Source organism: Nostoc sp. ChiVER01, from assembly GCF_034531155.1.
GTDB lineage: Bacteria > Cyanobacteriota > Cyanobacteriia > Cyanobacteriales > Nostocaceae > Nostoc.
This window is the reverse complement of record NZ_JAVRBS010000003.1, coordinates 183934-241604: the sequence shown is the minus strand read 5'-3', so window position 1 is coordinate 241604 and position 57671 is coordinate 183934. Positions and strand designations below refer to the sequence as shown.

Below are 57671 nucleotides of genomic sequence, written 5' to 3'. Positions count from 1 at the left end.
CTACAACCGATCCTAGTAACTCTGACTATTCCATCCCGATAGGAGAGGTGAAAAGTCGCGGTTTGGAATTTGACGTTTCTGGACAGATTCTACCAGGCTGGAATGTGATTGCATCCTACTTCGTCAACGACGCATTTGTAAGTGTAGGTGACGAAAATAATCCTGTAGGTGAATCTCTTGTAAATGCTCCCGGTACTGGTGGTAGTCTGTGGACGAGCTATGAAATTCAAAGCGGTGGTATGAGAGGATTAGGGTTTGGTGGGGGAGTATTTTACACGGGCGATCGCGAAGCCACACTTCCCAACACGTTCAAAATCCCCTCTTACGTCCGCGCTGATGCCACCATTTTCTACAAACGCGATAACTGGCGGTTTGGACTGAACTTTAAAAATCTTTTTAATACTCAGTATTACGATTCTCAGGGCTACTATCTGCGTCCTGGAGCGCCGTTGACTGTTCTAGGGACGGTTTCTGTGGAGTTTTGACCCTACCCTAACCCTCACCGAGGCTTGCGCTTCGGCACTGTAATTCTTCCCCCAATCCATCGGCAGGATAAAAGGGGGTAAAAAATCTAACTTGCTCTGGTGGGAATTATGAACCGAAAAAAAATACACGATATCGTTTTTTACCTGCACCAATATATCGGTTTTATTGTTGGACTGGTGCTGCTTATTGTTGGCTTAACAGGTAGCCTGTTAGTTTTTGAGCAAGATTTCGATCGCTTTATGATTACTCAAAAGTATGGACAGATTACTCCCCAACAGGTGCAGTTATCTCCAGAGTCTGTGCTGAATACAATTGAAGCGAAGTATGCTGCACGAAGTGATCTCCATCTTTTTCGTATTTATTTACCAGATACTTCTTCTTCTCCTTACGTGGGGCAGTTGTCATCAACTGATGAGCAAAGGATAGAGGTTTTTGTCAACCCTTATACAGGCAAAATTATCGGTGAGCGTATATCGGATAACACTCTAATAGGTATGCTCCTTAAACTGCACGTTAGCTTAATGGCAGGCGAAACTGGAACTATGTTTGTTGGCATTGCTGCCTTTCTAATGTGTATCCTCACCGTCACAGGTTTAGTTCTCTGGCCTGGTTGGCGTAAGCTAATTATCGGCTTCAAAGTTAAGTTTGATGCTCATCCCAAGCGGGTGAACTTCGATATTCACAAAGTGGCTGGCATTGTCAGTGTGGTTTTTTTATTCTTTACTGGCTTTACGGGCTTTTGCTGGAATTTCTACGATTTGACTGAACCAATCATTTACGCTGTTACATTCACCTCAAAACCATCCGAGCTATTATCCAAGCCAATTCCTGGTAAATCGGCTTTCGGACTGACAGAACAATTGAAAATTGCCGATGCTGCCTTACCTGGTGCTGTTACTAAAAGCATTTACTTGCCTGGTAAACCAGAAGATGCTTTACAAATTCGTATGAAGCTACCGCAGGAAAGTTCAGATTACGGTGATAGTAATGTTTATCTCGATCAGTATAGTGGTAAGGTTTTGCGAGTTGATAATGCTTTAAAGATGCGGTTGGGTGATCGCGTCCTCAATTTTTTTGTACCTCTGCACTACGGCACTTTTGGTGGCTTACCAACCCGCATACTCTATGTATTTGTCGGACTTGCACCATTGATTTTGTTCGTTACTGGCTTTGTGATGTGGAAGCATCGCTATAAAACAAAATCTAATACAGGATTTATTAAACGGTCTGTTTTAAAATAATTACAACAAAAAAGCGCCCCCCATTTCTAGAGGGCGCTTTTTATTTAGCTAAATCTTCAGAATTAACCGTTGATAGCAGGAGCAGTCAGAGCAACAGGAGTAATTTCACCAGCAGCTAAGTCTAAGGGGAAGTTGTGAGCGTTGCGCTCGTGCATTACTTCCATACCTAAGTTGGCACGGTTGATTACGTCTGCCCAGGTGCTGATAACGCGACCTTGAGAGTCAATTACTGATTGGTTGAAGTTGAAACCGTTCAGGTTGAATGCCATCGTGCTGATACCCAAAGCGGTGAACCAGATACCGACGACAGGCCAAGCTGCTAGGAAGAAGTGCAGTGAACGACTGTTGTTGAAGGAAGCGTATTGGAAGATCAAACGACCGAAGTAGCCGTGGGCTGCAACGATGTTGTAGGTTTCTTCTTCTTGACCGAACTTGTAACCGTAGTTTTGTGATTCGGTTTCGGTGGTTTCACGCACCAAAGAAGAGGTAACCAAGGAACCGTGCATTGCAGAGAACAAGGAACCGCCGAATACACCAGCCACACCTAACATGTGGAAGGGGTGCATCAAGATGTTATGTTCTGCTTGGAACACAATCATGAAGTTGAAGGTTCCAGAGATACCCAAAGGCATACCATCAGAGAATGAACCTTGACCGATTGGGTAGATCAAGAATACTGCGGTAGCGGAAGCCAAAGGTGCGCTGTAAGCTACGCAAATCCAAGGACGCATACCTAAGCGGTAGGAAAGTTCCCACTGACGACCCAGGTAGCAAGCGCAACCGAGCAAGAAGTGGAAAATTACCAATTGGTAAGGGCCACCGTTGTACAACCACTCATCTAAGGAAGCAGCTTCCCAAATGGGGTAGAAGTGCAAGCCGATAGCGTTAGAGGAAGGAACAACTGCACCAGAGATGATGTTGTTTCCGTAGATCAATGAACCTGCAACAGGTTCACGGATACCGTCGATGTCTACTGGAGGTGCTGCGATGAAAGCGATTACAAAGCAAACAGTAGCAGCTAGCAGGGTTGGGATCATGAGTACACCAAACCAACCGATGTAAATCCGGTTGTCGGTGCTTGTGATCCACTCGCAAAAGCGATCCCATACGTTGGCGTCAGAGCGCCGTTGTAAGGTTGTGGTCATTGTTTTATAAGTGCTATGGGTTGTCAAATATGGAACAAGCAAGATTTATTTTGCCTGTTGAAATACAGTCTACATGAATTTACTTTGACGCGATCTCTGACTTAATATTCTGTAACAAAATAACTTTAACAAGCTCATCGAACTGTAAAGTTTTCCTACTAGAAACAATAGTCATAAAAGTAATGGATTAAGGCGTTCTAAGGCGTTTCAACACTGAACTAGCTATAACTTTCAATGAGGTGATCGCTTAGTTAACTTTCTTTACATTTCTTTACAAAGACTCTGTGAGAAAAATTTTGAGTTTTGTTGATTTGTAAAGAAATAATAAGTTGTAAGTTGTCTTATGTTTTATCAAAAATCAAAGTAAATGTAGGGCAAACTGCCTTCAGGAGCTAATAACCAAACAGCGTAGAAACATAGGGGAACGAAAACAAGCTTAAGAGGCCAGTTAAACTCTAACTTCAGTATTCGGTTGAAGGTATAGACTACAGCCATAAGGGCAGCTATAGCTAAAAGTACCCAAGCGAGTTGAGATTGGCTCATATTTAATGCTTCTACATAGACCTTTTCAGCAAACTGGGCGTCAGCCGGATAACCCCAAAGATGGCGAATTACTAAAGAAGAGTCTTGGAGATTAGGTAGGCGGAACCAAATCCAAGAGGTAAAAACCATCAGTTGAGTTAATAACCAAGCAACAAAGATACCCAGAGGATTTTGCCAGAATTGTTCTAGATTTTCAAAGCGATCGCTCATACTATCTGTAAGTCGATGAACCACCAAGGCTAACCCGTGGAATATGCCCCAAACTACATAACCTAAAGCAGCACCGTGCCAGATACCAGCGATTAGCATCACAATAAATAAATTCCAGCAGGTACGGACTAAACCCCGACGAGAACCACCCAAAGGAAAGTAGATATAGTTACGTAGCCAATCTCCTAGAGTGATATGCCAGCGCCGCCAAAATTCGGAAATATTAGTGCTGAAGTAGGGAAAATCGAAATTTTCAGGTAGAACCAAGCCAAAAAGCATCGCACTACCACGGGCGATGTCTACGTAACCGTTGAAATCTAGATATAATTGTAAACCGTAGGCGAATGTAGCTAACCAGAGATCGGTACTACCTGCCCGTTGTAGATTACCAAAACATAAATCGACGAAAATACCAAGGTGGTCTGCAAAAATACCTTTTTTGACTGCGCCTCTAGCAATCAACCACAGTGCTTCAGCAACTCTATCGCTATTGGGTAAGTTTAATGTATTGAATTGATTTGCTAAGTTGTGGTAGCGCGTAATCGGCCCTGAAATCAGTTTTACAAAGAATAATTTGTAGGTAGCAAATTTGAGAAACTGATCGGTAGCAGGCGCACCACGATAAACATCTATTAAATAAGCAATGCATTCAAAGGTAAAAAATGAAATCCCTAAAGGTGCAATTAATTTAAAAGAGCTATCGGGTGAGTTTGTTTGCACATTAAAAACAAACTTGAATAAAGGAGTAAAATACTTATAACCTAATAATAGTAAAACATTTAGAACTATCCCCAGCCACAACACTTTTAAACGGCGGCGATTCCAGTCACCTTGGGCAAATTGCCACTCTTCATTAGAAATTTGCCAGTCAAGAGAATGTTTTCCTGGTGAAGTATTTTTACCAATCTCTAGCCCTACACGGAAATTAATATACGTCAATGCTAATAGTAATGGTATGTACTGGATCTGCAAAGATGCGTAGAAAACCAAGCTGGCAATTAGCAGCGTCCATAATCGCAATTTCTGTTGTGCTAAAGACCAATAAATTCCTAGCACACTCAACAAGAACAGCCCATAAAAAATTGATATAAAGTTCATTTTTTAGTTATTTGTCATTTGTCATTGGTCATTTGTCATGGGGCATGGTGCATTCATTAATAATTAATAGTTATTCTTCCCCACTCCCCACTCCCCATTCCCCAGTTTCCTACTTCACTGGCCAGGGAATCATCGGATCATTAGCCAGCTTTTTGGAGACTTCGTATGCTCCAAAGCGGTTGAGGTGGCTGGGATCGGAGAAGTAATCATTTGCTTTTGGCCACTGTTGACTCAAATCTCGATAAATAAAGTTGGGACTAGTAGCTAGACGCAACATATATTGCTGAAATTGTTGCTCATATTGTCTACGCACTGGATCTAAATAATCTTCTGTGAGAGGCATGTTGACAAACACTAAGGAAATTTTCTGAGCCTGGGTAAACTGAAGCACTTCTTGAAACGCAGCATCTTGCTGTCCTTCTATTTGGAAAGATTTATAGTCGTTGTCGTAATTTCCGGGAACTCTAGAATGTTTTTGATAGTATCTTGCAGGATTGAAGCGAATTGACAAAGGTAGAAAGCCATCAAAATCAACTGCTTGCTGGGAAGTACTTTCATCTGAAGTACCGTCTGTTAGCTGTTTTTGCGATCCAACCGTCTGATTGCGACCACTTATAAGCAGTTGTTTTTGCAGTAAACTTTTAATTTGGTCGCGGTTTGAATAGCTAGCAGAAAGAGATGCTAGAGCCTGATTTAACGACTGATTGACAGCTTCATAGGCGCTAATTTCCGGTTTTTCTTCTTTTATCTTTTCTTCTGCCGAATTTACCGTATTTTCGGGCAAATCACTGCTATTAGCAGTTGTTGGGGCTTTTTGGAATGCTTGTTTATAACCAGCTGATGTAGCGATTGATTTAAAGGTAATATCCTCACGTCCACCGTTAAAGGCACGGGCCCCATCTGCCCAGATAATTATTTTAGGCAGTTCTGATGGTTCCAATACGTGGCGAATCACAAAGTCTACAACTTGTGCAGTAGCACCGTTGATCCCAAAGTTAAATACATCAAGATTTGGATAGCCTTGAGTCGCTAAAGCTTTAGAAAGTGCTGCGGGATCTACTCCCCTGAGAGCACGGGAGGAGCCAATAATCAACACATCTGGCGGAGTACCAGTTCTAGCTAAACGCTGTTTATACAGTGCTAGTTGCTCGTCTAACTGCCTGACATTAAAACTTGGCATCTGCGATCGCGCTGCTAAAAGAATAGCGGTAGCGGTTGCTTTTTCCTTCAGTGGTGCGGCTGCTAATTTATTTGTCGGGGTATCATCACTTTGGGTAAACTCCGAAGCATTAAATACAGAACTCTGATTTGGAGAAGATTTAGTTTTGGAAGTGCTGGTAAAAAATGTGGTTTTCTCACTCTGAGTTTTCCCAGATATTAAAGATGCCTTTTGCCCAGAAGATGATGAAGGCAACACACTGGCTACTTTTGACGAGGGTGTAGTAATTGCAATAATTCGACCCAACACCCAATCAGTTTGAAGGGTAAGTAACAATCCTAGTGTTCCCCATACTAAAGCAACCTTAAGTCCTTGAACATCAGGACTTTGTTCTGCTGACTGATCGCTTTCGATAAATAGCTGGCTTTGTAACAGGAATTTTTTTGTGGTTGCACTCGCCGTTGTCATCCAATCTCGTGCGACTTCTGTGACAAAAGTTTGAACTTCTTCTGTTGTTAAGTCGGGGCGCAAAATTGGCTCACTAGTCTCAGAGGTTACTAGCTCATTAACGTATTTAGAAGTAGCAGCAAATTCTGGAGTTGCTTCTGGTACTAAACGTTGACGATGCTCAATATCAACGCCATAGTTCCAAAAAGGCTCTTTATTCCCAGCTCGGCGACCGTAGACACGTACCCCCATAATACCGGGGATTCTTAACTGGCGGATAAACTGCGTAACTTTAGTTGCTACTTGTTGACGCCCTGGACAAACAGGTGCATCACACATGATGTGCAATAAATTATTTTTGTTCAGCAGAAGTACACGAACTCCGCCCGTTAATAAACGCCAATCTAAGTCAGGATTGAGTAAACGCTCTAGTAAAAAGATGATGGCTGGTTCATCGCCAGTATTTGCCAAATCTAACGGTGATGTGGCAAAGGCAGGATAATTTGTCGCAGGTAAAGCTACCCAATCAATCCAAGTTGGTTCATTGTCGCCTGCTTTTTGTCCGTATATGGTGGCGGCGAGAATGCCTTGAGGTGCGATCGCTTCTAGCTGCGGTAAAATCGCCTTTAAGCACACTTCTTTGTCGGGGATTGGCGCAGTCCCCAAAGGATCAAAAGCTGGGCTACAAAAGATATGTAGCGTTGATTCTTTCAGAAAAGCTTGGACAGCAACTTTTAACCCTGACAATACCTCAGTTAATAATCGCGCGATCGCTTGTATATCGCCCCAACGCGCCCATTCCTTCAGCATTACCTCTGGTGGGGTTAAATCCACCCGCAACAGCCAATCCGGGGCTGTTTCACCGCTCACCTGGGAAACAATTACTGCATCTTGGTAGCCAGTAAGCTTGAGATAACGCAACTTCTGTGCTATTGGTTCGGCAAGCAATGATGCATCGGGGCTATAGCTCGACTGGCAAAATATCCACAGGCGATCTTCTTCCGCCTGAGAGTTCTTTGACTTATATGGCTTAATCTTTGCCTGTACTGATACACCTAAAGTACTCAGAGTCTCGCTCAGATATCGAGCGATCGCTTCTGGGTTCCCTTGGCGTGCCAAACTTTCGTTAGAGACAATCAGCGCCCCAGCCGATTGCTTTGATTTTTCCGAATCTTCTAGCAGCGCTTGCTTTACCTGCTCCAGGTGCTTATCTATTTGATTCAAGTAAACCCGATGGCACCATGAGGGGCGCTGCTCCCCTTTTCTTCGGCCATAGACAAATACTTGATATATTGAGGGTTGTTCGTCACTTGTAAGAACATCTAAGTCTGTCTGCTGTAATGCTTGCAGCAAGTCAGACAAAGTATGCCAACGTTGCGGACATTCTGTACCTTCACAAAGAATATGAAGGTTATTTCCACGTAACCGGACTTTCACCCCGAAAGTGTTGATCCCTGTTGCTTGGCTTACCCACTGTACTAAGGATTGCTGGCGATCTGGTAATACTGTTTTCATGCTCAGTTAACTTTACAAGAAGCGATTGTTGGGGGATAGTGCCTGCACTTGTAAACTAGAACCATAGGTTTACCACACTCTGACGTTTTTTTTTAACAATTTTGTTACCTTCGTAGCTCATAAAATCGGCCAAGATAGTCTTGTACAGGTTGCAAGTCTGACTAATGTTGAGTTTTGCGTTTATTTTACTAATAGGGAGTCAAAATTAAGAAGTTAGGAGCTAGGAGAGACGAGACTAATCGCGTCTGTACAAAAGCCAGGAGTCAGAATAATTCTATATGACTGGCTGATGAATTGTCCTTTAAAACTGGACTTGCGTCCTACTAAGCTAATGACCCGGATGGGCGAAACAAACAACAAGCTTATCTCATTTAAACTCCGTGTATTGATGATCCTCGGAGTAATCATAATTCCTAACTCCTGTACAGACGCGATTAATCGCGCCTCTACTAACTTCTAATTCCTGACTCCTTTTGACTCATATTCCCATAACCAAGAATTAGCAATGCCTCCTGCCTACCAACAACCCTCAACTAACCCCACATCCAATCTGGATTTCTTTAGCATTCCCCAATCTTTCCTTTTACAAATAGGTACAGCGTCTATATTACTGCTGCTCATTACCGGAAAAACTACAGTAAGGGCACTAGAAGCCATAGGGGAGGCAAGTGAAGAATTATTGCGAGGCGATCGCCTACCCAATCTCGACTTCCCAGAAGATAGCGAAACTAATCAAACTTAGAAAATATACACCAAATAATTATTTGCTCAGGAAAAACTTGGTGAGCATTAATTGCACAACCTAGAAGCGTAAACAGTTATTAGCTTTACAACAATAGAGAATATGGGTTCCCTTTTATACTCTTCGTCTCAAACTGCTGATATATACCCGGTGTCGGAATTATTTTTGCGTCATCGTCTCCAGGTAGTGGAAGAATTGTGGGAGTCAGTTCTAAGGCAAGAATGCGGTCAAAACATGGTAGATTTGTTGCGAGAGTTGCGAGATTTGTGTTCACCAGAAGGACAAGCAACAAATGACCAAGCATCCTCAGCCGTAAAATTGATTGAACAACTAAATATTAATGAAGCAATTCGCGCGGCTCGTGCTTTCGCTCTGTATTTTCAGTTGATAAACATCATAGAGCAGGAATACGAACAACGGCAGCAATTGAGTCGCTATGAGGTAGAAACAGAGCCTATAGATGCAGAAATAGCATCTAATGTCAACTATTCTTCTAATCAAAGAGAAGATGACGCGCCTGTTAGCAGGGGAATAGCAGCAGAGTTGCTCAGAAAGAATTATCTAGAAAAAGCGCAAGTCAAACCAAAAGGTACTTTTGCTGCCTTGTTTCCCTATTTATTCAAACTGAATGTACCACCCCAGCAAATTCAACGTTTAATTGCACATCTGGATGTACGGTTAGTTTTTACAGCGCACCCAACAGAAATTGTTCGTCATACCATCCGGGATAAGCAGCGCCAGGTGGTACAACTTTTGCAAAAACTGGATGCTTTGGAAAACTATTCTGGTGCGGCAACTGGGGGATATGCTTGGGAAGCAGCAGATGTGCGCGAACAATTGCTCGAAGAAATTCGCCTCTGGTGGCGTACAGACGAACTTCACCAGTTCAAACCCACTGTGCTAGATGAAGTAGATTATGCCCTGCACTACTTCCAAGAAGTTTTATTTGATGGCATTCCTCAACTTTATAGACGTTTCAAACACACCCTATCGAATACCTTTCCTTGGTTAGAACCACCGAGTAAAAACTTTTGCTCTTTCGGTTCCTGGGTAGGCTCAGACAGGGATGGGAACCCATCAGTCACACCAGAAATTACCTGGCAAACAGCTTGCTATCAGCGCAAAATGGTGCTTGGGAAATATATTCAGTCAGTGAAAAATCTGATTGAATTATTGAGTGTGTCGATGCACTGGAGTGATGTTTTACCAGATTTACTGGAATCTTTAGAATTGGATCAGTCCCAGTTGAGTGAGGTATATGACGCACTGGCGTTGCGTTATCGGCAAGAACCATATCGGCTCAAACTGGCTTATGTGCTCAAACGCCTAGAAAATACTCGCGATCGCAATCTAGCTTTGTACAATCGGGAAACGCCAAAAAATCAAGATAGTCCCCTGTATCTTTCAGGAGCCGATTTTTTAGCAGAACTGCGGATGATTCAGCGCAACTTGACAGAAACAGGTTTAAGCTGTCGAGAATTAGAAAATCTGATCTGTCAGGTAGAAATTTTTGGTTTTAATTTGACACAGTTAGATATTCGCCAAGAATCATCTCGCCATGCCGATGCGCTCAATGAAATATTGGAATACCTGCAAATATTACCTCAACCTTACAACGAACTATCCGAAGAGCAAAGAGTCGCTTGGCTCACAGGAGAACTGCAAACCCGCAGGCCATTAATTCCGGCAGAATTGCCATTTTCTCAAAAAACCAACGATGTAATTGAAACCTTTCGCGTCGTGCGATCGCTACAACAAGAATTTGGTCTAAATATCTGCCAAACTTACATTATCAGCATGTGCCGCGACGTGAGCGACGTGCTAGAAGTATTACTGTTAGCCAAAGAAGCCAGACTTTTTGACCCCGCCCTTGCTGCCGGAACAATTCAAGTTGTCCCCCTATTTGAAACAGTAGAAGACTTACAACGCTCCAGAAGCGTCATGCGGAAACTGTTTGAACTCCCCTTATATCGCGCTTTATTAGCTGGCGGCTACGAACAAACAAAAACAGAGGTTGTTGTGGATGAAAATTTATCCCCCCCTGCCTCCCCTGCCTCCCCTGCCTCCCCTGCCTCTCCTACACCCTCCCCCCTCTCCCCAAACTTACAAGAAGTAATGCTGGGGTATTCTGATAGCAACAAAGACTCTGGGTTTTTAAGCAGCAACTGGGAAATTCATAAAGCCCAAAAATCACTGCAACAAATAGCAGAAAACTATGATGTAAATTTGCGGATTTTCCACGGACGCGGTGGTTCTGTGGGACGAGGTGGTGGCCCTGCTTACGAGGCGATTTTGGCTCAACCGGGTCATAGTATCAATGGGCGAATCAAGATTACCGAACAAGGGGAAGTTTTGGCTTCTAAATACTCCTTGTTGGACTTGGCATTGTACCACATGGAAACGATTACCACTGCGGTAATTCAAGCTAGTCTGCTGCGGACAGGGTTTGATGATATTGAACCCTGGAATGAAATTATGGAAGAATTAGCAGTGCGATCGCGTCAACATTATCGTGCTTTAATCTACGAACAGCCTGATTTTGTTGACTTCTTCCACGAAGTAACCCCCATTGAAGAAATTAGCCAGCTACAAATTAGTTCCCGTCCGGCCCGCCGTCCATCTGGTAAGAAAGATTTAAGTAGTCTACGAGCTATTCCTTGGGTATTCAGTTGGACACAAACCCGCTTTTTACTTCCTTCCTGGTACGGCGTAGGCACAGCTTTACAAGAATTTTTGAACGAAGAACCAGAAGAACACTTGAAATTGCTGCGCTACTTTTACGTTAAATGGCCGTTCTTCAAGATGGTGATTTCTAAAGCCGAGATGACGTTAGCAAAAGTAGATATGCAAATGGCGCATCACTACGTCCAGGAATTATCAAAACCAGAAGATCAACTTCGTTTTGCCAAAGTTTTTGATCAAATTGCTAGCGAGTTTTATCTCACAAGAGATTTGGTATTAAAAATCACCGATCACAATCGACTCTTAGATGGCGATCCTGTCTTGCAACGATCTGTGCAATTACGCAATGGCACAATTGTCCCCTTGGGATTTATCCAAGTTTCACTGCTCAAGCGTCTACGGCAGTCACTCAATACTACTGCTACTTCTGGAGTCATCCACTCTCGTTACAGCAAAGGCGAGTTACTGCGAGGAGCATTGTTAACTATTAATGGGATTGCTGCTGGGATGAGAAATACAGGTTGATTGGGAATGGGGAGTGGGGAAGAGGCAGGGGAGCAGGGAGCAAGGGAGAAGAATTTTCACCTTTGCTTCTTTTCAATGCCCAATGACAAATGACAAATGACAAATGACAAAAAATAGAATTTTAATTTGCACTTTTTTGGCGCTATCAGCAGGTTTTTTTGGTGCTTACATCAGTGGGCAAATCACCATAATGTTGCATAGCCAAAAGTGTCAAAACCAACCTTGGGGTTTCAAGGAGATGTGCAACGCTTGGGTGACACCAGGAGCAATATGGCAAGGTAGCACAACAGGGATGTGGACAGGCACTATCTTAGGGGCGTTTGTTGGTGGTTTAGTAACGCGACAAGCTCGTAATTAGTCTGTTGGCTACCTAAGTGAAGGTGAGCTTGACCAACTTTGGTGTCAGCAAGACTGGTAAAATCTACCCATAACGAAGAAGAGTAAATCACCATGCCTACCGAAACTAACCCAGGAAATCAAACTACCACAGGTGCTGATGCTATTGATGAGGCGATCGCACAGGGAATTGATTTTGATGGTTCTCCCATTCCGCCTGCCAAACTAGAACTTTATGGTAAAGTTATGGCGCTAGAAGCCAATAGACAGCGCAGTGGCGTATCTAATACTATGCGATCGCGCATTGTGCGAATTGGTGCAAAACACATTCCCCAAGCAGAACTTGACCAATTACTTGTAGATGCTGGTTTTGCACCCTTAAAAGAAAAAGAAATTGCCTTTTTCTATAGTGGTAAATAATTGTTAATGTTTTACAACAGGTTTCATTTATTTGAACCAAATATGTACTAGGGACGCAGCAATTGCCCATTGGTGTCAAATTAAGAAGATAAAGCCCAAATATTATTGGGTTTGACACCAATGATAGCTGTGCGCCGCTACGAACTCCAACCTAAAACACCGTTGTATCTACCAAAATGGTCAAGATGCAAGCAAATAAATATTTTCCAGTGGAATCTCTCCCTGCTCACTGTCTTAAACGCATAAATAAATATCTCAAATAACTAGCTGGTCTGTATTTGAGCAATATTTACCTATTTGACTGTTTAAATTTGTCTTTTACTAAAGCCAAAGAAATTCGCAAATCACTCCCCCAAGAATTAACAGTCAAGAGTTAAAAAACTCTAGACTATTAGCTCAAGACTTAACTTCCAAGTGTTGGGGATGAGCAGGAGATTCAAACTTATACCCTACGCCACGTACAGTTTGAATTAATGCTGGCTGACTAGCATCAATTTCAATCTTCTTGCGAATTTGCCCGATATGGACATCTACAACCCGTTGGTCGCCAACGTATTCATAGTCCCATACTTCTTGGATTAACTCCGCACGCCGCCAAACTCGACCTGGATGACTGGCTAAAAAATGCAACAAATCAAATTCCAGAGCAGTTAAAGGTACTGCTTGGTTATTAAGCGCCACCTCCCGCCGCACTGGGTCAATCATCAGTTTTTCAAATACCAAGCGTTTTTGCTCGGCAGTCGTTATCACTCGTTGACGCCTCAAAATCGCTCCGACTCTGACTTCTAACTCTCCTAGCCCAAAAGGCTTGGTGAGATAGTCGTCAGCACCTTTAGCAAAGCCGCGAATTTTGTCAGCTTCGTCAGCACGGCTAGTCAACATCAAAACAAACACACCATTACGACTTTGCATCTCTTGGCAGAGGTTAAACCCAGTTACATCTGGTAAATTCACATCTAGAATCACCAAGTCGGGGTTAAATTGCTCAAATAGATTTAAGGCTGTTTTTCCATCTTCGGCAGCCTCTACCTGATAGTTCTGCTTAATCAGAAAGCGTTGGATTAAATTCCGAACCGCAGGATCGTCGTCAACTACAAGAATCTTGGCAGGAGCCATGACCATTACTTTGCACAAAAATTCGTAAGATTAACAAAAGGTTTGCGTAAAAACGCAGTTGCCACTTAGTGGCTAACTAAGAATCTACATGTCTACGGGATGAGATTCCTGATTATTCAAAAATAAATACTCTAATCAGGATTGTAGGCAATGAGAACGCTAAATTTCTGTTAGGCACAGTATATAAGCACTCTGACTTTAGCCGCAACAATTCTTAACACCATGACACGTTCTTGATCCCAGTTAGGTGGTAACTTAAAACGTCTCAATTTTAAATCGATATGCGGATATATACCACAAGCGATTATTCAGTATAATTAAAAAATTTCTATTAAGGCACAGTAAGTTGCCAAATCTGAAACATTAAAGTTGATATTTTCATAAAAACTATGTGTTTTAGGTACTCTCCCTTCAAATTCTAGATTAAAGCCAGAATTAGACAACGACATGAGGGTATACACGGAGTTATATCGATATGTTAAAGTGGCTATAGTTAGAATTACAAAGTCTGATTAAACTAACCCGTGCTACTATCCTGTTAGGGCATAAAATTAAGTCGGAACTTTAGTTTCGATTAAAACAAAACCTAAAGCTGTTTTTTATTCGACAAAAGACTGCCGCTGACTGAGGCTGAATTAACAAACTCCCATGAGCGATCAAAATCCCTACGATAAACTTGGGGTATCAGAAGAGGCTACCTTCGATGAAATTCAGGATGCTCGTAATCGCCTATTCGAGCAATATAGTAGCGATGCCAAGCATTTAGAAGTAATTGAAGCTGCTTACGATGCGATTTTAATGGATCGCTTACGGATGCGCCAAGAAGGTAAAATTAAAGTCCCTGAGCGTATTCGGTTTCCAGAGTTGCGAGTGCAATCGCCTCCTAAAGAAAGCCCAGCCCCTCGTGAACAGTCACCTGCATGGCTGCAACGGATGCTGGATAAGCCTTCACCTGCCGATATATTCTTACCAGGAGCTTGGTTTCTTGGTTTGAGTTCTATCAGTGTGTTTTACCCAGAGGGAGGCGATCAAGTTTTGCAGTTGGCATTGGTAGTTGGGGTAGGTACTAGTATTTACTTCCTCAATCGCAAGGAAAGCAAATTTGGTCGAGCAGTTTTGTTCACCCTGGTCAGTTTAATAATTGGCTTAATCGTGGGGGGACTACTTGCTGGCTGGCTCTTACCACAAATACCATTCCTAAATTTATCATCGAATCAGTTCTCTACTGTACTAACGTTTATATTATTGTGGTTGGTTAGTAGCTTTCTACGGTAAATGCTACCCGTAAGCAAGTTTCCGTAAAGAAGGCATGGTTTATATGTGTTCTTCTCAAAATTTGAGAGTCAGGAGTCAGAATAGCTATTTTGACTCCTATTTTAATTTGCAATCTGAATACCGATTAATTCAATCTGTTGCAGTTAGAAAGCTTTTCTAGACAAATTGTTTAGGTTTTAAGACTAAATCTACAGCAGCGCTGAAATCCTTAACGATTAAGTCGGGGTGGTAAAGTTCCAATTGGGTGCGATCGCGGATGCCACATTCCACAGCCATCACCTTAACCCCATAATTTGTAGCTGCGGTGATGTCGGCTTCCGTATCTCCTACCATCCAGGTATCAGTAGCCGGGGGCAGTTCTTTTAATGCCCTAGCCATCAACAAGGGCTTATCTTCAATATCACGAGTTTTAACGTAGTCGTTACTCAAGCAATAACAACGGTTTTCTGGGAAAAACCTTCCTAAATTGTGTTTTTTGAAGGCATAATCCAGTTCCCGAACTCGGCGCATGGTCATCACTGCTAAATCAATGCCAGCTTGTTGAATTTTTAATAGTGCATCCACAGCACCAGGCGCGAGGGTGTCATAGTCAAAGTAGGGTTCTGTATGCACAGTTTGCCGTCGCAACTGGGCAAATTCTTGGGCTTGGGCTTCGTCTAACCCAGAATTCAAGGCAATTTGTTTTTCGGGAACACGCGATCGCTTTAACTGCCAAAATTCTGCTTTCGGAAGTTCTTGCACTATTTGGTTTGGGCGACGGGTTTTCTCTAAACAGAATTGATAAACACGGTAGTACCGTTCGGAAACATCAATAATTGGGCCGTCGAAGTCAGTAATAAGTCTTAGCATCGGCGGTAAAAGTTAATTTTTATTAAGTTTATCTCAGATGTATGGCTATTTTTTCAGGGTATCAAGTCTAGCTAAAGGTTTTTTTGTAAACTCTTTTTAAGAAAGTATCGACAATGACCTGGAGGAAAATCTTCTAACTCTCCAAAAATTTCATACCCCAAGTGCTGATAAAATTTGGGAGCTTGGAAGCTGTAAGTAAAAAGATATGCGTTTAAGCAGCCACGATTAACAGCCTCTTGCTCTGCTTCCAAAAGAAGTGCTTTTCCATATCCATAACCTCTTAACTGCTCTGCAACCCAGAGAGTAGCAATATGGAACCATCCCAAGCCGATAAAACCCTCCAAGCCGCCCACGACATTTTTTTCTGAATCACGAAGTAATAGAAACAGTGGCGTATATTGGTAATCTCCAATCTTGCCTATATTGAAATCTTGAAGTTGCTTGTCAATAAAATCAATTTCTTTAGAGTCTGGATGAATTTCAATTGATATTTTGAACTTAGGCTTCATTGCAGCGTACCGCGTTTAATTTGTTCGCTTTCAATGGCTTCAAATAAGGCGCGAAAGTTACCTTCGCCAAAACCTTGAGCTTGGTAACGGCGTTCAATAAATTCAAAGAAAAATGTCGGCTGTTCAAATATTGGCTGAGTAAAAATTTGTAGTAATAAGGGTGCAATATTTCCTCCCTCTAAAGGAGTAGATTCTTGCCAATCCACGAGAATTTCCTGTTGAGCGATCGCTTCTAGTTCTAAGGGTGATAGAGGCAATCCTGGACGCTGTTTTAATTGCGTGTAATAGCTTTGGGGAACTGAGAGTAAGGATAAATTACTGGCACGAAATTTAGCGATCGCACTCACAAGATTAGTTGTTCGCAAGGCAATATGTTGAATACCCGGCCCCCGATTGACATCTAAAAATTCCTGAATTTGGGAATTTTTGGAAGCTGGTTCATTAATTGGCAATTGGACGCTACCGTTGTGCGAAACCATGACTTGACTGTGTAAAGCAGAACGATTGGTTTTAATTTTAAAAGCCTGCTGAGGTTGAAAATCTAAGATATTTTCATACCAAGCGACAGCATTTTCTAATTCACCAACAGCCACGTTTAACACTATGTGATCTATGGCGGTAAAAGTGTTGTCATTAGTTATTTGTCCTTTGTCAAAAACTAATGACCTTTCGATCAACGTATGAGTCAGTCCACCCCAGGCGGCAATTTTGCCACACTTAAGGAATTCTGTACCCACCTGGCGTTCCTGGGTGGGTTGTAGGATTGTAGCACCGTGTTTTTGAGCTAGTGCGATCGCGCCTTCTACATCTTCGACAGCAAAAGCGACATCTGCTACACCAGGGGGATATTGACGCAGAAACTCAGCTACTGGACTTGTGGGTAACAGTGGTGAAGATAGAAAAAAGCAGACAGCACCACTTTTTACCACTTCTGTACAAGTGTGAAATGAAATGCTGCGATCGGCTACTGCTTGAAAACCAAGATGGTGGACAAACCAATCCCGCCATACTTTGGCGTCTTCTACATAGAAATGAACGTGATCAATTTTCATAGATACTGAAAATCCAGCATAACAGCTTATATCTCTGTAAATTTTGCCTTTTTTGCTAAATTTTCAGGTCTTTCTTAGGCAAGAATTATGTAAGCTTACTCCCACATTAAAAGAACAAATGACTATCAGATTGAATATTAATTTCCATTGGCACAGCTTGCGGTTCGGCAGAAAGGGCAAAGAAAATCGCATTGGCAGCAGTTTCAGGACTGAGCATTTTTTTCCGGTCTACTTTTAGGCTGACGTTATCCCAGAAAGGAGAATCTACCCCACCAAAGTAGAATAGCGTGAACTTGATACCAAAACGCTTGAGTTCCTCTGCCATGCATTTGCTGAAACCGACAACACCAAACTTAGAAGCAGAATAGGCTGCTGCCATTCCCATCGAATGCTTGCCCAGAATTCCAACCACGTTACAGATGTGACCAGACTTGCGCTTTTGCATCTCTTCAGCAGCCGCTTGAGTGGTGTAAAAGCTGCCTTTCAAGTTGACATCTAACATTTTGTCTAAATCAGCAGGTTCCAGGCTATTGTAAGGCTTGAGTATACCAGCACCAGCCACATTCACTAAAATATCGATTTGACCAAACTCAGCGATCGCCTTTTCTATCAAAGTATCTACCTGTTTGGGGTCAGTAATATCGGTGGGAATACTCAAAACTTGCCCTGGTAAATCATTTGCCAGTGTTGTTAAACGAACTGCATCTCTGGCAGCCAATACCAACCGGACTCCAGTTGGCGCAAGTTTGTGTGTTAAAGCTGAACCAATGCCACCAGTAGCACCGACAATAACAACGACTTTATCCTGCATTGTAAAATTTACATTTATTTACATCTTTTTACATAATACAATACTGAATTACAGACTCAGATTGTAGGTACACATGTAGAAAGTATTTATTCACATAGCGGTATTACCTCATATTCCTTGCCACTGGCCTTTAATGTAAATGTGGGAGATGATTCTAGATATTTGGTGAAATTAGAACCTAACTTTAATTCTTTAATAATTGAATTAGGAGATTTTCTAGTTATTTTCTGTAGCTCTGAACCTAGCTTGGACACAGATAATTTAGTTTCAGGAGATTTAATTTGTATATCTTGAATAATTTCTAATAGTAATTTATCTAATGTTTCTCCATCAAAATTTTCCACAGAATCTTTTTTGTCTTTTTGAATAGATTGTGCCGATGAGTTATCTATAACAGGAATTATCTCTTCAATTTCTGGTTGTTTTGAATGATGTTTAGTATTAATATCACATCTTTCTTGAAATAAAGTTGCAACAGCCACTAAACTATTTAATCGAGTATTGATTGATTCCTGTTCAGTTTTGATTAAATCTTGAATTTTATCAACCACTTGTTCCAAAGATGGAATTTCTGTTGCCATTGATAAGGAATAATGAGTTAATTTACCAGTATTCCGGTTTTCTATTTGCAAATTTTGTCCTTGTCTACGTACCCAGTAAACAATTAATCCTTGATTTTGAAGTTCGTTACAGAGATGAATCAAAATTCCATCGCCAGAACAGACCAAGATTTCTTTAACTGTTGGATAAGAGCGTAAGACACAAGCACCAAGTGCGATCATTTTTGCATCAGCACTGTCTTTACCCCCAGGCACATGGACAAGTTGATAACCACGATTGTATAGTTCAATATCTTGCTTACCAGTACTGGGATTTCTCCAGTTAGCAAATGCAATTTTAACTTGGAGAGGATACTTACAGACACTAGCTAAAAACAATTCTGAATTAATATCTAATTTTAAGTTTTCTGCATCTAAAAGCAGAAGTGAGATTCCTATCTCTAATTGATGTTTAATTTCAGTTTTTTGTTGAAATTTTTGGATAAATTGGTTGAAGGTAGCAGATTCTAGCCAATCAGGTGATAATATAGTTTGCAGCAGTTCTTCAGCTAATGTAAGACTAAAAGAGCTAAGACTCTTCTCTGTAATTTTTGCTTCTGGTAAGTCTTTTACTAAAGGAACTTCCGTAGTTTCAGTTATAGATACTTTAGTATGTCCATTGCTGTTAGCAAGTAACTCACCTTCTAAAGAACGAGGTAATGCAGGCTCAAGAAATTGTTTCCCACAATTTTTGCAGAGGTAATTCTGCTTGTCATTCCGACGACCATTTTTCCGATATAAAGTAGATTCGCACCGAGGACATTTCATTTTGTGATTTGGGTAGTCTAGAGTAGATGCTTGCCTCTCAATATACAGTGTAAAAAATTACTGTCAACATCACTTTGCATTGCTCAACATAACGAAAACTCAAAACAAGCAAAAATTAGATTTCAATCCTAATTTACGCAAGACTATGTGGTAGCTTACTGAATAGCTATAATTTTAGAAAAACTTCAACTAACGCGGGCGAAAACATAGTCACGGGTGCGAGAATCCACAGGGTTAGTAAAGATTTTATTTGTAGTACCAAATTCAACCATTTGAGTAATACGATTTTCATTACTACAAAAGAAAGCCGTAAAATCAGATAGACGAGTAACTTGCTGCATATTGTGAGTAACCATCACAATTGTCAACTCAGAGCGCAAGTTATGGATCAAATGCTCAACTTTCATACTACCAACAGGATCAAGACCTGAACAAGGTTCATCCATTAATAGAACGTTCGGTTTGACTGCTAAAGCACGGGCAATACATAGTCTTTGTTGTTGGCCGCCAGAAAGCTCTAAAGCAGATTTATGCAGCTTATTTTTTACTTCATCCCAAAGTTCGGCAGCTTTGATAGCAGATTCAACGATTCCATCTAATTCTACTTTCGGATGCCATCCAACTAATTTCACCCCATAAGCAACATTATCATAAACGCTCATGGGAAAAAGATTTGGCTTGGGAAAAACCATACTAACTTGGCGGCGTAAGCGATTAATGTTGACACGACGCTCATAAATACTTTGTCCAAAAAATTCTATTTTTCCTTCAACCCTCGCATCTCCTTCTAATTCACTCATACGATTTAACGATTTAAGAAAAGTAGACTTGCCACAACCACTAGAACCAATAATTGCCGTGACTTGGTTTTGGTAAATATCCATTGACACGCCTTCAACTATCTTTTGAGCGTCGTAAGAGAAGCTGAAGTTTTTGACTCTGATGGCTGGAATTAGTTTACTCATATCCCCAAAACGTATGAAATAAAAGTTGACGAAGTAAAGTAGTACAAATCAGCAGCGCTGTTTCACTATGTTACTCCCAAAAGGGGATATTCATTGAAATTACGTAGTTATACAGTAGTCAACCAGCAGATAAGCTGTTAGCAAAGATTTATATTAAAGCTATGCTTCAAAAATCATCTTTTATAAATTTTTATACCCACCTTTGTCACATTGACATATATTAGGAATCGTATTTGATTTTTGAAATTATCTATGTGAGTGGGGAGTGGGGAGTAAGGAATAGCTTTTCAGCAATCAAACATTAGTTCTATATATAGCAATCTGATCGACAAAAATTATTAAGTCATGATAAAACTTGCCTTAACCAAAACGCCCTGAAATGTAGTCGCGGGTGCGGGGGTCTATTGGGTTGTTAAAAATTTGCTCTGTAGCGCCAAATTCAACCATTTGACCTATCCGACTTTCATCAGTGCTAAAGAAAGCTGTAAAATCAGAGACGCGAGCGGCTTGCTGCATGTTATGGGTAACGATCGCAATTGTCAATTCAGACTGCAAACTATGGAGTAGTTCTTCAACTTTCATAGTAGCGATGGGGTCAAGAGCCGAGCAAGGCTCATCCATCAGCAGAACTTTCGGCTTGACTGCTAAAGCACGGGCAATACATAATCTTTGTTGTTGACCACCAGAAAGCCCTAAAGCTGATTTATCTAGCTTATCTTTCACTTCATCCCAAAGAGCAGCACTGTGAAGTGCAGATTCGACAATTTCATCTAATTCTACTTTTGAGTACCTGCCTGCTATCCTCATACCGTAGGCAACATTTTCGTAAATGCTTATCGGGAAAGGATTGGGTTTTTGGAACACCATACCAATTTGGCGGCGTAACCGATTGATGTTGACACGAGGAGCATAAATATTTTGACCAAAAAATTCTACATCTCCTTCAACTTTCACAGGCCCTTCTAATTCGCTAATGCGATTCAGAATTTTGATAAAGGTAGATTTACCACAACCACTAGGGCCAATAATTGCGGTTACTTGCTTTTGATAAATATCTATTGACACCTTTTCAATCGCTTTTGTTGTGCCATAGTAAAAGCTGATATTTTTAACTTTGATAGCTGGTATTAGGTTACTCATGCTGCTAATTTGTAATTCTTAATCAATATATAAAACAAGGCTTTATACTGAAGAGTTCTCATTTTAATATCATATTCTACCAAGATGCGAAACAATAGAAAAAGTTATTTATTCTATTTCATTCTTCTTTGTTTAATAACTAAGCGAGAAAGAACATTGACACATAAAATTAAGCCTAGTAGAACTATAGATGTAGTCCAGACTAATTGGTTTCTTTGCGGATCGGGGTCGTTGTAGAGGTTAAAAATTAATACTGGTAAGGAAGCTGTTGGACTTAATAATCCTTCTGACCAATCTAGACTAAATAAAGCAGTAAAAATTAATGGTGCTGTTTCACCAGCAGCACGAGCTATAGCTAATAAAATGCCTGTAGTAATTCCGGGAATTGCAGCAGTGACAACAATGCGAAGGGTGGTTTGAAAGCGAGTTCCACCCAAAGCAGCAGAGGCTAGACGTTGAGAAGTGGGGATAAGTTTTAAGGATTCTTCTGTTGTCAGTATAATTACAGGTAACATAATTACGGCTAAAGCAAAACCACCTGCGATCGCACTAAATCCTTTAGTTACTAAAACTATGACGCCGTAAGCAAATACGCCTACAACTATTGAAGGCACGCCTGTTAGAATACTGCTGATAAAACGAACAATACTAGCAATTGAGTTGGTTTGACCAAATTCTGCTAAGAAAATTCCTGTCATTATTCCTGTGGGAATGCTTAAAATAGCACCAATTACCACCATGATTATAGTTCCTAAGATGGCATTGCCAAAGCCATTATCAATAACTGCTTTGACAAACATTTCTGATTTCAGTCCAGAGATTCCCCTAACGAAAATTTCCCACAAAATTGATAATAAAGGAATGAGTGCTAGAACTGTAAAACCAAAGGTGATCGCATTCATTGCGTATGTAAATATTACTCGCTCTGTTGGCAGAGGGCTGCATAATTCTGTTGCTAGGGATTCATCAGTTTCTGACTGGATATAACCACTCATAAGTTTTACAAATTTTGATTAATAAATGTCTTATTACACGGTGAAAAAGTATCATTTTTTTGTCCTACCAACCCACTTTACTAATAGTACAGCCCCAATATTTACAGCTAGAGTCAACCCAAACAAAATCAACGCCAAATAACTTAAAGCGCCTATATGTAACCCAGGTTCAGCTTCAGCAAATTCATTAGCTAATACAGAAGGAATTGTATAACCTGGATTGAGTAAAGAAGTACTGATTTGAGCAGAGTTACCAATCACCATAGTGACAGCCATTGTTTCACCTAAAGCACGTCCCAAGGCGAGCATTGCTGCGCTAACCATTCCAGAAAATCCAGCTGGTAGCAAAACCCGAAAAATTGTTTCCCAACGAGTGCCACCTAAAGCCATAGATGCGCTACGTAATTCTTTAGGGATAGCCATTAAAACATCACGAGTAATTGCTGCCATTGTGGGCAAAATCATGATGGCTAGAATAATTCCAGCAGTCAACATATTAGTTCCAGAAGGATCTTCTGTATTAAATAGTGGTATCCATTTAAAAGTGCTGGCTAGCCATTTTTGTAGAGGTTCTAGAACTGGAATAAAGACAAAAATTGCCCACAAACCAATAATGACACTGGGAATTGCTGCAATTAATTCAACAACAAATGCTAGGGTTGTTCGGAGCGATGGAGGTAAGAAATTTTCACTAGTAACTAGGGCTACTGCTATGCCAATTGGGACGGCGAATAAAATAGCGATCGCACTACTTACCAAAGTTCCATAAATATAGGGTAATGCACCAAAAAGCTGATTACCCGTATCCCAATCTTGGCTCCACAAAAACCCCAATCCAAACTGCTTAATAGCTGGTAGAGCTTCGTGTGAAATTACCCAACTCATCAAAAATAGCACTGCAACGGTAATCGCGGCAAAAAAGTATACTAGCCGTGTAAAACCTTGGTCAAACCAGAGATTTGTGCCGCCAATAGCTGTGAGATTGAAATTTTCATCACTTTGATTTAAATCATCTGATGAATTTCCGTCGGCTGGTTCCAATGAATTTGCCATTACAAACTAATAAAATAGATTTTTTCTTCCTAGTAAAGTGATATCAGTTATCAATGAATAGTTAACTAATAACTGTTCACTGATAACTGTTAATTGTTCACTGTTTTAAGAGACTTTTAGACCCCTTTTTAAGGAGGTTGGGGGATCTCTTATGTATAAGTCCTAAAAATTACAAATTAAGGCTTGACAGAGTTATTCACTGTCTGAAGCACCCGATTTGCTACATCAGATGGAATTTTGGTGTAGTTAAGGTCATCGTTATACTGTTGACCATCTTTCAATACCCAATTAATCCATTTTTTTATAGCATCAGCTTTAGAAGCATTAGCATACTGTTTGTAAACCATTATCCAGGTAAGACCGACGATAGGATAACCTTGTCCTGGATCTCCTACAAAAACGCGGTAGTTATCTGGGAAAGTGACAGTTGACAAAGCTGCGTTTGCAGATTGTAAAGAAGGAGCAACAAATTCTCCTCTCTTATTTTGTATCAGCGCCGATTTCAGATTATTTTTGACAGCGTAGGCATATTCTACATAACCAATAGAACCAGGAGTACGAGATACCAAAGCAGCTACGCCTGGGTTGCCTTTGCCTTTGAGGACGTTTGGCAGAGTCCATTTGGGAGCAGTGTTAACTCCAACTCTGCCTTTAAAATAACTGCTAGTAGCACTTAAGTGGTTAGTGAAAATGAAAGTTGTACCGCTACCATCGGCGCGAACAACAAATTTAATTGGTTGATTTGGTAGATTGACACCTGGATTATCAGCTTTAATTTTTGCGTCATCCCATTTGGTAATTTGACCTGAGAAAATTGCCGGTAGTGTACTGCGGGATAATTTGAGATTATTAACACCTGGAACATTGTAAACAACAGAAACAGCACCGCCTGCTGTGGGTACTAATATTACACCGTTCTTGACTTTAGCGATTTCACTATCTTTCATTGCAGCATCACTACCACCAAAGTCAACGGTTCCAGCAGTGACTTGACGAATACCGCCGCCGCTACCTATTGCTTGGTAGTTAATTTTTAAGTCTGGATACTTGTTTTTTACTTCACGAGCATAGCGTTCGTAAAGCGGAGCCGGAAAAGTTGCTCCTGCACCATTGAGAGTTTCAGCTTGTGCGATCGTGCCAAAAAATGGACTAAGTGCAACAGAAGTTGTCACCACTGAGGTAGCAACGACACGATTCAAGATGGTGGTCGAAAAAATCATATAACCTCTAACTTAAAGGAATACTTTCCTGCTGTAATTCCAGCTTTAAGATAAGTTACATTTTTTTTGGTTAACAATGAATAAACAACAGATTAAGCTGTGTTTAAATATTATTTATAAATGTTTTTTCTTTTTTGAAATTTGATTGATGAGGCTAAATTAATGATAAAAAATAAGTTCAATCTCAAGAGTTAAAAATAAATAAATTATATTAACTTATAATTATCATTTCAGTGTAAGAAGAGTAAGTTAGCTTGAACAAAATATTTGTTACGCAGTCACCTTTAACCAACCAAAAATATCACCCACCTTCAACTGTAGCCCCTGGCAGAATTCTGGCACTGGTAAAACAGACTCAATTTCCTCAAAAGGTAAAGGTTGTTGTCTTGCAGGATAAGCAGCAATGAATCGCTCGTCAGGGTCAATTAACCAACCCATTTGAGTTCCGTGATTGAGAGCGTGTAAGATTTTTTTTGTAACTTTTGTATGGCTTTAATTTATCGAACCGCCAAGACGCCAAGAACGCCAAGAATTCGTAGAGTGTGCGTAATTCCTATTTATATAGTTAATATTTTTTCAATTTAAAAATCAGCCGCCACCTAAATTATTTCAAGTTTCCTTACGGCTACAATACATCACCAAAAGTAGAAACAATCCCATTCCCGCCAAATATTTAATTGCCTCAGGGACGCTGGGATTAGGCGAAAAAAAGCCTTCGATCGCACCAGCAATAACTAACATTGGTACAATCCCAAATATTAGCTGCACTGATTGAGAACCGTAAAATTTCAGTGCATCCCCACGCCGATATTTACCAGGAAATAAAATTGCTCTTGCTAATAAAAATCCTGCACCCCCAGCAAAAAAGATGGCAGGTAATTCTAAGGAACCATGCGGTAATACAAACGCCCAAAAAGGATAAGCCAGATTATTTTGACCTACTAAAGTACCAACAGCACCAATCAATAAGCCATTAAATACCATCAAATAGACTGTGTATAGCCCAGCCGTGATACCACCGGCGACAGCCCCAAAAGACACAGACAGATTATTGATCATAATACTGCTGGATGCTAGAGGTTCAACGCCGACAATTGACCCCATCCATAATTTATGCTCATCTCGCACCTTGGTAATCAAACTTTCAGGTACGATCAAAGGCATAAAGCTGGGATTTTGCCAGGAATACCACCAAGCCACTAGTGCTCCTAGTAGAAACAGCGCCGTTGCAGCAGCAATATATGCAAATGTTTTCTGAACTACAGATGGTAATCCCCATTGGTAAAATTTTAGGATTGCCTGCCATTCCTGTCGCCGCGAACCTTGGTAAATCTGCGTATAGGCACAAGTTGTTAAAGATTGTAAACTTTGTATCAAAGTGTTGCCGATTTGCTGAGTTCGGGCACGGGCCAAATCTGCCGCGACTGAACGATACAAACTCGCTAACTCTCTAATTTCTGCCGCCCGTAGAGACTTTAACCCTTTTTTTTCTATCTGCCTTAATAGGGCATCTAAACGCTGCCAATTTGGTTCTCGTCGCGCAATCCAACGTTGAATATTCATGAATTTTGGGAACACTGAGTTTAACTTAGCTTAAGATAGCTTCAAATTCATCTCCGTAATTTCAAGGGAAATTTGCCATTATGTCTGAAAGTTTTGGATCTCCTGGTCAGATACAACCACTGAGTATTGGTAACGTTGTTAGTGCTGCCGTGCGGTTGTATCGTTCTCATCTGAAAACTTATCTTAATCTGGCTGCGATCGCTCACTTGTGGATTCTAGTTCCGATTTATGGCTGGGCAAAATATGCAGCCATTTCTGGACTCATTTCCCGCTTGGCTTTTGGAGAATTAATTTACCAACCTGAAAGCATTCAAGCCGCCAGGAGCCATGTTAATCCGCGTTTGTGGTCATTTTTAAGAGTTGGTTTCCAAGTAGGAATATCTTTGTTTTTAATTTATTTTGGATTAGCGATCGCTGGTGGTATTGTGGGTGGCTTGCTAGGAGTAGTATTAGGAAGCATATTAGGTACTACAGGCGTTGTAGTCGCAACCACATTGGCAATAATTGTAACAGTAGGTATTGTGCTATTAGGACTAATTTGGTTTTACTCCCGTTGGGTAGTAGCTGAGGTACCGCTAGCAGTTGAGGAAAATATTAACGGTGGCGAAAGTGTCGCTAGAAGTTGGGAGCTAACTAAAGCCTCGGTACTTCGCATTGTGGGCATCGTTTTAGTTGCTTTTTTTGTTACATTACCGTTAGTGTTTGTATTAAACTATATACCCAGCTTATTCCTCTTAAAGCTTGAGCAAGGTTCTATTATCTACTCGATTGTGTATTTTATTTCTTGGCTCGGCAGCTTAGTAGGTGGAGTTTTTGTGATGCCATTCTGGCAAGCACTAAAAGCTGTTTTATACTTGGACTTGCGAAGTCGGCGTGAGGGTTTGGGTTTGCAATTACGAGAACCTCCTTCGTCGGATTTTCGTTAACTCAACATTTAAATTCAACTCTGTTAATTTTGAATTAGCTAAAATATGCGCTTTTTTAATCGCATCACATTCCAGACTCCAGAAAGTGTAGAACTAGAATTTACTCTTGCTGGAATCGGAAATCGCGCTTGGGCTTTGATCATTGACTATCACGTTTTGGCTGTGATTTTGGTGGGATTTATTGTAGCTTGGTCTATCGTTTCAGATCAGTTAGGAGATTTCTGGGTAGACATTTTCGGTACCGCAGTGACTTTGTGGTTGATAGCGATCGCATTCCTTGCTAGTTTTATTATTTACGTAGGATATTTTGTAATTTTTGAAACTTTATGGTTTGGGCAAACCCCTGGTAAACGGGTTGCTAAAATTCGCGTGGTTCGAGATGATGGTAGACTCATCGGGCTACAACAAGCAACGCTACGTGCTTTACTACGACCTTTTGATGAAACTTTGTTTATTGGTGCTTTTTTAATTATGTTGAGTCATCGAGAAAAGCGTTTAGGTGATTTAGCTGCTGGCACAATTGTAATTCAAGCCCAAATACCCACTGTATCTGCAACATTGATAATTTCAGAACAGGCAAAAAAACTTCATGAACAGTTAATCGAAATTGCTGATTTTTCGCAATTAATGCCAGATGATTTTGCTGTGATTCGTGAGTATTTACAGCGTCGTGGTGCAATGTCATTAAAGGCAAAAGCATCACTATCTCTAAAGCTAGCCGACCAAGTTAAAGCTATTATTAATTTAGAAAAATTGCCAGAAGCTGTTACACCTGATGTCTTTTTAGAAGCTGTTTATCTTGTTTATCAACAACCAGAATTTTAGGCAAGATATTTTATTTAGAGCATTGGTGAAAAACTAGGTTTAGCTAAAAGACAATTTATCTTTGAGCTTATTTTCTCTGTTATGTATGTCTACAACTAGTGTGTAATTACGGGTTCTCGCTTTCCAACTCACACACCACTAAAACCTTTAATTCCGTCACCCGCTTCAAAGCTGCATCATTGGTCAAAAATGCCTCACAACCAGCAATTATTGCCGCTGCCACCTGCAATGCATCGGGTAACTGAAGGTTGTAGCGCACCCGAATTCTCGCAGCTTCTCGTGCAATAGTAGCATTAATCTCCACAAAAACCACTTGTTCTTGTTGCAACACATCGACAAAAGCTTGCTCTAAGTCAGCTAACCCCAGACGTATAGCACCTACCAAACACTCTGATAACGTTATCCCAGATACTACTGCTGTAATGTCATTTGACAATCGCTCAAAAATTGGCTCGACTAAATTCACAAACTGCGGATTGCGTTCTACAAAATAAATTACAGGTGCTGTATCGAGAAACAAGCGAGAAACATTTGCTAATGCATCACTAATTTTCATTCCTCTTCTCGGAACAACCGTTCTCGATGCTCATCTCCTTCTTGTCGAGTCCGCGAAACCCATTCCTGAGCATCCTCACCTAATAACGGATAGGGAGCCATACCCTTCAAATCGCTCCACTTAGGTTTTGGTTGAGCTTGATTAATATGCTTTTTTATCTGCTCTACCAAATACCTCATTACGGTCAATTGCTCTTGTGGAGTCAGTTGCTCAATCTCGCTTAAAATTTTTTCGAGTGACGGACTCATCAATCTAACCCGTTGTCAATATCTGTAAATTTTAGCGTTTTTACTCTTGGGTATATCCTAATTATTTCAAAAATCCCAACGTTCCCATAGATTAACTTAAAGGATGTTTCTATAAAATTAATACCATTTGACTTTAATAATGATACAAACATGCTAGTAGGGGCATTTAAATAAACAGGATTTTAATAAGTTTTTCTAAAGTTGTTTAGAAATTGAGTAGTCAGTAATTGGAAACTACTGACTACTAACTGCTAATTAATGACTTAAAAATCTAAAATCGGCCAGTCTGGTTCACGATAATAGTGTGTCATGTTGTCAAACTTTCGCAATTCGACGCGATTGATCAAAAATTCTGGCAAATTTAACAACCATTGATCATTCAATTGAGAAAGCATTGTGCTGAAACTTGTGCGGTCTAAGTCAGATGAAACCTCCCCAAAATAGGCTAATGTAACATGGGCTGTCAAATGATAATGCTGCTCAATACCCAAAGCAATTAACTTGGGATTTTGATAAATTGTTCGGCGAAATTTAATAATTTCCTCGTAACAACGTTCATCTTGGGGTACTAGACAAACAGCTACAGCTCTTGGCATCAGTATCAGTCCCAGCATTTGCCATTTAATCGGATGACTCCTATTTGTCATCAATTGTTGATATTGCTGAAAGGTTTCGGCTAAACAAGAGTGTAACTCTTCGTCAAATTTGGGATTTTTTTCGCAGGCATCAAGATAAGCATTGTCCCAAATTAAATCCGCTAAAGTTATATGGAAGCTAGCAGGAGGTAGAGGCACAATCAAATCACGGCTTACAGGCAACTGCAAAAGTTCCTGTTGGTAAGTCTGTAATTTGTCATAGAAAGCAGAATTTTGCGATTCTTCTCCTGCTGGCGGGGTAATTAGCGTATAGCCAGGAAAGGACGCTGCTTGTCTCAACCCAGAATGTGGCTGAAATTTAGAAGATTCCTGGATATGCTGGACTTGGGATCTGTAGGCTTCTGGCAGCGTTAGCCGTGCTAACCGATTTAAGTAGGTTTGATAGTTGTCGTCCAATCTTCATAGCCTCATGCTCTCACTTGATAGATTTTAGGGAAAATTACCTTGATTAACAGAATGATTTTAAAAGTATTTAATTTTGGGAGTGGGGAAGAGGCAGGGGAGCAGGGAGCAGGGAGCAGGGGGAAATGAGGGAGATGAGGAGACAAGAAGAATAAGCAATGCCCAATGCCCAATGCCCCATTCCCTAATATACGAGGTTAGTCTATGCCAATTTATGTTTACTGGGGTGAAGATGATTTTGCTATGGAAAAAGCGATCGCTATGCTGCGCGATCGCGTCCTCGATCCCCAATGGATAAGTTTTAATTACACTGCATTCACACCAGATCAAGCTGATGCTGCTATCCAGGGGCTAAATCAGGTCATGACACCCACTTTTGGCGCTGGTGGGCGCTTAGTATGGCTGATAAACACTACTCTTTGCCAGCAGTGTCCAGAGAATGTGCTAGCAGAACTGGGGCGATCGCTAAGAGTTATTCCCGAAAACTCATTTTTATTACTTACCAGCCGGAACAAGCCAGATGAACGCCTCAAATCCACAAAATTATTAAAACAATTTGCTACTGAATTCCGAGAATTTCCCCTCATTCCCCCTTGGAAAACCGAATTACTGGTGCAATCTGTTAATCAAGCAGCTCAGAGTATGGGCGTAAAACTAACTGCTAATGCTGCCCAGTTTTTAGCAGAATCTGTAGGAAATGATACACGCATACTCTACAATGAGTTAGAGAAACTACGGTTATATGCTCAAGGTAGTAATAAGCCTTTAGACACAGATACTATTACCAAGTTAGTAAGAAATACTACTCAAAATAGCTTACAATTAGCAGCAGCAATCAGAACAGGAGATACACCTAAAGCTTTGACCACACTGGCAGATTTGAGTAATGCTTCCGAGCCGGGATTACGGATAGTAGCCACACTGATTGGACAATTTCGCACATGGCTGTGGGTGAAGATTATGATAGAAAGTGGGGAGCGCAATCAACAAGCGATCGCTCAAGCTGCTGATATCGGTAATCCCAAACGGATCTACTTCTTACAGCAAGAAATCAGGCTGCTTTCTGTGCAACAGTTAATTTCTTGCTTACCCCTACTATTGGAATTAGAAGTGAGTCTTAAGCAAGGAGCATCAGAAATAACAACACTCCAGACTAAAGTCATCGAACTTTGTCAAGTATGCCGAGGAAATTGACAATCAAATATAAAAGCTTGATATGTTGAGCAGTTGCTGGAACTTCCAACTCCGAAAATAATTCAACATTCTTATAATATCCCTGATGTAGTTTCGTGTCACACACTATATGAATAAAATTTCTGATTTATTTTCTCGATCTAGCCGAAAGCGAATCCTTTCCCAATCATTCTTTTTCGGCGCGATCGCTACTTTGGGTGTAATTTCCAATGCTTTTTCATTTAGTTCAAAAGCTTATGGCCAAACTCCAACACCAATAGTTAATAATACTCAAATCGATAGCTACGCTAAAGCTGTGCTAGCAATGGAGCCAGCACGTCAAAGTGCTTTTGAAGAAATTAAAAAACTTATTGGTAACGGAGAAATTCCCCAAATTGTTTGTAACGATTCTAATAGCATAAATGGTCTTCCAAAGAAGGCTCAAGATATTGCAGTGAATTACTGTAACTATGCTCAAAAAGTTGTCGAAGAGAAGGGTTTGAGATTTGAGCAGTTTAACAAAATAACTATAGAACTACAAAATAATGATGTCTTAAAACGGCAGGTTTACAATACCTTATTACGCCTGCAAAAAAGTCCTGATTCTCCATAGTTAGAAGTTTCATAAAAATTCAAAAAAGACACGTTAAAACTAACTAACCTTGCATAAAAGTGAAAGCTAATATGGTTTTAACACAAAAATCTATGAACATTAATTCATAAAACACTTGTTTGTGAATATTAATTTAATTGCTAATCATCTATTGCATTTTACAAATGAATTTTTATCAAAAAAGAATAAAACCATGAATTCTGAACAAAAAAACGTCTGAATTCAGGAATTTAATATCCCCACTAAACCTACATCTGTTTCAGTTAAGCAAGGCGCAACCTATTAAAATTTTTGGCGCTAATCCAAGCGTATTGTATCAGGACTTACGCAAAATAATGGAAAAACGAACCGCAAAGGCGCAAAGGACACAAAAAAATGAGAGTTTTAGAGAGTTATTGCGTAAGTCGTATGTATCTTTAGGGATCTTCAATTAGTAGCTTTTTTAAATTCTCCACTTATTGAAGAAGAATTCTTGCTTGCAAAATTCTTTTTCAATAAAGTGATACATTCAATCATAAGACATATTTGCTTGGCGTTTGGTGTAAATATTTTTCATGTGCTTCTTCACGGTATTTATAGTGATATAAAGCTTAGTAGCAATTTCTTTGTAGCTGTAGTTGCTTCTATAGAGAAGCCAAATTTCAGCTTCTCGCGGCGTCAAATCAAATTTTTTAACTTCAGTGAGTGCTACATTTTTTACAGATTCATATTGATTTTCTATAGTCACCAATAAACAAGGCACTTCAAACCCCTCTAAATCTAGCAGCCTCACCCTAATACGAAAAATATTCGACTTATCAAGTACAATTTCATCCGACAGAATTACAAGTTTATCAGAAAACAAATACCGACTATTGAATAATGATTCACAAAAATTCCAAATGACTGGTGGTACAAAATTTTGGTTGAAGTTACCTTGATTGAATTGACAGCAAAGGCGACGAGCCGATGCATTAGCATGAATTATTTCACCAGTTTGGCTTAAAATTAATATACCGTCTTCTAAGCCTTCAATTACTTCTTGCAAAAAATCAGCTCGCTTTGAGTCATATAAGTCAATTCTATCTAGCTTTTGTGTTTCAGTTACTGTTTTTACTAATGTTTTTGTTAGGGCGCTCATAGGAAAAATTATAATGTAGAAAATACTGCTAATTAGTAGTTATGGGTAGTTAAAACATGCACTCTCTATTTCTTGGATGATTCTCTGAATAAATTGGGTGAATCTTACAGACCAATCATGCTGATGGCAGCAACCCAAGTGTTGCAACTATTTTCTTGAAGTACTCAATTTGCAATTTATGTAGTTTATTTGTATTAAAGTATGTTACATACTTTACAATACAATTCTTAAATTGCCTATTTCGGAATTCGCTTCCAATAAGCTTTAAATAATCTTCCCCCGCTAGTGACCCCCTTGAGAATGGACTAAAGAAGAGCCAGTCTATTGAAGCCGCTTTTCCTAAATAGTTATCGTCCCAAAAGACAAAAATTTCTTAGACTGAAGTAAAAATATACATCTAATACCAATTCGCAATGGGCTTCGCCCCGCTACGCTAACGCAATCGCAATTCAACAACGCCAAATAATTTTTATATGCAGATATTGACCTTGGAATAAGATTGATATTTTGTATAAATTTTGATATTAGTAACAAAGAGAATGGGAGATGGGGTAAAATTTAGTCCCTATTCCCCATTCCTCATTTTCTCTAAGCTCGTCCCGCAAGTCTGGCAACTACTGTAGCTAACTCAGCTGCCTCAATAGGTTTAGGCAAATGTAGCTGATAACCTTCTTGTATAGCTCGCATCCGATCCTCTGCTCTGGTATAGGCTGTTAATGCTGCGGCGGGAATATTTCCCCCTAGTTCTGGTGATTGCGATCGCACTTTGCGGATCAAAGAATAACCATCCTCATCGGGCATACCAATGTCGCTAACTAAAACATCTGGTTTCCACTGTGTAATTACCTGCAATGCTTCTGCAACTGATGCTACAGCTTGAACTTCGGCTTGGTACTGTTCGAGGATTGTGGTGATGAAATCACGGCTATCGACTTGATCATCTACAACTAGCACGCGTACACCAAGGAGCGAGAGAGGGATAGAGAGAGGTAAAGGGGCAATGGGGTAGAGGGGCGGACTCTTCAGAAGTGGTAGTTTGACTGTAAACGTCGTCCCTTGTCCTTTGCCTGGACTATTTGCGTAAACAGTACCGCCATGTAATTCTACCAAATTACGCGTGATCGCTAATCCTAGTCCCAATCCACCATAGGTTCTAGTGCTAGAACTATCAGCTTGACGAAAGCGATCAAAAATGTAAGGAAGAAAATCAAGGCTGATACCAATACCTGTGTCAATTATCTGAATCTGAGCGTATTTATCTGTTGTGTCTTGTTTTTCTTGACTAGTAACTACAGACAATTGCACCTCTACCCGTCCTCCTGTGGGTGTGAATTTGATGGCATTGGACAGTAGATTCCAAATTATTTGCTGTAAGCGCTCAACATCACCGGATACTAAGAATTGAGAATTTTCGCCCAACATGGTTTGGGATTGTGATTCTCTTGATTTTAAATTTTCGTGATTGATTCCTAGTTCCAAATCTGAATTTTGCGTTTCTTTTGAAGGAATAAGGGAAAATCTTAAATTGATTTCTTTGGATTGGGCGGCGAGGCTAACAGTCTCTAGGCTCGACTCAATTATTGGAACCAAATTACAAGTACTGACATTGAGACGTAATTTGCCTCGCATCATCCGTGATATATCCAGTAGGTCTTCAATTAGCTGGGTTTGTGCCTTCGCATTGCGTTCAATTGTCTCCGTAGCCCTAGCTATCAGGGTTTCACTAAGCTTACTTCGTTGCAGTAGTTGCGCCCAGCCAAGAATGGCATTGAGAGGCGATCGCAATTCGTGGGATAATATTCCCAGAAACTCATCCTTCATCCGGTTAGCCTCTTGCAACTGTTCAGTTTGTTGTTGCAAAGAAGCAATTAAACTAGCTCGTTCCATTGCGATCGCTATCTGGTCACATACTGCTTGCATCATTCCCTTTTGATTTTCGGTGAAGCTTAACCGAGTACGGCTGCCAAAAGAAAGAGTACCCAACAGCCGTCCTTGGGCGATCAATGGGTATGCATAATAAGCAGTAATCCCTAAAGAGCGAATCAATGCGGTTTGCGCCTCAGTGGATTGCTGCACATTCTCTACAGCTAGGGAATTGCGTTCTTGCGCTACAGTACCGCAAACCCCTTGATCTAATGGCAAGTACTCAATTTCCTTTGCTATCTCTGGAGAAATACCACTGTAAGACCCCAACCGCATTACCTGAGAGTTATCCTCAACCAAATAGTTCAAATAAACTTCTATTCCAATTTGCTCTCTTAGTTTTTGGTAGACGCTATCGATTAGTAGTACTGGTTCCTGGCTTGAGAGTAAATCGTTGGCTGTGTCAAATAGTAGCTTTAGTCTTTTGTAACCTAACGAGAGGGCTTTTTCTGCCTGCTTGAGGTTGCTTATCTCTTGGAACACCAAGATACAGGTAGCCGGATGACCGTGCATTGCTGGCAAAGTATCAGCAAATACCAATAGAGAGCGCACACCACCAGGGGTGTGCCAGTCTACTTCCAACCCATTCAAGCGTTCGCCAAGGGCAACCCGCACTCCTGGCATTTGTTCATTGGGGATGCGATCGCCAGCCGCATCTGTATAGTGGTAGACTGTATGATACTCTGCGGCTGGTACACCTTTGGGAAATTCACCCCCAGCTAATTCGTTAGCAGAACGATTGGCAAAAGTTACCCGCGCCGTTCCTGGTTCAATAAACAACAACGGTCTTGGCATCAGATTTAAGACATCCTCTAGCCATTTTTGCTGATTTAGAAGTGCTTCCTCTGCCTGCTTGCGCTGCGTAATATCTAAAAATGCACCAACGCTTCCTCTGGTTTTACCCTCTTCGTCAAACAAAGGTGCAACGTACTCCAATAGATTGACGATTTTTCCATTTTCATGGACAACATCGAGTTCACAACCTAGAACTTCAATACCATGAGTTGCGGAGTATTGCATTGGGAGTTCCTCTGCTGACAGTTTCCTTCCCTGGCAGTAGACTTTAAAGCTTGTCAGTTTTTCGTTCAAGGGAGCGCTGAGGGAAGCATTTGTGTCTGACGATATTCCCAACTGATTGGCAAAAGCAGGGTTAACCTTGATATTTTGGCATTCTGGATCTTCGGCAATCCCAATTCCAATCGGAATTACATCTAACAGAGTTTGTAACTCAGTAATGCGGCGCTGTAAATCCTTGTTTAGTTGTAAGATTTTTTCCTTAGCTACTTTTTGTTCGCTGATGTTGCGAGTCACAGTTGCTAAGGCAATTGGCTGACCTGTCTTCTTGTCTGTAACAGTGAAGATATTGTAATCAACTGGTATGGCTTGACCTGTTTGGAGATGGCAAAAGCAGAATTCTCCTTGCCAGCGTCCTTCTAATAGCACAGTCGGCAATATATATTGTTGAAAATAGGCTTTGTCTTTGGGCATGAAGTAATCTAATATTGCCTTTTGCCTGACTTCATCAAAACTGGAAAGCCCTACCAGCTTTTGGCCTGCATCATTTATGTAGAGTAATTGACCATCAAGAGTGCCGATGCCGATAAAGTCAGAGCTATTTTCTACCAGCGATACTAATTTTTGTTGTTCTGCTTCTGCTTGCTTGCGATCGCTCAAGTCGAGGATAAACGCTACCGACTCGTCGCGGTTTTCTCCTAGCAGCACGTAACCAACTAAAACGGGAATACGGCTACCATCCTTGCGAATATATTCTTTCTCGTAAGGCGTACAAATAGCGTTGGTATTTCCCTTGGCTTCGGCGACACCTCGCTCATCCAAGTATAAATACTCTGGTGGTGTGATATTGCTCCAACTTAACCTACCTTCTAACAAATCCTCCCGCGTGTAACCAATCATCCTCAAGAATTCGTCGTTTGCCTGTTGGATACCCCCATACACATCGCCAAACAGAATACCGATGACGTTAGAATCTACAAAACTTCCCAGTTTAGCTTCATAAGTTCTAAGTGCTTTTTGGGCAAGATCACGCTGATTGCTAAGGCGTTCAATAACCCTAGCACTTTGCCAAATCAAAATAGTAAAAATCACAATCAGGACGATCGCAAATACCGATATTGCAAAAGCCGGATCGTATTGTCCTGCCCGTTGACCTTCAACAATTAGCCATCCCAATATAGAAGGTACTGCGATCGCAGCAATTAATAAACGACGTGCAAGTAAGCCGCCATAACTATCACTTGTAACTACCCTCATTAGCCCCTGGTCTGACCGCGCCCACAGAACGCCCATACTTAATAAGCTGAACAACACCGCCGTGTGTAAAGCCATTGATGTTGTATAAGGGGCAAGTCCGTAGAGAACTTTCACTTTGTAGGCATAGCCCATCAGCGCTTGAAAGGAAATTAAAGTAGCTATCAGAGCTATAATCTGAGCATACCAATAACTGCGGTGGGTTTTTGGATGAATCAAAATCTGTAGGGCAACGCTAACCAGCATAAAGTTCAGTGCTGTGTTCGCCCCCATTCGCCCTGGATACAATGTCGCTATGCTAGTTGACAAATCACGAAACAGTAGCTCGTCAATACCGAGATTCCAGCCAAATAGATATTCACAAAGTGTAAGCGCAGCTATTGTAGTGACAGCTATTGCACAGACTCTAGAAATTAAAAGGGAACTATGAAAGGAATTTTCAATTGTTTTTTCCTCTCTGCTCCCCTGATTTGTTGCTTTTAAAAATAGCCAGAGCGACATACCACACAGCACAAAACAGAGCGCTGTATTTACTTTCATTGTGGCAGGACTACCAGGGAAGCCACGCTTAAGAACTTCAATGCCAAGACACCAACCAACTACTACCAAGCTGCCAACAAAAACAGCGATCGCACTTGCGACTTTAGGGACAAGTGAATTTGTAGTGATTTTAGATATATCTTGCAGCCGCAAGCGGTTAATATTTAACATTGATTGTTCTCTAACCGCATCTATTTAGCGTAGTAAACTTATCTATTTCTTACGGTTTAACTTTTTCTACCCCTTGTATTGTATGTTTGTCCTTGACTTGCTTTTCATCTATCTCTATGCATATTTTTTATTGCACAATTTAGAGTAGGAAATAATGGTGGTTTTTTAAACCACCTTTGCGAGTATTTCAAAATTGCAGAGTATGTCGCTTACCATCATCTTGGAAACGTTGCTCTCCAACCCCAACAAATTCTACAATTACTTCGCGTGGTGGAGGTGTCCATTCTCCCATTCTCGCTCCAATTTCAACTACTGTTTGGTTTGTCTGTGTAAACACGCTTATATCTGTTAGCGAAAAATTCTTATCTAAATACTCTTTTGTCTGTCCATCATCTTCAAATAGCTGATATTCGTTATTACCAGGCCAAATCCGTAATCGGATCTCATCGAGTGGCGCTTGATCAACGTATTGCTTGACAGGTTGCATGGGAATTATCGCACCACCACGGACATACAGTGGCATTCTTTCTAGTGGGGCATGAGCAAGAATGTGAATCGGGCCTTCGTAGCGATCGCCACTCCACCAATCATACCAAGTGCCAGCAGGTAAGTAGACAGCTCGATGTTCAACTCCAGGGCGGTAAATTGGTGCAGCCATCAGCGATGCACCTAGTAATACTTGATCGTAGAGGCTATAGGTTTTCAGATCGTTAGGGAAGTGGTACAATAATGGTCTTAAAATCGGTGCGCCTGTTGTTGCCGCTTCCCAGAAAAGACTATAAATATAGGGAAGTAATTGGTAACGTAGATTAATGTATTCTCGACAGATATTTTCAACGCGATCGCCAAATACCCAAGGTTCATGACGAGCAGTAGACATTGCCGAGTGACCGCGCATCAATGGATAAAGCATTCCTACCTGCATCCACCGAGCGAATAATTCAGCTGTGGCGTTACCAGCAAACCCGCCAATATCGCAACCCACAAAACCCACACCCGAAAGTCCCATATTGCAAAGCATCGGCAGAGACATTTCTAAATGCTCCCACAACGATTGGTTATCCCCCATCCACACAGAAGACCAGCGTTGCACACCAGCATAACCCGATCGCGTTAACACAAACGATCGCTCCGAACCTCGATGCCGTTCCAACCCTTCATAGCAAGCTTTAGCCATCATCAACCCATACAAGTTATGCACTTCCGTATGAGTAACAGACACAGAGATATTCTCCTTGTCCCCTTGTCCCCTTGTCCCCTTGTCCCCTTGTCCCTCATCACCCCCCTGCGGTGCATCTAGGGGAAACCAAATCTTTTCACCATCATCGCCGAAAGGGCGATCGTTTATGGCAGGTTCATTCATATCATTCCAAATGCCCGCCACACCAACATCAGTTAAGCTTTTGTGTAAATCAGCCCACCAGTTAGACACATCAGGACGCAAAAAGTCAGGAAAAACAGCTTTCTCAGGCCAAACGTAGCCGTGGAACAATGCACCATTAGCTTTCCGCACAAAATAGTCATTTTCTAAGCCTTGGTCAAAAACATGATAATTACCTTCTGGTTCATACTTCACACCAGGATCAATGATTGTAACTGTTTTGAAACCATCCTCTGCTAAATCACTAATGAGTTTTGCTGGATTAGAAAAGCGTTGAGGACTCCAAGTAAATACCCGATAACCCCGCATATAGTCGATATCCAAGTGAATAACATCGCAGGGAATGCGACGCTGACGGAATTCTTGCGCTAGTTCCCGCACAACGGTTTCTGATTCATAACTCCAACGACATTGATGATAACCCAGCGCCCATTTCGGTGGTAATGGCATTCTCCCGGTTAATTGAGTGTAAGTTTCCAAGATTTGGGCAGGTTCGGGGCCATAGATAATGTAATAATCTAATTCACCGCCACGAGTTTCCATCTTCCAAATACCTGGCTGTTCAGCACCGATATCAAATTGACTCCAAAAAGTAGTGTTGAAAAAGATGCCATAGGCTAACTCTGGACGCAAAGCCATAAAAAATGGAATTGCTTGGTACATTTCATCAGTCAGTGCATCATAATCTAAGGCATCCGTTGTCCAGTTGGTTTTGACTTCGCTGAGTTTATCCAGAAAGCCTGTGCGTTCACCAAAACCATAGAAATGTTCATCGGCTGCAATTTCTTTCCATCCTGCAACTGTACCCATCCGCCAACCTATACCCATCTCTGCATCTTGGGCAAAAGGGCGATTAGCTTTGTCGAAACAGACGATGCGACACTTTTCTCGCTGGACACACACACGAATCTGTGCTGTTTCAATTTCTACCGTTGCTTCATTTTCTTGCACTGTAAAAGGTGTTGTTGCCCATTCTGCATCATCTGGCGTTACTGCCCAAGAACGCCGAGGCATAAATTCTCCAGTTGGTGCGAAACGCACGCGGAGTAAATTGGGCGCAAGTACGCTGATAGTAAGGCGTGAGTCGCCACAGTCAAAATTAATAATATTATTGTCGGAAGTTACAGCTTTTACATTGCTAAGAGTTGTCCAAGGTTGGTTAGTAGTGGGTAGTTTTCCGAAATATTGCGGCATATCAGTTATTTAGCAGGTAAACACTTGTCCGCATTCATGATTACAGAGATATTCACCATCAAACTCTTTCTTTCGCTAGAGGTTGGGTGAAAAATTAGCAGATATTTTTAGCAGCAGGAGTTCATCAACAGCCTCTGTAAGTTATCACAACCTAGCTCCGGTAAGGCGTTGTGTCTATTTACTATCTAATACTAGTGGAAACTCCTGATTGCAGGCTGGTTGTAGTTAATATTGGCTGCAACACAATGATAGTTGCTCTCTAGTCCTAGTCTACAAATACCGCAAATAACAGGTTTTAGCAATTAGTATTGCTGGTAGCTACATTATTTGTATGGTGTTGAATTACGATAAAAAATTAGTGATAATTTTTGCAATTCCTGCAACATGGCTATAAAGTAACCCATGTCCAGCTTCTTTAATAATTTTAAGTTTTGAACCAGAAATTTTGTTATTCAAAATATTACTATTGATAGGAGGAATGATCAAATCGCTATCTCCAGTCATAATTAAGGTAGGTGCTTGAATGCCTTGCAATAAATTGCATGTATCGTGGGCATGATGCGCCTGTAATTGCCTTATATAAGCATCTGATTGGCTGTGATAGGGTGAGGTTTTTGTGAAAAAACTTTCTATTTTTTTCCGGTTATTAGAGATAGCTAAGTATGATGCCGGAAAAAGAAGATCCAAAAAATCTCCTTGAATATTTGGATTAAAATTGCTACAATCGCCACCAGCCATTGTGCAGGTCAATATCAATTTATTTAACTTGGTAGGATGTCTCAAGGCAAACTGTTGAGCAATCATGCCACCCATACTATATCCTAAAATATGAGCTTGTGCTATTCCTAAAGCATTAAGCAATCCTGCTACATCATTTGCCATATCAGCAGTCGTGTAATTGTATGTTGACTGGCTTTTTGTTCTTCCAGAATCGCGGTTGTCAAACAGAATGACTTGGTAATGTTTTGCCAGCTCATCAGTGAACATATCTCCCCAGTCTAAAAGGCTGAAGCTGAAGCCCATAATCATGAGTAGCGGATAACCATTGCCTTTCATCTCGTAGTAGATGCTAATATCTCCAACTTGAATTTCTGGCATTTGAAGATTAAAAAAGATAAAGAATAGGAAAATATAATAATTAGCTTTTCAAATATTTTTGAAAGCTATTACATAGAAGATTTTAGTCAAATTAACCTCATGCTGAGTGGCAATTTTTTATTAATATAAAAAACTTAATATTACTAAATTTAATTAAAAGAGAGTGCAGGCAACCACAAATATTTAACACTTATAGCGTTTTACAATTCGTGTGACATCATATTTCCGCCTTATTCAAACCAAGTTACTATATATCCTGCGGCTTCTCGTCTAATGACTTTAATTCATCTAGGCTGCAACGCAAACGTGGGTTGTCAGGGTCAGTCAAATCTAACTTATCCCAAGGTACTGTATAACCACTGTAGATTTTATGCGCCCCTAGTAGACGCAAAATTCCTAACCCAATTGTCCAAGCAGATAACCGTTCTAACACCGCAGCATAACCGACAAGATATTCCTTAACAATCCATTCTTCACCTTGTTGTTCGGCGCGTACTTCCTCAATGCGTCCAACGGCTTTACCAGTTGAGTCTAATACTGGTTTACCCAGCAGCAATTCTAGATGAATTTCACGAGTTGCCATTATCCCCCTCCTGGAATTCGTGCGATGATGCGATCGCGCAGCCATTTTTCATACCCTAAAGCTGGTGTTGCTTCAGCTTCAACATCCACTTCAACATCAATACCAACATCCCGCACTTTTGACCACGGAATCCGAAATGGTTCACTTTGTTTAGCGCCCCATTTACTTGCAATTGCTGCTACCAAACGTGCCAAACGGGGATTTAGCCGTTTACTAAGGGTTGTCACACCTACTTCAATATAAGCAAGTCGTGATGGTTCGCTATCGCGTAACTCCATCACAATGCCATCGACTTTACCCATCTTGCGTTGATTACGGTCAACTAATTGGTTATCAAGAACATCTCTGATAATATCCATTTTCTACCCTCCAATAATTTCTAATGGAATAGCAACGATCGCTAAAACAAATGTCAGCGCGATCGTAAAAATGACAACACTGTTACTAATCCATCCATTACGATACTTGCCAACGTATAATTCATCATTCATCAAAACCAAAAAAGGTATAATTACAGGCGGTAAAATCACTGCTGTAATCGCCATTGAAAACAAAGTTAATTGCAACGGATCGATACCAAATACCATCAGTAATGAGGCGAGAAAGACAAACACGGTGTAAACTAAACTAAAACGTGCAGCATCTTTTGGTTTAAGATTTTCGCCCCAATTCCAACCAAAAGCTTGAGCTACAATATACGCTGTGTCGAGGCTTACCTCCAGTGCTGCACCAAAGCAAGCAATCCCTAAAGATGCTGCGAATAGCACAAAGCCCCAGTAACCAAAAGTTTCTGTCAACATCAGCGCCGCCTGTTCATAGCTATCAACCTGGATACCTTTGGGATTGAGTACCAGTGCTGCCACAATCAACACTCCCAGTGATACGATACTACCAAAGCCCATCCCCAAACTAGCGACGGCGCGATTCACACCGATATACCCTTCATCCCACTTATCTTCTACTGCACCAGATGAGTAGAAATAAAATAAGTACGGGCTAATCAATGCACCCAAAATGCCAACAGCAAGGTATAAATAATGTGCGGTGTCTTGTTGCGGCACAGTTGGCAACAAACCAGAACCAATTTTTGTTAAAGATGGATGCAGCTTAAAAGTAGCAACAACAAAGACTAGTGTGATTAATCCAAAAAAAGAAATCCCGTTTTCAATTAATCCAAATGTCCCTTTCCAAAGTAGCAACCAAATTGCAAAGGCTACAGGTAAAGCAAACCACTGGAAACTAATGCCTGTTACTAATTGCAGGGCGATACAAACACCACCAATTTCGGCTGCTAAAACCAGAAAATCAACGACAATTTCTGCAACTAGTGGAATAATATAAAAGTTGAATCCAAATCGTTCTCGCACTGCCGCAGCTAATGTATGTTTGCTAACTGCTGCTAAACGTCCAGACATTTCCACCAGAAAAATTACACAAATTGTCCCTAAGACAATTGCCCAGATTAGTTGAAAGCTATAGTTAGACCCAGCTTCCGCAGCAGTAGCGATCGCACCTACATCTAGAAACCCACCAATACTGGTAACAATCCCAAGCGCGATTTCCAAAATTTTATTCATTGGTTTGCCCTGCTACTTTTCTTTAGCTTGTTTAGCGAGCGTTCTTCTATTGCTAGTTCTCCAAGCTTTTGCTGTACCTCTAAACGATTTTTTTGTCCTACAGCCCTAGACATTGCTTCTGTTTTATTTGTTAACTGTATAACTTCACCTAATAGTACTGATTTATCATCCTGTGTTACATCTTTAGATAATTTTATTTTGTCTATTTTATCTTTTTCTTTTTGCAGTTCTTCTGTAGCTTTTTTCAATGTTTGTTCAGCATAATTATTTGGTATAACATTGCGTATCCAGGCATCACCAACCATATTTACTGTTGCTACCCAAGAAGATATATTTTGTGCTTCTTTGTCCATATCTTCTACGGAAGTTTTACCACTGCAAGAAGCTAACAATGTCAGTATTAATAAACAATTAATTACAGATTCTAATTTACCAGCCTCTGGCATTTATAGACTCTCCATAGCTAATACAAATATATTTTTTCTCGCCACCTCGGCAATAGTGTACATCTATCTAAAGAAATATTTTGTAAAATATTATTTCAAAATTTATTGTATTAACGGAAATCCACTTCAAAAAGGAGGATGTTACTTGCATCTCTAGTAAATTATGACTGTTCTAAGGTCAAAGGTTTTATAAAATACTCTAAATCTTTTTGAGATATACAAATATTTAGCAATTCCATCCCCTACAAAGCATATTTTGATGTATATCATGATGCAGATACATTATTTACAATTAATAGTCTAGGCTTATACAATAACAAGCTGGAATACACATCTTAGCTTGGTTGTAGGAAGGTTGAAAGACATACAAAGGCACAATCATAGAAGGAGAAATATTTTGATATTTCCCTTCTAGTTTCCCATTTTTCTTACCTTCATAACCTTCTTTCCAGCAGAATTAAGTTAGGCTTAAAACTCTAAAAATATGCAAAATGACTCTGGTAAAACTATTTCTATTTGGATGACAACGGCAGAAGTACCAGAGCAACCAGTGCTTACCGAAAATACTCATGCAGATGTGTGCGTTGTCGGTGCAGGGATAGCAGGGATGTCAACTGCCTATATGTTAACCCGCGCAGGTAAATCAGTAGTTGTGCTGGATGATGGCCCCATTGGTGGCGGTCAAACAGCAAGAACAACAGCACACGTATCGAATGTGCTAAGTTATCATTACTACGAACTGGAGCAAATGCACGGTAAAGAGGGTGCAAAACTGGTTGCTCAAAGTCATACAACAGCAATTAATACTATAGAGGCGATCGCTACCCAAGAAAACATTAACTGTGACTTTGAGCGACTTGACGGCTATCTTTTTCCGCCAGACTTGAAATCAATAGACGAGATTCAGCACGAGTTAGAAGCAACACACCGAGTTGGACTAACTAATGTTGAAATGGTGAAGAAAGCTCCGTTAACTGGCTTTGATACAGGAGTGTGTCTACGCTTTCCCCAACAAGGGCAATTTGATCCATTAAAATATCTAGCTGGACTTGCAGAAGCCATAGAACGGCGTGGGGGTAGAATTTATACGGGGACACACGTAGAAAAAATTCAAGGTGGTTTACCCGCTCATGTTGAGACAAGTAGTGGTAAAGTTGTCACAGCCGATGCTGTGGTAGTAGCAACTAACTCACCCATCAGTAACTTAGCTACTATGCACTTCAAGCAGGCTCCATACATCACTTTTGTCATCGGTGCAAAAGTGCCTCGTGGTTCTGTTGCCAAAGCGCTTTATTGGGATACCCTTGACCCCTACCACTACGTAAGATTACAAAATATCGACGAAGAATATGATGTATTAATTGTTGGTGGCGAAGACCATAAAACCGGACAAGCTGACGATGCCGATGCTCGCTATGCCAGACTCCAAACGTGGACGCGAGAACGTTTCCCAATGGCACAGGAGATTTTATTTCGCTGGTCGGGACAGGTAATGAATTCTGATGATGGTATTGCCTACATTGGTAAAAACCCTTTTGATGAGCAAAACGTTTACATCGTTACTGGTGATACAGGCATAGGAATGACCCACGGTGCGATCGCGGGGATACTGTTAACTGACTTGATTTTAGGGCGAAATAATAGCTGGGCACAACTTTATGACCCATCGCGTGTGAGACTTGGTGGAGTCGGTGATTTTATCTCTGAGAATCTTAACGTTGCTGCCCAGTATTTAAAGTGGGTCACACCAGGCGATGTTGATTCCGTTGAAAAACTTGCTCCCGGTACAGGTGCAGTGGTACTACGTGGTTTGACAAAAGTCGCAGCTTACCGAGATGAAGATGGTACACTGCACGAACATTCGGCAATCTGTACTCACCTCAACTGTATCGTCGCTTGGAATTCCTCAGAAAAGACCTGGGATTGCCCATGTCACGGTTCGCGGTTTGATACGCAGGGAAAAGTAATCAACGGTCCAGCAATTAATGGGCTGACACCACTGGAAAACAAGTAAAAAGTGGAGAGTAAAGCTTTAATCTCACTCAAAAAAACGGCATTGCTGAATCATGGGATGATTTAGCCCAATTTTGAACGAATTTTCGTGTTTGCATAAATAATTTGCTTAACCAGAGTTACTACACTCTACCCCCCAATCTTCCTCCTCGCTTGCGGGGAAGGGGTTCTTCACGTTTAAAAAGTAATCAAGCGGACATGATACGAGAGGTCAAATATTCATAAATATTTTATTGAGTGGGCAAACAGCCCACTTTTTTATTGTCAATCTCGTAAATATACGGGAACTTCTTTTTCTTGGTTATGGTCACTTGATACCACCTTAAACAGCAAGCAGGTTCTCACTGTAATCCATCAAGCTTAGACGTAGCCCAACCCAGGTATCGCAAGTCCTTTATATCTAATGTAACTTACCCTGACTCTTCGACATACCATAGTTCGCATCTAAAGGTGCTTACATTTACTGCTATCTATTACCAGCTTCTCTTAAATTGTCTTTATATATACAATAATTATAATTTCTTAGTCAATTTAACGCAGACTTAAAATACTTTCAAATCTCGACATGGATGTTTCCTCATAGAAAAATTTTGCATTAATCAACCAAATATTAGCATAATTCTTTATATATCCACTAAAACTTTATGATAGCTATATCAAACGGCACATTAAAGATTTTTGCGACCAAAACCCTATATACTAAATTAGACTTTGATAAATTTGAGAGTTTTGTTAATTGCAACACCAAAAACTATTAATTTTTAGATGAAATACTAGCGTATCTTATAGTCTATAGTTTTTAAGGTTTAGTCAAAACTATATCCAGTATCATCAAAAAACTGCAAACTTCATGTGGTGCAAAAATCAATCGGGGAGTGAAAACATGAATTTACGTAGAGATGCATTGCAAATCCTCAAAGAAACTAGCCGAACTTTTTATATTCCAATTAGTGTTTTACCGCCAGGATTACAAGAAGCAGTAGCATCAGCATATTTGTGTATGCGTGCCATTGATGAAATAGAAGATCATCCCGAATTAGATAACGCTACTAAAGTAAAGCTGTTAAGAACGATTAGCTTGACATTACAGGCAGGGGTTGATGGCTTTGCGATAGATGCTTTCTTGGCAGGATTTAGTGGGTATGAGAATACCTTAGAAGAAGTCACAGTGAGGATTAGAGAATGGTCGATACTAGCACCAGAGACCATTGCGCCTCGAATTTGGGATGCCACTGCTGCAATGGCAGACCGGATGGCTTACTGGGCTGAAAGAAACTGGAAAATTTATACAGAATCTGATTTGGATCGTTATACCTTTGGGGTTGCAGGTGCAGTCGGATTGTTACTATCAGACTTATGGACTTGGTACGATGGAACACAAACTAACCGTACCCAGGCGATCGGGTTTGGTCGGGGTTTACAAGCAGTTAATATCCTGCGTAACCACACTGAAGATTTAGGGCGTGGGGTAGACTTTTTCCCAGAAGGTTGGAGTGCAGAAAATATGCAAGAGTATGCCCGGCGCAATCTAGTCTTGGCAGAAGCTTATACCAAAAACCTTCCTACTGGCCCAGCCTTAGATTTTTGCCAAATTCCCTTAACGCTGGCTAATGGCACTCTTGACGCCCTTGCTAGTGGTAAAGAGAAACTCAGTCGCAGTGATGTTTTTGCACTTCTCGAACAACTGATTAGTGTAAATATGAAAGCCAGCTAATAGTCTTTTAACGATTAATGGAGATGATTCTAAATTGCCTCCAAACTTGGGCATCCAAAATTCTACAGCGATTTTCTGTAAAGGAGTTAGTGTGGTCTTATATCAGGTTCGGTTAAACACTTATAATATCTGTAGGTTAACGAGCCACTGCCCCCTTGCGATTTCTCGACAACCAAAAAAACAGCGTTTTAAAAACATAGACCCGAACGCGAACAGCGTCTAGTAAAGAAGGGTTTTACGCAGGAGAGTAACCCAACATTTTATCCTTGTTGATGTTGGGTTTGACTACCCTATTCTTACGGGGATCTTGCTAAAACCCAACTAACCTACATTGATAAATTTTTTTATTATAAGTTATCACCCGAACTTGATATTTATCATCTCTTGGTGCTAGCCTCTCCCCTACCCGTTGTAGATATAGGTCAATAGCGCAGCATTAGCTCTGCGCTATTAGCCCAAGTCGCTACTTCGACTTCGCTCCAAAAATAATTTAGATACTATTTAACATTCTAAGTATAATAATTTTTTTAATTTGCAACTAATTTACGTAAAATTAGCTAAACTTTAAATAATCTTCAAAGCATTTCCAGCAAAAATTACCTGGCAAGAGTTGATTAATATCTAAATAATTGAAAGAGAGTATAACAACTCACCGTGATTCTTCGTGCAGCGAGTTGACAGTGCATGAGCTACTGCTTAAATCCTATCTGTCCCAATCCAGAAAATTTGGTATATAGCCAAAGGTGCCAGTCTTGTGGCTCGCAACTACTGTTGCGCGAGCGCTATCAGGTGATCAAACCATTAGGTCAAGGTGGCTTTGGAGCTACCTTCTTAGCCAACGATCAAGGCTTACCAGGAGAACCGAGTTGCGTAATCAAACAATTACGCCCATCAGGAAGCGCCCCACACGTTTTACAGATGGCTAGAGAACTCTTTGAACGAGAAGCCAAAACTTTAGGGAAGATTGGCAATCACCCACAAGTACCAAGACTGTTAGACTATTTTGAAAATCATGAACAATTCTATTTAGTTCAAGAATACATCAGTGGTAATACCTTACAGGAAGAGATCAAACTTAACGGCATCTTAAGCGAAACTGGAGTCAAGCAATTTTTGAGCGAAATTTTGCCACTATTGCAATACATCCACGATCAAAAGGTAATCCACCGTGATATTAAGCCAGCCAACTTAATTCGCCGTACTCAAGATGCCAGAATGGTACTCATCGACTTTGGTGCCGTCAAAAACCAAATCAGCCAAGGTGCAGTAAATCAATCAGGACAAACAGCATTAACTGCCTATGCCATTGGTACTCCTGGTTTTGCACCTCCAGAGCAAATGGCTATGCGTCCAGTCTACGCCAGTGATATCTATGCACTGGGGGTGACATGCATTTATCTACTGACTAACAAAACTCCTAAAGATTTAGATTACAATCCCAACACTGGCGAGATAATGTGGGAGCAACTTGTGCAAGTGAGTGACCACTTGGGCAATGTATTGCGAAAAATGTTGGAGGTGTCTGTACGTAATCGCTATCAATCAGCGACAGAAGTTCTCAGAGCATTGGAAATAGAACCATATTTAGAAAGTTTAGCAAAAGGTTTATTAATTAAATCAGATACTGGGTCTAAAGAGCGAACACACAACCATCTGGAAAATTCTGCTGTTTTATGTAACAACTCTTCTGCTGCTACTAGTACAGGAGTGGCACAGGTAGCGGCAGCAATTCGCGCTAGACGAGCCAAGGCAGAAGCAGCTGGAGCGCACCAAGGTTCTGGGATGGCCAAATCAACGACTTTTGTTAACAGCAACAGTAATAGTTTACAAGCTAAAACTTCTAAAGTTGAGCGTAAATTAAATACCCAAAGTTTATTAACTGCCTATCAGAAAGGAAGACGGGATTTTGCTCTACACAATTTAAATTTGCTGGATCTGCAAGGTGCTGACTTATCCCAAACAAATTTCCATTCCACTCAATTGCAAAAAACCAATCTCCAGGGAGCTAATCTTCACAATAGTGACTTTGGCAGAGCCAGTCTCACTCGAGCAAATCTCAAGGATGCTAATCTGAGCAAAGCATACCTTAACCATGCTGATTTAGAAGGGGCAGACCTGCGAGGCGCAGACCTCAGCAATGCTTGCCTTAGTAATGCCAACCTCCGAGGAGCTAATCTGTGTGGTGCTAATCTCACCAGTGCCAAAATTTCTGATGAGCAGCTTGCACTAGCAAAAACAAACTGGATGACCATCCGCCCCAATGGGAAACGAGGCTTGTTGTAAATTGAAAGTTTAAATTTGAGAGTTACTTGCTTACCCTGCCTCTCAGACTAGTACCGCAAGGCGGAAATAAACTTACTATTTTATTACAGCCAGAAACCCCAAAATTAAAATGTATGTGACTTTTGGCTTTTGACTTCCACCTTGCGGTACTAGTTCCCTCTTTTTTAAGGGTGCTTAGGACAAGTCCTAAACTCAACTGTATTAGACATCTCCGAAAATGAATTGTTTTGATGTTGCCATGCAACGTCTCTACAAGGGTTTCAGGTAACGCATAATTTATTTCTGGAGTATCTATTGTTTTACAAAGCTGACAAGCCTTCTATTTTCTTATGAGCTTAGATAAATTAGCCCTTATTCTGATCAAGAAAACTCAGATTTATTCAGAACTGACCAAATAGATATGATATAACAATCCTATTTAACTTGGAAAAATTGCAACCCAACCCGCAGATCCCTGACATCGTAAAAGTTATCGGGGATCTTGTTGATCGCAAATAATTCAGGCTTATTATAGCTGGGTTGAACGATAGTCTAGTCATCGCTCTTGCAAATGTCAATAACTATCCTATTTTCCGGTAAAAATACGTAGATAGCTGGCAATTTTTAATTAAATCTTTATAATTATTATCTATTACAAATAACAAATGATTATTTACAATAAATAATAAAGCATCATAATACTTTTTTTTAGATGTTTCCATGCTTTTCATGGCTAGAAACAACAGGGAATCTCGTTTTTAAAAACTGTAAAATCTAACGTTCTTAAGCCATTCAAGTTTTCAGATGGTAGCGGAAAGTTAAAAATTAATTATCCCTGGTCGTAGGCTGAAGCAGAATATTCACAACCGGAATCAGGTAATACAAGGTTTACGTATAATGACTGACTTTGCACAAACAGAAATAGAACGGAGATTAAGTTTATATCAGGTATTTCTTAAGTTATATGAACACCATAGTGACCTTTTAGATGAAATTCTTCAGCTAGAAAACCTATCTCAACCGTCGTTGACGAGAGGGAAGGCATCTTACATACATGGTGTAGTGGATACTTCTGCTGTTTATTTGATGACTAATTTGGGTGACAATCAGACCCAAAGTTTACGGCAGCCACAGCAAATCTGGACAATAGGTCGTAATCGCAGCAGTGGTATTTGTATTGTTGATAGTTATATGTCTCGTCGCCACGCTGCTATTCAATATATTGATGATCAAGGCTTCTACTTTATAGACTTCAACAGTACCAATGGCTCATTTGTGAATGGTGATCGCACTTTTGGGCGGATCAAGCTTAAAGATGGCGATCGCATCCGTCTAGGTAGTATGACTTTTGATTTTTTCATGAGTTCTACCTGCCGCGTGTTGCCAACTGTAGCAATGGAGTTATTGATGCAACTTATACATCGAAAAAGCAATAATCAAGTAGAAATACTCACTTATTTCTGTAACAGACCAAAACTTTTGACTGAAAAACTAGATGATAATTCAGGGATTTTCAGAAATCCTGGATTAGTTGAAAAGCTTGAAGATTCTTATGACAACTTTAGTTCAGAACAGAAATCAGAAATTTTAGACCGCTTTTTTAGCAGACAAATACCATAGAATCCCTGCTAAAAAATTGGAAATTATCGCAATTTTCAATTGCGTGAACTATACACAATTCGCAGGGGCACAATATAAAATTTTTGTGCCTCTTCTTTTAACTGATTCCAAGGACAAACGTCATAAAAATAAAATGATTGCTCATCATATAGTGGCAATCATTTTCTAAGGCTTGCTATAACTCATCAATACTTTAAAAAACGTGGGTTAGCTATCTATGTAACCCACTACATATTAAAGTTGCAGATGAATAAATCTGCATTCCTTATTCTTCTGGCTCTAAATCGACTTCTTCGTCTTCATCGTCTTCACTAGCTTTAGCTACGGAGTTAGCAGAAACAACAGCGCCTTTATCTAGTTTTTCGCGCACCAGTTTTTTCATTTCGTCAGCAAATTCAGGCTTTTCTTCTAGATACTTAATGGCGTTGTCTCTTCCTTGGGAGATATTATCGCCATTGTAACTATACCAAGCTCCTTTGCGAACAATAATGCCAGTTTCTTCGGCTAGGTCAACAAGACAACCCAAGGTAGAAATACCTTTACCAAAAATAATGTCGAATTCAGCGATTCTGAAAGGCGGCGCTACTTTATTTTTAGCGACTTTGACTTTAACGCGATTACCAAATTCATCAGTACCTTTTTTCAAGGTTTGAATTCGGCGAATATCCAAGCGCACCGAAGCGTAAAATTTCAATGCGTTACCGCCTGTAGTCGTTTCTGGGCTACCGTAGGTAACACCGATTTTTTGCCGTAACTGGTTGATGAAAATTACTGTACAACCAGATTTACCGATATTGCCCGTAATTTTACGTAGGGCTTGGCTCATTAATCGCGCTTGCAGACCAACGTGCGCGTCACCCATATCGCCTTCAATTTCAGCACGGGGAACCAGTGCTGCTACTGAGTCAATGACTACAATATCAACCGCAGCAGAACGAACAAGCTGATCGACAATTTCCAAAGCTGATTCGCCTGTGTCAGGTTGGGAAATCAGCAAATTGTCAATATCTACACCCAATGCCGCAGCATAAGTAGGATCAAGGGCGTGTTCTGCATCAACAAAGGCAGCAATACCGCCATTTCTTTGCACTTCGGCGAGCGCATGTAGCGCTACTGTAGTCTTACCAGAACTTTCCGGGCCATAAATTTCAATTACCCGCCCCTTGGGTAAACCACCACCCAATGCTAAATCTAGAGTGAGCGCCCCACTGGAAATTGTCTCCACCCGCATCCGGGTAGCATCGCCCAGGCGCATGATTGCTCCTTTACCAAAGCTGCGCTCAATCTGGTTAAGCACCATAGTTAGCGCTTTTTGCTTGCCTGAAGTATCGGTGTTGATAGCCATTCCTGCGTCTAATGCCTCTTAATATATGGTTTTAAGGAGTGTTGCTCTGGGAGTTTGAGTAGAACAGATATACTATTTTAACCAGAAAATCCTGGAATAGGACTTCTCAAATCAAAAAAAGGGTGTAATAAGATCGTAACTCGATCGCTACCAGATTAGGGTAGTCTTGCACAATGATACCAACTTGCATTCAGAGATAGTTTTTTTTGACTGGGTAAGCAAGGGGTTTTCAACAAAAAAATAAATTACCTAAATAACACTGTGAGTAAAACCAGACTCGTGAGCATTTGCGGAGGTTGCTAAATTACGAGCGATCGCCCATGCCAATCAGCATATTATCTCCCCTAGAGTAGCGGTTTTTTGCGCCCAGTTGATAAAAAACCTTACAAATATGTACCTTTTAGCGTTTTTTTCTGCGTCAATTTTTTCCGTTTTCAAAAAAGTGACGCAGTTTTGACGCACTTATTCAGAACTTACGCAAAGATTACGATTTTACGTCATTACGAGCGTTGGCGTAGCCTCTCGTAGAGAAGCGAAGTAATCGCAAAGGCTTATTTTATGTCACGAGTGCGTAAGTCCTATTATTATCAGAAATTTTCCTAATAATGTATATTTAGAGTTAAAAACTATCAATTCTTTACGCTGTCTACTTTAAAGCCTATTGTTTCTACTTGTTTATTGAGAATACCTATTTTACCGCGATCGCACCCAATCACCAAAAACAAACCCCGTGCTAGCGAGGTAAGACTGGGTGTAATTTGGGGGTGTGGGGAGAATGGAGTTCTATTTAAAGTTTTGTAATAGGGTTGAAAATTTTTAGTATTTATTCATTTTAATTTTATTAATGCAAGTATAACTCAATCAAAAAGAAAGTCTGAAATGATTAATACTTTGACTGCTCGTAAAATTAGAAAGGCTACAAACCGTTTTGTTATTGGTACTGCGGCAATGGCTGTTGCTTGCAGTGGCATTGCTTTAACTCCAACTACGGCTGATGCCGTTATTAGTTACTATTCATGTAGTAAAGGAGGTTTTACAGGCACAATTGTAATCGATCATACTCCCTCTGGAAGATTTCTAGGCCCAGTAGTAAGAATCAACTATAAAATTAACAAGGGACGTAATAGCGGCGGTAATAAAGCAAATGTTTATTACGTTGACGACGGATTTCTACCTCAAACAAGATTCAATACCGGAGATGCAGGCATCCAAGATAATAATCAACATTACTTAGGTGGCCCCTATAGAGCGGGTGGACAAGGAATTAATGCTAGGTTCGTTTTTGATAAAAGCTTCGCTTCTGATCCTAGTTGTTCAATCAGAATTCAGTAGATCACAAAGTTTTCCAGAAGTCTTACCAGTCATTTATTTGTGGTGCTATTGAAAGCAATAGGTTGTTTGTAGTTAGTTATCACTTAAAGACAATTTAATTGTATTATCAGCTAATTGAGTTCAAATCGTTATTGGCTAAGGGTTACAGGTTCTACAGTCTGATAACGATTTGAAAACGATTTGATGCTCAGGTGTTGGGAGCGGCGGCATTGTCAATGCTGTCACAAGTTGGGGGAGAATCTCGAGAAATGAATCTATCCTGAAATTGGGCTTAAACAGGCACAGAACAAGGATTAAGAGGGTATTACACTGGTTAGACAACATCCCCCAACAAACAGCTAACACAGAATAAAAAACTTAAGAAGAGTTATCTGCTAAAATATAGTCAAAATGTCTAAAATAGTCACAATTACTATGCAGACCTACACTCTAACTGATGCTCGCAACAAACACGGTGAGGTTTTTGACAAGGCTGCTACTGAGCCAGTTCTATTAACCAAGCAATCACGGCCTAGCCATGTGATTATTTCAGCAGAGAGCTACCAAAAATTAATTAATCGGTTGGAAGAATTAGAGGATATGGTTTTCGGTCAAGCTGCTGAAGTTGCTCTAAGTCAGTCCAAGTTCTATTAACCAAGCAATCACGGCCTAGCCATGTGATTATTTCAGCAGAGAGCTACCAAAAATTAATTAATCGGTTGGAAGAATTAGAGGATATGGTTTTCGGTCAAGCTGCTGAAGTTGCTCTAAGTCAGTCCAAAATGATTGGTACAGAGGCATTTACATCTGCACTAGAGCATTTAGCTAATGGCGAAGCTTGATGGTCTAGCAACTGTTCTTGATTTTCTCAACGGTTTACAGCCTAAAATAGCAGCACAGATTGCAAAAAAGGTTTTGGCTTTGAATGTTGAGCCATTACCCACTGATAGTAAGCAGCTATCGGGTTATCAGGATTTATATCGAATTGATAGTGGTGAATATCGAATTATTTACAGGCGTTTTCCTGAGCAAGATTTAGTAGAAGTGATTTTAGCTAGAGTGGTAAAACTTGCTAGAGTAGATTTTTAACGATTGAAATAGGCGTAAATAGGTAAACCAAAATTTTCAATAATAACGAATTTACTACGTTTAAGTTTTTGCTCTAGCTAGCTTTGCCACTCTAGGATTTTAGTCGGTAAGCGCAATGATGATGATGTTTACAAAAGATTGAACCGTTTATTAGGTTAACCTTTGGTTTTTATTAAAATGCTAGAATCGCTCCAGATAAATGCTTTCAGGCATCTTTGATGACTTTCGACCTTCCCGACTCTCTGATTCTCAATACTGCACTTTCAGTTTCTGGATTAACTGACTATATCCGCTTGCTGTTAGAGCAAGATGAACAATTACGGCAAGTTTGGGTAACTGGCGAAGTTTCCAGTGCTAACCACCATCGCAGTGGTTTATTTTTTACGCTGCAAGATACCGATCGCACCGCCGGAATTAAGTGTGTGGTATGGAATAGCCAATTGCCAAAACTCGCCCAGATACCCGTTCCTGGCGAACAGATAATCATTTTGGGTAGTATTCGCCTATATCCGCAACGGGGAGAGTATCAGTTATCAGTTTGGCAGACTCTACCTGCTGGTGTTGGTTTACAGGCGTTGCGCTATCAACAACTAAAAAATCGCTTGCTGGCTGAAGGGTTGTTCGACGCGCAAAGAAAGCGATCGCTCCCAACTCATCCCCAAACGATCGCTGTTGTCACTTCACCAACGGCTGCTGCTTGGGGTGATATTCAAAAAACTCTTAGACAAAGGTATCCAGGTTTACAGGTTTTATTTTCTCCCGCAACAGTACAAGGTGAGCAAGCGCCGGAATCTATCGTTAAAGCTATTGAACGGGTAGAAAAAGATGGTCGCGCCGAAGTGCTAATTTTATCGCGGGGTGGTGGCGCTGTTGAAGAGTTGGCTTGTTTTAATGATGAACGAGTGGTGCGATCGCTAGCTACTTGTTCCATTCCTGTAATTACTGGTATTGGCCATCAACGAGATGAATCTTTAGCAGATTTAGTTGCAGATGCTTGTGTGCATACACCGACTGCGGCGGCAGAAAGAGTTGTGCCATCACTTTCAGAGTTGTATACTCAGCATCGGGGGCGAGTTATGGCTTTACATGAGGCAGTGCATGACTTTAGGGAAAATGCTGAGAATAAACTGCAAGTATTACGAAATCGTTTGCGACGTTTGCGTTTAGATCGGCAAGTGCAGCTGGAGGTAGACAAGTTAGGTTGGAAGCGTCAGCATTTGGTGCAAATTACGATGGGGCGATCGCAGCAAGCAACGCAGCATTTAGAATTATTGCGGCAAAAGTTAGCTAGTCTTGACCCGAAAGCAGTGTTGCAGCGTGGTTATGCGGTGGTGAGGCAAGAAGATGGGGCGATCGCTCGTTCTGCGGCGGAGTTGACTGTGGGAGAAGATTTGTTGATTCAGTTGGGGCAAGGTGGGGTTAAAGTGAAGGTTATGGAAGTAAACGAACCGCCCTCTGGGTTCACCAGTCGCTTACGGCGGGAAACCCGCCTACAGCGCTGATTCACTAAGACGCCAAGGACGCCAAGAGTTGAATGGTTAAACGCAAGAGTGCTTCTAGTTCTGAGGAAGTTTGGAATTATGAAGCAAAGGTTGCTGAAATAGAGGGAATTATCGCTCGTATTGAATCAGGTGAGTTGGAATTAGAAGCTGTATTTGAGCAATTTGCAAGTGCTGTTGAGTATTTGCGTCAGTGCGAAAGTTTTTTGCAGCAGCGACAGCAACAGGTAGAGTTGTTGATTGAAACCTTAAGTGATGAGTAGGAGCGAGAGTTTGCTAGTAGGCTTCTTTGGGTTTAATATTATGTCCGCTTGATTACTTATTAAACCCGAAGAACCTCACCCCGCCAAAGCTGTGCTTTGTCTCCCCTCCCCGCAGGTCTACGGTGTACACACAAGTCAAATGACCCCCCTTAATCCACTCTTATAAAGGGGGGAAACAGCGATCTAGTTCCCTTTCCTTGACAAGGCTACTGTGTACACACAAGTCTTTTAAAGTTACTGCCTAACATAGGGTAGGTTAATTTTTGCAGGTCGATGCAACAAAGGTACAAGTCAATGCAACAAAGGTACAAGTCGATGCAACAAAGGTGCAGGTCAATGCAACAAAGGTGCAGGTCAATGCAACAAAGGTGCAGGTCAATGCAACAAAGGT

At 40.7% G+C, this 57671-nt stretch carries 50 protein-coding genes (1 of these 50 running past the window's edge); 22 read left to right on the top strand and 28 right to left on the bottom strand.

Annotated features, from left to right (window positions below; genetic code table 11):
* Together RMY00_RS05630 and RMY00_RS05625 are read left to right on the top strand one after the other, a co-directional pair.
* A protein-coding gene (locus RMY00_RS05630; protein WP_322646610.1) for a TonB-dependent siderophore receptor crosses the window boundary here: on the top strand, nt 1-485 show its 3' portion. 2155 nt of this gene lie to the left of the window's left edge; 485 of the gene's 2640 nt are visible here — the last part of the coding sequence; its start codon lies off the left edge, out of view; its stop codon occupies nt 483-485.
* 108 nt (nt 486-593) lie between these two features.
* Nucleotides 594-1727, top strand: coding sequence for a PepSY-associated TM helix domain-containing protein (locus RMY00_RS05625; RefSeq protein WP_322646609.1), 1134 nt, complete (start codon nt 594-596; stop codon nt 1725-1727).
* A 62-nt stretch (nt 1728-1789) separates the two neighbouring features.
* Here the strand turns inward: RMY00_RS05625 and psbA are convergent, their stop codons facing one another.
* The 3 genes from psbA to RMY00_RS05610 form a co-directional block, all read right to left on the bottom strand.
* Complete coding sequence (gene psbA, locus RMY00_RS05620) at nt 1790-2872, bottom strand: photosystem II q(b) protein (protein ID WP_322646608.1); 1083 nt, start codon at nt 2870-2872, stop codon at nt 1790-1792.
* 351 nt (nt 2873-3223) lie between these two features.
* Nucleotides 3224-4723, bottom strand: a complete 1500-nt coding sequence (locus tag RMY00_RS05615; RefSeq protein WP_322646607.1) for an MBOAT family protein — start codon at nt 4721-4723, stop codon at nt 3224-3226.
* 109 nt (nt 4724-4832) lie between these two features.
* The gene (locus RMY00_RS05610; protein WP_322646606.1) at nt 4833-7844 is read right to left on the bottom strand and encodes a DUF1574 family protein; all 3012 of its coding nucleotides are present in this window, start codon (nt 7842-7844) and stop codon (nt 4833-4835) included.
* Between the two features lie 505 nt (nt 7845-8349).
* Here RMY00_RS05610 and RMY00_RS05605 point away from each other — a divergent pair.
* The 4 genes from RMY00_RS05605 (at nt 8350) to RMY00_RS05590 (ending at nt 12549) form a co-directional block, all read left to right on the top strand.
* Nucleotides 8350-8586: a hypothetical protein gene (locus RMY00_RS05605; RefSeq protein ID WP_322646605.1), complete on the top strand. Its 237-nt coding sequence runs from the start codon at nt 8350-8352 to the stop codon at nt 8584-8586.
* 102 nt (nt 8587-8688) lie between these two features.
* Nucleotides 8689-11793, top strand: a complete 3105-nt coding sequence (locus tag RMY00_RS05600; RefSeq protein ID WP_322646604.1) for a phosphoenolpyruvate carboxylase — start codon at nt 8689-8691, stop codon at nt 11791-11793.
* Between the two features lie 103 nt (nt 11794-11896).
* Nucleotides 11897-12151: a hypothetical protein gene (locus RMY00_RS05595; protein WP_322646603.1), complete on the top strand. Its 255-nt coding sequence runs from the start codon at nt 11897-11899 to the stop codon at nt 12149-12151.
* A gap of 92 nt (nt 12152-12243) precedes the next feature.
* Complete coding sequence (locus tag RMY00_RS05590; RefSeq protein WP_109007959.1) at nt 12244-12549, top strand: DUF4090 family protein; 306 nt, start codon at nt 12244-12246, stop codon at nt 12547-12549.
* A gap of 396 nt (nt 12550-12945) precedes the next feature.
* Here the strand turns inward: RMY00_RS05590 and RMY00_RS05585 are convergent, their stop codons facing one another.
* A complete protein-coding gene (locus RMY00_RS05585) occupies nt 12946-13665 on the bottom strand; it encodes a response regulator transcription factor (protein ID WP_322646602.1) in 720 nt (239 codons plus the stop codon).
* Nucleotides 13666-14313: 648 nt separating this feature from the next.
* On the opposite strand from RMY00_RS05585, the gene RMY00_RS05580 reads away from it, so the two are divergent.
* Nucleotides 14314-14940, top strand: a complete 627-nt coding sequence (locus RMY00_RS05580) for a CPP1-like family protein (protein ID WP_322646601.1) — start codon at nt 14314-14316, stop codon at nt 14938-14940.
* 156 nt (nt 14941-15096) lie between these two features.
* Here RMY00_RS05580 and RMY00_RS05575 read toward each other — a convergent pair whose 3' ends face one another.
* The 12 genes from RMY00_RS05575 to RMY00_RS05520 all read right to left on the bottom strand — a co-directional run bounded on the left by RMY00_RS05575 (nt 15097) and on the right by RMY00_RS05520 (nt 26464).
* Entirely contained in the window at nt 15097-15789 is a 693-nt protein-coding gene (locus RMY00_RS05575) for an HAD family hydrolase (RefSeq protein ID WP_322646600.1), read from the bottom strand.
* Nucleotides 15790-15860: 71 nt separating this feature from the next.
* The gene (locus RMY00_RS05570; protein WP_322646599.1) at nt 15861-16298 is read right to left on the bottom strand and encodes a GNAT family N-acetyltransferase; all 438 of its coding nucleotides are present in this window, start codon (nt 16296-16298) and stop codon (nt 15861-15863) included.
* The gene (gene hppD, locus RMY00_RS05565; protein WP_322646598.1) at nt 16295-17350 is read right to left on the bottom strand and encodes a 4-hydroxyphenylpyruvate dioxygenase; all 1056 of its coding nucleotides are present in this window, start codon (nt 17348-17350) and stop codon (nt 16295-16297) included. The genes RMY00_RS05570 and hppD overlap by 4 nt, the downstream gene beginning before the upstream one ends.
* Before the next feature lie 106 nt (nt 17351-17456).
* A complete protein-coding gene (locus RMY00_RS05560) occupies nt 17457-18161 on the bottom strand; it encodes an SDR family oxidoreductase (RefSeq protein ID WP_322646597.1) in 705 nt (234 codons plus the stop codon).
* Nucleotides 18162-18247: 86 nt separating this feature from the next.
* Nucleotides 18248-19528, bottom strand: coding sequence for a transposase-like zinc-binding domain-containing protein (locus tag RMY00_RS05555; protein ID WP_322646596.1), 1281 nt, complete (start codon nt 19526-19528; stop codon nt 18248-18250).
* Nucleotides 19529-19713: 185 nt separating this feature from the next.
* Complete coding sequence (locus RMY00_RS05550; protein ID WP_322646595.1) at nt 19714-20493, bottom strand: phosphate ABC transporter ATP-binding protein; 780 nt, start codon at nt 20491-20493, stop codon at nt 19714-19716.
* 360 nt (nt 20494-20853) lie between these two features.
* Nucleotides 20854-21633, bottom strand: a complete 780-nt coding sequence (gene pstB / locus RMY00_RS05545) for a phosphate ABC transporter ATP-binding protein PstB (protein ID WP_322646594.1) — start codon at nt 21631-21633, stop codon at nt 20854-20856.
* A 113-nt stretch (nt 21634-21746) separates the two neighbouring features.
* Nucleotides 21747-22628: a phosphate ABC transporter permease PstA gene (gene pstA / locus RMY00_RS05540; RefSeq protein ID WP_322646593.1), complete on the bottom strand. Its 882-nt coding sequence runs from the start codon at nt 22626-22628 to the stop codon at nt 21747-21749.
* A gap of 51 nt (nt 22629-22679) precedes the next feature.
* A complete protein-coding gene (gene pstC / locus RMY00_RS05535; RefSeq protein WP_322646592.1) occupies nt 22680-23681 on the bottom strand; it encodes a phosphate ABC transporter permease subunit PstC in 1002 nt (333 codons plus the stop codon).
* A gap of 176 nt (nt 23682-23857) precedes the next feature.
* The gene (gene pstS, locus RMY00_RS05530; RefSeq protein WP_322646591.1) at nt 23858-24901 is read right to left on the bottom strand and encodes a phosphate ABC transporter substrate-binding protein PstS; all 1044 of its coding nucleotides are present in this window, start codon (nt 24899-24901) and stop codon (nt 23858-23860) included.
* Nucleotides 24902-25171: 270 nt separating this feature from the next.
* Entirely contained in the window at nt 25172-25339 is a 168-nt protein-coding gene (locus RMY00_RS05525) for a hypothetical protein (protein ID WP_322646590.1), read from the bottom strand.
* Between the two features lie 171 nt (nt 25340-25510).
* A complete protein-coding gene (locus RMY00_RS05520) occupies nt 25511-26464 on the bottom strand; it encodes a stage II sporulation protein M (protein ID WP_322646589.1) in 954 nt (317 codons plus the stop codon).
* Nucleotides 26465-26544: 80 nt separating this feature from the next.
* Between RMY00_RS05520 and RMY00_RS05515 the strand changes: the two genes are divergently transcribed.
* Both RMY00_RS05515 and RMY00_RS05510 read left to right on the top strand, forming a co-directional pair.
* On the top strand, nt 26545-27390 hold the full coding sequence (locus tag RMY00_RS05515; protein ID WP_322646588.1) for a hypothetical protein: 846 nt from the start codon (nt 26545-26547) through the stop codon (nt 27388-27390).
* 45 nt (nt 27391-27435) lie between these two features.
* Nucleotides 27436-28215, top strand: a complete 780-nt coding sequence (locus tag RMY00_RS05510) for an RDD family protein (RefSeq protein ID WP_322646587.1) — start codon at nt 27436-27438, stop codon at nt 28213-28215.
* Nucleotides 28216-28321: 106 nt separating this feature from the next.
* On the opposite strand, the gene RMY00_RS05505 is transcribed toward RMY00_RS05510, so the two are convergent.
* The 3 genes from RMY00_RS05505 to RMY00_RS05495 all read right to left on the bottom strand — a co-directional run bounded on the left by RMY00_RS05505 (nt 28322) and on the right by RMY00_RS05495 (nt 30071).
* Nucleotides 28322-28771 carry a PIN domain-containing protein gene (locus RMY00_RS05505; protein ID WP_322646586.1) on the bottom strand — a complete coding sequence of 150 codons (450 nt, stop codon included), beginning with the start codon at nt 28769-28771 and terminating at the stop codon, nt 28322-28324.
* Nucleotides 28768-29019 carry a hypothetical protein gene (locus tag RMY00_RS05500; RefSeq protein WP_322646585.1) on the bottom strand — a complete coding sequence of 84 codons (252 nt, stop codon included), beginning with the start codon at nt 29017-29019 and terminating at the stop codon, nt 28768-28770. Before RMY00_RS05500 ends, RMY00_RS05505 begins: the two co-directional genes overlap by 4 nt.
* A gap of 263 nt (nt 29020-29282) precedes the next feature.
* Entirely contained in the window at nt 29283-30071 is a 789-nt protein-coding gene (locus RMY00_RS05495) for a DUF1868 domain-containing protein (protein WP_322646584.1), read from the bottom strand.
* A gap of 210 nt (nt 30072-30281) precedes the next feature.
* Between RMY00_RS05495 and holA the strand changes: the two genes are divergently transcribed.
* Both holA and RMY00_RS05485 read left to right on the top strand, forming a co-directional pair.
* The gene (gene holA / locus RMY00_RS05490) at nt 30282-31271 is read left to right on the top strand and encodes a DNA polymerase III subunit delta (RefSeq protein WP_322646583.1); all 990 of its coding nucleotides are present in this window, start codon (nt 30282-30284) and stop codon (nt 31269-31271) included.
* Nucleotides 31272-31380: 109 nt separating this feature from the next.
* Complete coding sequence (locus RMY00_RS05485; RefSeq protein ID WP_322646582.1) at nt 31381-31863, top strand: DUF4168 domain-containing protein; 483 nt, start codon at nt 31381-31383, stop codon at nt 31861-31863.
* A gap of 508 nt (nt 31864-32371) precedes the next feature.
* On the opposite strand, the gene RMY00_RS36085 is transcribed toward RMY00_RS05485, so the two are convergent.
* The gene (locus RMY00_RS36085) at nt 32372-32590 is read right to left on the bottom strand and encodes a helix-turn-helix transcriptional regulator (RefSeq protein WP_416212043.1); all 219 of its coding nucleotides are present in this window, start codon (nt 32588-32590) and stop codon (nt 32372-32374) included.
* Between RMY00_RS36085 and RMY00_RS36080 the strand changes: the two genes are divergently transcribed.
* Nucleotides 32583-32783 (top strand): DUF2673 domain-containing protein, encoded by a 201-nt coding sequence (locus RMY00_RS36080; RefSeq protein ID WP_416212042.1) that lies wholly within the window; start codon nt 32583-32585, stop codon nt 32781-32783. The two genes, RMY00_RS36085 and RMY00_RS36080, sit on opposite strands and share 8 nt — an antisense overlap.
* Nucleotides 32784-33571: 788 nt before the next feature.
* On the opposite strand, the gene RMY00_RS05475 is transcribed toward RMY00_RS36080, so the two are convergent.
* From RMY00_RS05475 to RMY00_RS05445, 7 genes are all read right to left on the bottom strand, one after another.
* Nucleotides 33572-37885: a PAS domain S-box protein gene (locus RMY00_RS05475; RefSeq protein ID WP_322646580.1), complete on the bottom strand. Its 4314-nt coding sequence runs from the start codon at nt 37883-37885 to the stop codon at nt 33572-33574.
* 187 nt (nt 37886-38072) lie between these two features.
* On the bottom strand, nt 38073-40460 hold the full coding sequence (locus RMY00_RS05470; RefSeq protein ID WP_322646579.1) for a glycoside hydrolase family 31 protein: 2388 nt from the start codon (nt 40458-40460) through the stop codon (nt 38073-38075).
* 342 nt (nt 40461-40802) lie between these two features.
* A complete protein-coding gene (locus RMY00_RS05465; RefSeq protein ID WP_322646578.1) occupies nt 40803-41558 on the bottom strand; it encodes an alpha/beta hydrolase in 756 nt (251 codons plus the stop codon).
* Between the two features lie 247 nt (nt 41559-41805).
* Complete coding sequence (locus RMY00_RS05460) at nt 41806-42141, bottom strand: hypothetical protein (protein WP_322646577.1); 336 nt, start codon at nt 42139-42141, stop codon at nt 41806-41808.
* The gene (locus RMY00_RS05455; protein WP_322646576.1) at nt 42141-42500 is read right to left on the bottom strand and encodes a hypothetical protein; all 360 of its coding nucleotides are present in this window, start codon (nt 42498-42500) and stop codon (nt 42141-42143) included. Before RMY00_RS05455 ends, RMY00_RS05460 begins: the two co-directional genes overlap by 1 nt.
* 3 nt (nt 42501-42503) lie before the next feature.
* Nucleotides 42504-43718 carry an NRAMP family divalent metal transporter gene (locus RMY00_RS05450; protein ID WP_322646575.1) on the bottom strand — a complete coding sequence of 405 codons (1215 nt, stop codon included), beginning with the start codon at nt 43716-43718 and terminating at the stop codon, nt 42504-42506.
* Nucleotides 43715-44164 (bottom strand): hypothetical protein, encoded by a 450-nt coding sequence (locus RMY00_RS05445; RefSeq protein ID WP_322646574.1) that lies wholly within the window; start codon nt 44162-44164, stop codon nt 43715-43717. The genes RMY00_RS05450 and RMY00_RS05445 overlap by 4 nt, the downstream gene beginning before the upstream one ends.
* A 484-nt stretch (nt 44165-44648) precedes the next feature.
* Between RMY00_RS05445 and RMY00_RS05440 the strand changes: the two genes are divergently transcribed.
* The 4 genes from RMY00_RS05440 (at nt 44649) to RMY00_RS05425 (ending at nt 51773) form a co-directional block, all read left to right on the top strand.
* Nucleotides 44649-46178: an FAD-dependent oxidoreductase gene (locus RMY00_RS05440; protein ID WP_322646573.1), complete on the top strand. Its 1530-nt coding sequence runs from the start codon at nt 44649-44651 to the stop codon at nt 46176-46178.
* Between the two features lie 882 nt (nt 46179-47060).
* Nucleotides 47061-47891 carry a phytoene/squalene synthase family protein gene (locus tag RMY00_RS05435; RefSeq protein WP_322646572.1) on the top strand — a complete coding sequence of 277 codons (831 nt, stop codon included), beginning with the start codon at nt 47061-47063 and terminating at the stop codon, nt 47889-47891.
* A 684-nt stretch (nt 47892-48575) separates the two neighbouring features.
* Nucleotides 48576-50174, top strand: coding sequence for a serine/threonine-protein kinase (locus tag RMY00_RS05430; RefSeq protein ID WP_322646571.1), 1599 nt, complete (start codon nt 48576-48578; stop codon nt 50172-50174).
* An 876-nt stretch (nt 50175-51050) separates the two neighbouring features.
* Nucleotides 51051-51773 carry an FHA domain-containing protein gene (locus RMY00_RS05425; protein ID WP_322646570.1) on the top strand — a complete coding sequence of 241 codons (723 nt, stop codon included), beginning with the start codon at nt 51051-51053 and terminating at the stop codon, nt 51771-51773.
* 265 nt (nt 51774-52038) lie between these two features.
* Here RMY00_RS05425 and recA read toward each other — a convergent pair whose 3' ends face one another.
* Nucleotides 52039-53118 (bottom strand): recombinase RecA, encoded by a 1080-nt coding sequence (gene recA, locus RMY00_RS05420; protein WP_322646569.1) that lies wholly within the window; start codon nt 53116-53118, stop codon nt 52039-52041.
* Between the two features lie 879 nt (nt 53119-53997).
* Here recA and RMY00_RS05415 point away from each other — a divergent pair.
* From RMY00_RS05415 to xseB, 6 genes are all read left to right on the top strand, one after another.
* Nucleotides 53998-54450 carry a hypothetical protein gene (locus RMY00_RS05415; RefSeq protein ID WP_322646568.1) on the top strand — a complete coding sequence of 151 codons (453 nt, stop codon included), beginning with the start codon at nt 53998-54000 and terminating at the stop codon, nt 54448-54450.
* Nucleotides 54451-54840: 390 nt separating this feature from the next.
* The gene (locus RMY00_RS05410) at nt 54841-55083 is read left to right on the top strand and encodes a type II toxin-antitoxin system Phd/YefM family antitoxin (RefSeq protein ID WP_322646567.1); all 243 of its coding nucleotides are present in this window, start codon (nt 54841-54843) and stop codon (nt 55081-55083) included.
* A 23-nt stretch (nt 55084-55106) separates the two neighbouring features.
* Nucleotides 55107-55271 (top strand): hypothetical protein, encoded by a 165-nt coding sequence (locus RMY00_RS05405; RefSeq protein WP_322646566.1) that lies wholly within the window; start codon nt 55107-55109, stop codon nt 55269-55271.
* On the top strand, nt 55258-55518 hold the full coding sequence (locus tag RMY00_RS05400; RefSeq protein WP_322646565.1) for a type II toxin-antitoxin system RelE family toxin: 261 nt from the start codon (nt 55258-55260) through the stop codon (nt 55516-55518). The genes RMY00_RS05405 and RMY00_RS05400 overlap by 14 nt, the downstream gene beginning before the upstream one ends.
* Nucleotides 55519-55736: 218 nt before the next feature.
* On the top strand, nt 55737-57020 hold the full coding sequence (xseA, locus tag RMY00_RS05395) for an exodeoxyribonuclease VII large subunit (RefSeq protein ID WP_322646564.1): 1284 nt from the start codon (nt 55737-55739) through the stop codon (nt 57018-57020).
* A 32-nt stretch (nt 57021-57052) separates the two neighbouring features.
* Nucleotides 57053-57280: an exodeoxyribonuclease VII small subunit gene (xseB, locus tag RMY00_RS05390; RefSeq protein ID WP_322646563.1), complete on the top strand. Its 228-nt coding sequence runs from the start codon at nt 57053-57055 to the stop codon at nt 57278-57280.
* Nucleotides 57281-57671 lie beyond the last annotated feature (391 nt).

Coding starts and splice junctions, on each gene's coding strand:
- RMY00_RS05625 (WP_322646609.1), top strand. CDS start 594: ATGAACCGAAAAAAAATACACGATATCGTTTTTTACCTGCACCAATAT.
- psbA (WP_322646608.1), bottom strand. CDS start 2,872: ATGACCACAACCTTACAACGGCGCTCTGACGCCAACGTATGGGATCGC.
- RMY00_RS05615 (WP_322646607.1), bottom strand. CDS start 4,723: ATGAACTTTATATCAATTTTTTATGGGCTGTTCTTGTTGAGTGTGCTA.
- RMY00_RS05610 (WP_322646606.1), bottom strand. CDS start 7,844: ATGAAAACAGTATTACCAGATCGCCAGCAATCCTTAGTACAGTGGGTA.
- RMY00_RS05605 (WP_322646605.1), top strand. CDS start 8,350: ATGCCTCCTGCCTACCAACAACCCTCAACTAACCCCACATCCAATCTG.
- RMY00_RS05600 (WP_322646604.1), top strand. CDS start 8,689: ATGGGTTCCCTTTTATACTCTTCGTCTCAAACTGCTGATATATACCCG.
- RMY00_RS05595 (WP_322646603.1), top strand. CDS start 11,897: ATGACAAAAAATAGAATTTTAATTTGCACTTTTTTGGCGCTATCAGCA.
- RMY00_RS05590 (WP_109007959.1), top strand. CDS start 12,244: ATGCCTACCGAAACTAACCCAGGAAATCAAACTACCACAGGTGCTGAT.
- RMY00_RS05585 (WP_322646602.1), bottom strand. CDS start 13,665: ATGGCTCCTGCCAAGATTCTTGTAGTTGACGACGATCCTGCGGTTCGG.
- RMY00_RS05580 (WP_322646601.1), top strand. CDS start 14,314: ATGAGCGATCAAAATCCCTACGATAAACTTGGGGTATCAGAAGAGGCT.
- RMY00_RS05575 (WP_322646600.1), bottom strand. CDS start 15,789: ATGCTAAGACTTATTACTGACTTCGACGGCCCAATTATTGATGTTTCC.
- RMY00_RS05570 (WP_322646599.1), bottom strand. CDS start 16,298: ATGAAGCCTAAGTTCAAAATATCAATTGAAATTCATCCAGACTCTAAA.
- hppD (WP_322646598.1), bottom strand. CDS start 17,350: ATGAAAATTGATCACGTTCATTTCTATGTAGAAGACGCCAAAGTATGG.
- RMY00_RS05560 (WP_322646597.1), bottom strand. CDS start 18,161: ATGCAGGATAAAGTCGTTGTTATTGTCGGTGCTACTGGTGGCATTGGT.
- RMY00_RS05555 (WP_322646596.1), bottom strand. CDS start 19,528: ATGAAATGTCCTCGGTGCGAATCTACTTTATATCGGAAAAATGGTCGT.
- RMY00_RS05550 (WP_322646595.1), bottom strand. CDS start 20,493: ATGAGTAAACTAATTCCAGCCATCAGAGTCAAAAACTTCAGCTTCTCT.
- pstB (WP_322646594.1), bottom strand. CDS start 21,633: ATGAGTAACCTAATACCAGCTATCAAAGTTAAAAATATCAGCTTTTAC.
- pstA (WP_322646593.1), bottom strand. CDS start 22,628: ATGAGTGGTTATATCCAGTCAGAAACTGATGAATCCCTAGCAACAGAA.
- pstC (WP_322646592.1), bottom strand. CDS start 23,681: ATGGCAAATTCATTGGAACCAGCCGACGGAAATTCATCAGATGATTTA.
- pstS (WP_322646591.1), bottom strand. CDS start 24,901: ATGATTTTTTCGACCACCATCTTGAATCGTGTCGTTGCTACCTCAGTG.
- RMY00_RS05525 (WP_322646590.1), bottom strand. CDS start 25,339: ATGGGTTGGTTAATTGACCCTGACGAGCGATTCATTGCTGCTTATCCT.
- RMY00_RS05520 (WP_322646589.1), bottom strand. CDS start 26,464: ATGAATATTCAACGTTGGATTGCGCGACGAGAACCAAATTGGCAGCGT.
- RMY00_RS05515 (WP_322646588.1), top strand. CDS start 26,545: ATGTCTGAAAGTTTTGGATCTCCTGGTCAGATACAACCACTGAGTATT.
- RMY00_RS05510 (WP_322646587.1), top strand. CDS start 27,436: ATGCGCTTTTTTAATCGCATCACATTCCAGACTCCAGAAAGTGTAGAA.
- RMY00_RS05505 (WP_322646586.1), bottom strand. CDS start 28,771: ATGAAAATTAGTGATGCATTAGCAAATGTTTCTCGCTTGTTTCTCGAT.
- RMY00_RS05500 (WP_322646585.1), bottom strand. CDS start 29,019: ATGAGTCCGTCACTCGAAAAAATTTTAAGCGAGATTGAGCAACTGACT.
- holA (WP_322646583.1), top strand. CDS start 30,282: ATGCCAATTTATGTTTACTGGGGTGAAGATGATTTTGCTATGGAAAAA.
- RMY00_RS05485 (WP_322646582.1), top strand. CDS start 31,381: ATGAATAAAATTTCTGATTTATTTTCTCGATCTAGCCGAAAGCGAATC.
- RMY00_RS05475 (WP_322646580.1), bottom strand. CDS start 37,885: ATGTTAAATATTAACCGCTTGCGGCTGCAAGATATATCTAAAATCACT.
- RMY00_RS05470 (WP_322646579.1), bottom strand. CDS start 40,460: ATGCCGCAATATTTCGGAAAACTACCCACTACTAACCAACCTTGGACA.
- RMY00_RS05465 (WP_322646578.1), bottom strand. CDS start 41,558: ATGCCAGAAATTCAAGTTGGAGATATTAGCATCTACTACGAGATGAAA.
- RMY00_RS05460 (WP_322646577.1), bottom strand. CDS start 42,141: ATGGCAACTCGTGAAATTCATCTAGAATTGCTGCTGGGTAAACCAGTA.
- RMY00_RS05455 (WP_322646576.1), bottom strand. CDS start 42,500: ATGGATATTATCAGAGATGTTCTTGATAACCAATTAGTTGACCGTAAT.
- RMY00_RS05450 (WP_322646575.1), bottom strand. CDS start 43,718: ATGAATAAAATTTTGGAAATCGCGCTTGGGATTGTTACCAGTATTGGT.
- RMY00_RS05445 (WP_322646574.1), bottom strand. CDS start 44,164: ATGCCAGAGGCTGGTAAATTAGAATCTGTAATTAATTGTTTATTAATA.
- RMY00_RS05440 (WP_322646573.1), top strand. CDS start 44,649: ATGCAAAATGACTCTGGTAAAACTATTTCTATTTGGATGACAACGGCA.
- RMY00_RS05435 (WP_322646572.1), top strand. CDS start 47,061: ATGAATTTACGTAGAGATGCATTGCAAATCCTCAAAGAAACTAGCCGA.
- RMY00_RS05430 (WP_322646571.1), top strand. CDS start 48,576: ATGAGCTACTGCTTAAATCCTATCTGTCCCAATCCAGAAAATTTGGTA.
- RMY00_RS05425 (WP_322646570.1), top strand. CDS start 51,051: ATGACTGACTTTGCACAAACAGAAATAGAACGGAGATTAAGTTTATAT.
- recA (WP_322646569.1), bottom strand. CDS start 53,118: ATGGCTATCAACACCGATACTTCAGGCAAGCAAAAAGCGCTAACTATG.
- RMY00_RS05415 (WP_322646568.1), top strand. CDS start 53,998: ATGATTAATACTTTGACTGCTCGTAAAATTAGAAAGGCTACAAACCGT.
- RMY00_RS05410 (WP_322646567.1), top strand. CDS start 54,841: ATGTCTAAAATAGTCACAATTACTATGCAGACCTACACTCTAACTGAT.
- RMY00_RS05400 (WP_322646565.1), top strand. CDS start 55,258: ATGGCGAAGCTTGATGGTCTAGCAACTGTTCTTGATTTTCTCAACGGT.
- xseA (WP_322646564.1), top strand. CDS start 55,737: ATGACTTTCGACCTTCCCGACTCTCTGATTCTCAATACTGCACTTTCA.
- xseB (WP_322646563.1), top strand. CDS start 57,053: ATGGTTAAACGCAAGAGTGCTTCTAGTTCTGAGGAAGTTTGGAATTAT.